This window comes from Enterobacter cloacae complex sp. S1, from assembly GCF_014930525.1.
GTDB classification, from domain to species: domain Bacteria; phylum Pseudomonadota; class Gammaproteobacteria; order Enterobacterales; family Enterobacteriaceae; genus Enterobacter; species Enterobacter hormaechei_C.
The window spans coordinates 57,672-115,342 of sequence record NZ_JADBRE010000017.1 but is presented as its reverse complement, the minus strand read 5'-3'; the positions used below and the strand labels follow the sequence as shown (position 1 = coordinate 115,342).

Below are 57,671 nucleotides of genomic sequence, written 5' to 3'. Positions count from 1 at the left end.
CCGACGCTGATCGATGCGCCTTCGCAGGAATTTGAGACGATCTATATTTCTGGCGGCAAACGCGGGCTGGATATCGAACTGGCCGCAGGCGATCTGGCGAAAATGCTGGACGCGAAATTTGCGGATATTGCGCGCCGGGATTGAGAAAATTGCCCGGTGGCGCTGCGCTTACCGGGCCTACGATTCGAATGTAGGCCGGGTAAGGCGAAGCCGCCACCCGGCAAAAAAACGCACTACTGCCAGCTCACCTCGCCTTTCGGCTCATACATGTTCACGTCAATCGGTGAATTTTGCTGGATAAACTGCTTCAACACTTCCGCATCAATAAACCCGGTATTTACATAGCCCGGTTTGTTATCGATATGCGGATAGCCGTCGCCGCCGGTGGCGTTAAAGCTTAACGTTGCCAGGCGGTAGGTTTTCGCCGGATCAACCGGTTCGCCTTTGATCTTGAGATCGTTAAGCTTGCCGTCCTTCGCGACAAAGCTGACGTTAGCAAACTGCGGATACGCCCCGGAATCCGGCTTCATCTGCGCCACGGCGGTCAGGTAGTCAATCACCTCCTTCCCGCTCATGTCCGCATAGACCACCACGTTGCCAAACGGCTGTACTTTGAGCACGTCTTTATAGGTGATGTCTCCGCCTTCAATGGAATCACGAATACCGCCGCCGCTCATCACGCCGAAATCCGCATTCGTGCGCGCCATCTGCGCGGCCAGCACCAGACGCCCCATGTTGGTCTGTACGAAGCGAACTTTGCTGCGGTCTCCTTCCAGTCGTCCGTTAAGCGTGCCAATCTTCACGTCCAGCTGCGCTTTCCCTTTGCTCTGGAACGGCGTCAGCAGAGAGAGCATCTGCTGGTTTTCAGCGATCTCTGGCGTGTAGAGTACCCGCTCGCTTTTGCCGTCCGGATAGGTCACTTTCTTCTTCAGGTTGACCGGGATGAGCTGATAGTGCACCAGCTTCATCTCGCCGTTACGGAATTCGAAATCCGCGCGGCCAACGTATTTCCCCCACTCGTGGGCCTGTACAATCCAGATCCCGTTCTGACGATCCGGCGCACACGGCGTGCCGGGCACATAATCTGCCTGCTTTTTATTCTCAGAAGCCATGCAGACCGGATCCTGTGAGTGACCGCCCACAATCATCGCCAGCGAGCCCGCAGGAAGGCTGCGCGCCATCTCCACGTCGCCCGGCGCGTTAGAGCCGTGCTGACCGTTATCGTAATGCCCCATGTGGGTGGTCGCGATAATCACATCCGGTTTTTCATTCTGCTGCAACTCCTGGATCACCAGCTTCGCTTCGTCCGCCGGTTTACGGAATTCGATGTCGGTGAAAAATTCAGGATTACCAATTTTGGCCGTATCGTCGGTGGTTAAGCCGATGACCGCGATCTTCAGATCCTGACGCTTAAACAGTGCCCACGGTTTAAACAGGCGCTCGCCGGTGCTTTTCTGATAAATATTGGCGGAAAGGAACGGGAATTTGGACCACTTCTCCTGCTGGCGCAACACGCTCAGCGGATTATCAAACTCGTGGTTTCCGACCGCCATCGCGTCGTAACCAATTAAATTCATGCCGCGAAAATCAGGCTCGGCATCCTGCAAATCAGATTCCGGTACCCCGGTATTAATATCCCCGCCCGACAGCAGCAGGACGCTGCCACCCTGGGCCGCGACCTCTTTACGAATGCCGTCCACCAGCGTTTTTTGCGCCGCCAGGCCATATTCACCGTATTCGCTGCGCCAGAAATGGCCGTGATGATCGTTAGTATGCAGAATGGTAATTTTATAGGTTTTATCTTTTTCATACGCCTGCGCGGGCAGGCTTGTCAGCCCCCATGCGGCGATGAGCGCCAGCGCGACGCCACGCTTCATTAACTTCATCTTCTCTCTCCCTGACCCATAGACAAACGCAAAAATTACAGTGACTCACAAGAATAGACAAATAAGTTTTCAGAATTGCGACTTTCTTCAAATGTCACGGACGGGTATGTTAGTCGGATAATAATTACTCCCTGCATCTCTAATAACAAATCGACGTGGTATTTATGGCAATCAGTGAATCAACCCAGCCCGTCCAGGGCGCTCCGGCGTCGCCGCCGAAATCGCGCACTTCCTTTAAAGTATTAGGCGCAATCAGTCTCTCTCATCTGCTCAACGACATGATCCAGTCGCTGATTCTGGCGATCTACCCGCTGTTGCAATCTGAGTTCTCATTAACCTTCGTGCAGATCGGGATGATCACCCTGACCTTCCAGCTGGCCTCTTCGCTGCTACAGCCGGTGGTGGGCTACTGGACGGACAAATACCCGATGCCATGGTCGCTGCCCATTGGCATGTGCTTCACCCTGAGCGGGCTGGTGCTGCTGGCCATGGCGGGCAGCTTTGAGGCGGTACTGGTTGCCGCGGCGCTGGTGGGAACCGGTTCATCGGTGTTCCATCCGGAATCGTCCCGCGTGGCGCGTATGGCCTCCGGCGGACGCCACGGGCTGGCGCAGTCCCTGTTCCAGGTGGGGGGGAACTTTGGTAGCTCCCTCGGTCCTCTGCTGGCGGCGGTAATTATCGCGCCTTACGGCAAAGGCAACGTGGCGTGGTTTGTGCTGGCCGCGCTGCTGGCGATTGTCGTCCTGGCGCAAATCAGCCGCTGGTACGCCGCGCAGCATCGCGTAAATAAGGGAAAACCTGCCGCGAAGATAACCAATCCCCTTCCGCGCAATAAGGTGATCCTTGCCGTCAGCGTGCTGCTGGTGCTGATTTTCTCAAAATATTTCTATATGGCGAGCATTAGCAGCTATTACACCTTCTATCTGATGCAAAAATTCGGATTATCGGTACAAAACGCCCAGTTCCACCTCTTTGCCTTCCTGTTTGCGGTGGCGGCAGGCACGGTGATTGGCGGCCCTGTGGGGGATAAAATTGGACGTAAATATGTGATTTGGGGCTCTATCCTCGGCGTTGCGCCGTTTACGCTTGTTTTACCGTACGCAACGCTGGAATGGACTGGAATATTGACGGTGATTATTGGTTTTATCCTCGCATCGGCATTTTCAGCCATCCTGGTCTACGCGCAGGAGCTGCTGCCGGGACGTATCGGTATGGTTTCCGGCCTCTTTTTTGGTTTTGCCTTTGGCATGGGTGGCCTGGGAGCCGCGGTGTTAGGGATGGTTGCAGACCACACCAGTATCTTCCTGGTTTATAAAATCTGCGCTTTCCTGCCACTTCTTGGGATGTTGACCATATTCCTGCCTGACAACCGTCATAAAGCGTGACTTCACGGCTGCCAAAGTTAAACTTTGGCAGCCGGATAACCTGAGGCCATAAGGCTTTCCTCTCCCTCCCCCCTGCAAATTTACCAAAACATGCACTTTTTCACGCTTATTGCGTTTTTATTCTGATTTCAACAATTATTCATAAACATAAGCGTAAAAATTGTCATAAACTATTAATCGGCTTTTTGGTATTTGCACCAAAAATGGATCACCCATCGCGAAAGGAGACGGAATGCACCACGCCACACCGCTTATCACCACCATTGTTGGTGGACTTGTGCTCGCTTTTATCCTCGGCATGATTGCCAATAAACTGCGTATTTCGCCCCTGGTAGGCTATTTGTTAGCGGGCGTGCTGGCGGGGCCCTTTACGCCGGGTTTTGTGGCGGATACTAAACTGGCACCTGAACTGGCGGAATTGGGCGTGATTCTGCTGATGTTTGGCGTAGGCCTGCATTTCTCGCTGAAGGACCTGATGGCGGTAAAGTCTATCGCCATACCGGGAGCGATCGCCCAGATAGGGGTGGCGACGCTGCTGGGGATGGCGCTTTCGGCGGTGCTGGGCTGGTCGCTGATGACCGGCATCGTGTTTGGGCTGTGTCTTTCAACCGCCAGTACCGTGGTGCTGCTGCGCGCGCTTGAAGAGAGACAGCTAATAGACAGCCAGCGCGGGCAAATCGCGATTGGCTGGCTGATTGTTGAAGATCTGGTGATGGTGTTGACGCTGGTTCTGCTGCCTGCCGTTGCCGGTATGATGGAAAAAGACAACGTCGGTTTTGCCTCGCTGGCGCTGGATATGAGTATCACCATTGGTAAAGTCGTGGCGTTTATCGCCATCATGATGCTGGTGGGCCGCCGTCTGGTGCCGTGGATCATGTCCCGCAGCGCCGCCACGGGCTCGCGTGAACTGTTCACGCTTTCGGTCCTTGCGCTGGCGCTGGGCATTGCCTTTGGCGCCGTCGAGCTGTTTGACGTCTCCTTTGCGCTGGGCGCGTTCTTCGCCGGGATGGTGCTGAACGAGTCCGAGCTGAGCCACCGTGCCGCGCACGATACCCTGCCGCTACGTGATGCATTCGCGGTGCTGTTCTTTGTCTCCGTCGGGATGCTGTTCGACCCGCTGATCCTCATTCAGCAGCCGCTGGCCGTGCTGGGTACGCTGGCAATCATCATCTTTGGTAAGTCCGTTGCCGCCTTCTTCCTGGTGCGGATGTTCGGTCACTCGCCGCGCACGGCGCTGACCATCGCCGCCAGCCTGGCGCAGATTGGCGAGTTCGCCTTTATTCTTGCTGGTCTGGGGATGGCCCTGAACCTGCTGCCACAGGCGGGGCAAAATCTGGTGCTGGCGGGGGCGATCCTCTCCATCATGCTAAACCCGGTATTGTTTGCCCTGCTGGAGAAATATCTCGAGAAGACCGAAACCCTCGAAGAGCAAACCCTGGAAGAAGCGATTGAGGAGGAGAAACAGATCCCCGTAGATATCTGCAACCACGCGCTGCTGGTCGGTTTTGGCCGCGTCGGCAGCCTGCTCGGTGAGAAGCTGATGGCCCAGGGGATCCCCCTGGTAGTGATTGAAACCTCCCGCACTCGCGTCGACGAGCTTCGCGAGCGCGGCATCCGCGCGGTGCTGGGCAACGCGGCTAACGAAGAGATTATGAATCTGGCGCATCTGGACTGCGCTCGCTGGCTGCTGCTCACTATCCCGAACGGTTACGAGGCTGGCGAGATTGTCGCCACAGCCCGTGAAAAATGCCCACATATCGAAATCATTGCCCGCGCCCATTATGATGACGAAGTGGAGTACATCACCGAGCGCGGCGCGAATCAGGTGGTGATGGGTGAGCGTGAGATTGCGAATACAATGCTGACAATGCTGACAAAACCGCCAGTTGAAGAGGCGGTGACGGGTTAAGTTTTGTGCGGCCTGATGCCCTCACCCTGGCCCTCTCCCACAGGGAGAGGGAACAAACACTAAAAACGGCAACCACAGGTTGCCGTTTTGCTTTTACCTGTCCCAATACGCCTCTTCGAGGCTGTCTTCCCGTTCCGGCAGCCCCCGCGTTAAGCGCGGTGAATGCTGGTTCAGCACCTGATAACTCACGCGGTTCGCGTACTTGCACACCTGCGCCAGCGAGGAGTAGGTCAGCCAGTTGAAGGTGTGCTTGCTGGAATTCGGCACATTGGTTTTGTGGTAGGCGTTGGCGGTGATGTCGTGCAGCAGCGCGGCCAGCGCGCCGTCGCCCGCGCCGTTGGTGTTCATGATCTTCTCGGGGCCACCCATATACGGTGCAATGTGGGAGAAGATACGCAGCGGGTTGATGCAGTCTTTATGACGCATGGCGCGGCTGAACTCGTACTGGTTAAATTCGGCGATTGCGCCCGGCAGCAGCGGGTGCTGGGTTTTCCGCTTGCTCTCTTCTTCCGTGAAGCCCGCCATATACAGCCCGACCGGCCCGGCGGTGCAGAGCACCAGATCTACCCAGTCCAGCGCCTTATCAGACGCCAGCAGCGGATCGCTTTCGCCGGTCAGCGCTTCGGCTTCTTCTTCATTCATCGCCAGAATCGAGACGTGTTCTTTCAGGAAGGCCTGCCACCACTCCGGGTTGTCGGCAATGACGAATTTGGTGCCCAGCGTCAGAACCACAGGCACGTTGTATTTCTTCGCGTACTCAATTGCCTTCATGGTTGCGTCCGGCATTGGTTCGCCCGGCTTGCAGCGCACCAGATAGGAGGTCAGTACCAGCGCAGACGCGCCCGCGATCACCTCTTCCGGGATACTTTCAGCGCGCAGCTTGTTCATATGGCCGGGGCTGATGGCAAAGGTACGCTCGCCGGAATCGCTTATCAGCGTAAAGCAGCGGCCAATCGGCCCGTCAACGCCCTGTAAATAGTTCAGATCGGTGCGGCTGGAGGTATTGCACAGGTAGCGGTAGGCGTAGCCACCGATTTCGATATTGCTACACATCACGCCAAGCAGCACCGAGCGGTCGTCTGCCAGGACGGAGTAGTTGTGCATGGTGTTGCCGATGGTGCCGCCGGCAAACTGGTGGGTGATAAGATTTTCGCGCACCAGCTCCTGATACAGCGCTTCAGCAACGTCATCCTCAATCACCAGCGAGTGCCCGGCGCTCAGACCGTAACGTGCGACAAACGCATCATCCACTTTGGCTTCAATGTCCACCAGCGTCTGATCGATACCGACCACCCAGGCAGCGCTGGTTTCGCTTTCCTGCTGAATTTGCTGTAACAGCGGATCGCGGGCATCGACGGGGAAATAGTGTTTGGACTTACGTTTACCGGGAAATTTCATGGTCTGAACTGTGCAAAGAATACGGGCCGGGAATGGTAGCACAAACCCGGCCCGTAACGCGATCAGCGGCGGGTGGTGACCAGTGAGACCATCATGTCGATGTGTTCAGGGGAGTCGTTAAGCGCAGGAATGTATTCGTATTTCGTTCCGCCCGCCTCCATAAAGAACTCTTTGTTCTGGACAGCAATCTCTTCCAGCGTTTCCAGACAGTCCGCCGAGAAGCCCGGCGACATCACCTGAATGTGCTTCACGCCCTTCTCGCCCAGCATCTTAAGCGTTTCATCAGTATACGGCGTTAGCCACGGCTCGCGGCCAAAGCGCGACTGGAAGGTCATCATCACCTTCTCAGGCGGCAGGCCGAGGGCGGAGACCAGCTCGCGGGTGGTATCGCGGCAACGTTGGGGGTAATCATCCCCTTCGTTCGCGAAACGCTGCGGAATACCGTGATAGGAGAGCAGCAGCAGATCCGGCTCGCCGTGTTTTTCAAACGACGCGCGCGCGCTGCTGGCAAGCGCCTGAATGTACAGCTCGTTATCGGCGTAGTCGCGGATAAAGGTGATACCCGGTATACGGCGGCGGGTCGCCAGAATGCGCGCCAGTTCGTCCCAGACGGCAGCCACCGTGGAGCACGAATACTGCGGATAAAGGGCCAGCACCACAATGTGTTCAACGCCCTGCGCCAGCAGAGAGTCGACGGCGCTTTCCAGGGACGGCTTACCGTAGCTCATGCCGAGCGCAACGGGCATGTCCGGCAGGCGGGCGGCCAGCGCCTTCTCCTGACGACGGCTGTAGACCATCAGCGGCGAGCCCTCTTCCATCCACACGGACTGATAGAGCTTTGCCACACGCGGGGAACGAATCGGCAGAATGACGCCACGCAGCAGTGGCCACCACAGCAGTCTTGGGGTATCCACGACGCGCGTGTCGCTTAAAAATTGTCGCAGGTAGCGTTTGACCGCCGCTGGAGTAGGTGCTTCTGGGGTGCCCAGATTGGCAAGCAGGATGCCGGTTTTCGCCTGACTCATTCACGCCTCTTAACCATTTGATAGGCTGTCAATTGTAGCGGAAATGCGTTTAAACGAAACCCATTGCTGTAATAGGTAAGATGAGAATTTTTCTCACCCGGGGCTCCGGGTGAGAGAGGTGCGCTTAGCCGAGGATTTTTTCCAGCTCTGCACGTACGTCAGCCACGGCTTTGGTGCCGTCCACTTTCGCGTATTTGGTGTTACCCGCCTGCGCTTCTTTGGTGTAGTAGCCGATCAGCGGTGCGGTCATCTGATGGTATTCCACCAGGCGTTTACGCACGGTTTCTTCCTGATCGTCTTTACGGGTGGTCAGCTCTTCGCCGGTCACGTCGTCTTTGCCTTCAACCTTAGGTGGATTGAATTTGATGTGGTAAACGCGGCCAGAGGCAGCGTGCACGCGACGGCCAACGATACGGTCAACGATCAGCTCGTCCGGTACGTCGAACTCCAGCACGTAATCCACGTTGATGCCCGCTTCTTTCATGGCGTCAGCCTGAGGAATGGTGCGCGGGAAGCCGTCCAGCAGGAAACCGTTACGGCAGTCTTCCTGAGCAATGCGCTCTTTAACCAGCGCGATAACCAGTTCGTCGGTCACCAGTTTGCCTGCGTCCATGATGTCTTTAGCTTGTTTACCCAGCTCGGAGCCAGATTTAACAGCGGCGCGCAGCATGTCACCGGTGGAGATTTGCGGAATACCGTATTTCTCCATGATGAACTGAGCCTGAGTTCCTTTACCCGCGCCCGGAGCGCCAAGCAGAATAATACGCATTGCGAAAATCCCCTCAAAAGTCGATTCAATTTTTCAAAAAGCGCTAAACAATACCACCAGAACGGGTATGGCTCAAGGAAGGCGGGAAGGCTGAAACGGTTAACGGGGGGAGATAATTTGGCTTCGGGCGGTCTGGTGCCCTCACCCTAACCCTCTCCCACAGGGAGAGGGAACTCTTTCACCCTCTCCCTGTGGGAGAGGGCCGGGGTGAGGGAAGATTACGCCAGCAGCAGCGCATTCACACGTTTAATGAACAGGTTAGGATCTTCCAGCGTACCGCGCTCGGCCAGCAGGGACTGATCCAGCAGCAGTTCAACCCACTCCGCAAAGCGGGCGTCGTCCTGGGTATCCGCCGCGCGTTTCACCAGCGGGTGATCCGGATTAAGCTCAAAGATATATTTCACATCTGGCACGGCCTGGCCCGCCGCAGCGAACAGTTTCGCCATCTGGGTGCTCATTTCGTCCGCATCGGTGGTGACAATGGCTGGCGTATCGGTCAGACGGTGCGTGAAGCGCACCTCTTTCACGCGGTCGCCCAGCAGCGTTTTCACGCGCTCAACGAACGGCTCCAGCGCCTTCTCGGCTTCTTTCGCGCTGTCGTCCACTTCATCCGCCAGCTTATCGATAGACTCGTCGGCTTTGGCAACGGACTGGAAGGATTTACCGTCGAACTCGGTCAGGTAGTTCATCATCCACTCGTCGATGCGGTCAGACAGCAGCAGCACTTCGATGCCTTTCTTACGCAGCAGTTCCAGATGCGGGCTGCTCTTCGCTGCCGCATAGCTGTCGGCGGTGATGTAGTAGATCTTCTCCTGCCCTTCTTTCATGCGGGAGACGTACTCTTCGAGCGACACGGTCTGGGCGGAGGAGTCGTTGTGCGTAGAGGCGAAGCGCAGCAGTTTAGCGATAGCTTCCACGTTCGCGGTGTCTTCCGCCGGACCTTCTTTCAGCACCAGGCCAAACTGTTTCCAGAAGGTCTGGTATTTTTCCGCATCGTCCTTCGCCAGTTTTTCCAGCATCTGCAACGCACGTTTGGTCAGGGCGTTGCGCAGGTTACGGGTGACGGTGCTGTCCTGAAGAATTTCACGGGAGACGTTCAGCGGCAGATCGTTGGAGTCTATCAGGCCACGCACAAAGCGCAGGTAGTTCGGCATGAACTGCTCGGCGTCGTCCATAATGAACACGCGCTGCACGTACAGCTTCAGGCCGTGCTTGTGATCGCGGTTCCACATGTCCCACGGCGCCTGCGCCGGAATGTACAGCAGGCTGGTGTACTCCTGCTTCCCTTCAACACGGTTGTGGCTCCAGGTCAGCGGATCGGTGAAGTCGTGGGCGATGTGCTTGTAAAACTCGTTGTACTCGTCGTCTTTAATTTCAGCTTTATTACGCGTCCACAGCGCCTGCGCCTTGTTGATTTTCTCCCAGGAAACCACGGTTTCGCCGTCTTTCTCTTCCTGTTTTTCAATCTCAACCGGCAGCGCGATATGGTCGGAATACTTACTGATGATGGAGCGTACGCGCCAGTCGTTCAGGAAATCGTCTTCGCCTTCACGCAGGTGCAGGGTGATTTCGGTGCCGCGATCCGCTTTGGTGATGTCATCAACGGTGTATTCACCTTCACCTTTAGACTCCCACAGCACGCCGTTCTCGGCGCTGTCGCCCGCGGCGCGGGTGCGCACGGTGACTTTGTCCGCCACGATGAACGCCGAGTAGAAGCCTACGCCGAACTGACCGATCAGCTGGCTGTCTTTCGCCTGGTCAGAGCCCATGGACTCAAGGAACGCTTTGGTGCCGGATTTGGCGATGGTTCCGAGGTGGTCAATCACCTCGTCGCGGTTCATCCCGATGCCGTTATCGGCGATGGTCAGGGTGCGGTTCTCTTTATTAAACGAGACGCGCACGCGCAGCTCGCCGTCGCCTTCATACAGATCCGGGTTAGACAGCGCGCGGAAGCGCAGCTTGTCCGCCGCATCAGAGGCGTTGGAAATCAGCTCACGCAGGAAGATTTCTTTGTTGGAATACAGGGAATGGATCATCAGGTGCAGAAGCTGTTTTACTTCTGACTGGAAACCACGGGTTTCTTGTCCTTTCATCTAAGTCGACCTCAACAATGCCATTTAATGGGGTTGTAAAACGTTGAGTGAGAGATGGGGATAAGGGGAGGAATTTTCAAGCGGAGGCCGCGCGCGCAGCCTCCGTTTGGTCAGAAAATAATCTTGTGACGTCCGGCCAGCGAGTGTGACAGCGTGGTGCCGTCGACCATCTCCAGCTCACCGCCGACCGGCACGCCGTGGGCGATGCGGCTGGCGTCAACGCCGTACTGCGCGCACAGTTCGGCGATGTAGTTGGCGGTTGCTTCCCCTTCCACCGTCGGGTTGGTGGCGAGGATCACCTCTTTGATGGTTTCCGACTCCAGGCGCTGCTCCAGGCGGTCAAGACCGATATCGTCCGGGCCGATGCCGTCCAGCGGGGAGAGATGCCCCATCAGCACGAAATAGCGGCCGGAAAACTGCCCGGTTTGTTCGATGGCGTAGATGTCCGCCGGACTCTCCACCACGCAAATCTGACCGTTTTCCTGACGACGCGGGTTCGTGCAGATGTTACATACGTCCTGCTCGGTAAAGGTCCGGCAATCCGCACAGTGGCCAATTTCTGACATGGCGCGGGTCAGAGCCTGCGCCAGGCGCATCCCGCCGCTGCGGTCGCGCTGCAATAGCGTAAACGCCATACGCTGCGCCGACTTCGGGCCAACGCCCGGCAGGCAGCGCAGTGCTTCCATTAACTGCGTGAGCAGCGGACTGGTTTGCATCAGAATGGCATCTTAAAGCCCGGCGGCAGTTGCATACCGCTGGAAACAGAGGCCATTTTCTCTTTCTGGGTTTCGTCGATACGGCGAGCGGCATCGTTAAACGCGGCTGCAACCAGATCTTCCAGCATCTCTTTGTCGTCTTCGAGCAGGCTCGGGTCGATTTCAACGCGACGGCAGTTATGCGCACCGTTGATGGTCACCTTGACCAGACCGGCACCGGATTCACCCGTGACTTCCAGCTGAGCGATCTCTTCCTGCATCTTCTGCATTTTTTCCTGCATCTGCTGAGCCTGCTTCATCAGGCCACCCAGACCGCCTTTTCCACCAAACATAGGCTTCTCTCTTCTTTCACGTTAAGGATTACAACCGTAAGTCAGACTCACGATCAAATGGGGCGAATACTCTCTTCATCCAGATCGGCGTCGAAGAACCGGCGCAGGGTCTGGATGTTGTTATCCGCAATTATCGCCTCGCGCGCCTGCGCGAGCTTCTCTTCATAAATGGCCTGACGCCACTCGAGCGGCGTTTTCACCGCCGGATTATCATCTTCAATGATAGTCAATTCAACCGGTACACCCTGTAATGCGGTAAGCGCCTCGGCCAGCGCCTTTTGCGCGCCAGGGGAATTCAGGTGGCGTTGACCCGGACGCAGGTGCAAACGCACCTGATTGCCGTCCTGCTCTTTCCAGGCATTCAGCGCGACCTGCTCCACCAGCTTCGGCAGTTGCAGTTTGCTGACCTCGGCGGCCCAGGCATCGCGCTCAATGGACTCTTCCGCGAGCTTCGCGGACAGCTCCGGCGTTTTTTCATGCTCCAGCGCCTTTTTCAGCGCTTTTGGCGTGGCGACCACTTCCTTGACCGTTTCAACAACGGTGGTCGCCTTCCAGCGGTATGCCTCTTCTTTCGCCGGGGCTTTTTGCTCGAGCGCGGACGGTGCCGGACGCGACTGCACGCGCTCCGTTACCGAGGCCAGTCGTTCAAGCGCGGCGTTGTTCACCGGCCGCGCTCTTGCAGGCGCTGCCGGTTCACTCTTTTTTGGTTTGGTTGCTCCCTGCGCACGTTGCAACTGGCTTCGTGCGGCAAGCACCGAACTGGTGGCATCCGACAGCGGCACGTTTTGCGGCGGCGGCGATGCCGGTTGCGGTGGCACCTGCTGCGGTGACATTACCGCGGTCGGCGCTACCGGCGCAAAGGACTGCCGGGGCGTTTCCGGCTCCGGCAGTGGCTTGCGCGGATGGAAGGCCAGCGCGCGCAGCAGCGTCATTTCAACGCCCATCCGGCGATCCGGTGCAAACGGCAGCTCTTTGCGGCCAATCAGCAGCGTCTGATAATAAAGCTGAACGTCAGCCGGCGGCACGGTGCGCGCAAGTTCACGCATCCGCTGTTCAATGGTCGCCATGTCCGCGCCAATGGCCGACGGAGACAGTTGCAGCATCGCCACGCGGTGCAGCAGGCTGAGCATCTCGACCAGCAGCGCTTCCCACTCAATGCCACGGGCAGCAGCGTCGTTGACGAGCGCCATCACTCGCTCACCGTTGGCGGCAATCATCGCTTCAATAAGCGACAGCGCCTGATCGTCATCCAGCGTGCCGAGCATGGTACTGACCGCGTCGGTGGAGAGTTTACCGTCACCGCTGGCAATCGCCTGGTCGGTCAGGCTCAGCGCATCGCGCAGGCTGCCATCCGCGGCACGGGCCAGCAGTTGCAGCGCACGCGGTTCATGGACAATGTGCTCTTCATCGAGGATATGCTCAAGCTGAGCGCGGATCTGCTCAACGTCGAGCGCCTTCAGATGGAATTGCAGGCAGCGCGAGAGGATCGTGACCGGCAGCTTTTGCGGATCGGTGGTCGCCAGCAGGAATTTGACATGCGCAGGCGGCTCTTCCAGCGTTTTCAGCAGGGCGTTGAAGCTGTGGCGCGACAGCATGTGCACTTCATCGATCAGATAGACCTTGAAGCGGCCGCGCGCCGGGGCGTACTGCACGTTGTCGAGCAGATCGCGGGTATCTTCCACTTTGGTGCGCGAGGCGGCGTCGATCTCAATCAGATCGACAAAACGCCCCTGCTCGATCTCACGACAGTTGTCGCACACGCCGCACGGGGTGGCGGTGATCCCGGTTTCGCAGTTCAGACCTTTTGCCAGCAGACGGGCAATAGAGGTTTTACCGACGCCGCGGGTGCCGGAAAAAAGATAGGCGTGATGGATGCGACCTAGCGACAAGCCGTTCGCCAGGGCCGTCAGCACATGTTCCTGACCGACAACGTCAGCAAAGGTTTGTGGTCGCCATTTACGGGCTAACACCTGATAACTCATGGGCAGGCTCTGCAACGCTGGAAGGTGAATTAATGGAGGGGAATGCTATCACAACCTCACCCATTGAGCGAGGTTGTGAGATACGGGATTAATGTCCCGGGAATGGCACCAGGCTGTAGCTGGTAATACCCTGTTTTTCCAGGCGCTGCTCGCCGCCGAGATCGAACAGGTTGATGATGAATGCCGCGTCGGTCACTTCCCCGCCCAGACGACGGATCAGCTTCACGGTCGCTTCGATGGTGCCGCCGGTTGCCAGCAGATCGTCCACCACCAGCACTTTGTCGCCTGGCTTGATGGCATCAACGTGAATTTCCAGCTGATCGGTGCCGTATTCCAGCTCATAGCTCTCAGCAATGGTTTCACGCGGCAGTTTGCGCGGCTTACGCACCGGCACAAAACCCACGCCCATCGCCAGCGCAACCGGTGCGCCAAACAGGAAGCCACGGGCTTCAGTACCTACTACTTTGGTGATCCCGGCGTTTTTATAACGCTCAACCAGCAGTTCAATGCTGAGGGCGTACGCTTTCGGGTCTTCCAGCAAGCTGGTGACATCGCGGAAAAGAATGCCAGGTTTTGGATAGTCCTGGATACTTTTGATGCTATTTTTCAGATATTCAAGCTGCTGTGCAGTTGCGGTCATCGGTTTGTGCCTAAATGAAACAGTGTTACTCACGGCGCGCGACGAGTCGATCAAAGTAACAGTTGTTTAACCTTTGACCAGGCGCACCTGTGCTCGAAAACGGTCGAATTTACTGGCTGTGCGCCATAATTGCAACCGCCATGATGAGGCTTCAGTGCTTTTGTTGCTTTTCATCAACCACGGGGATCCGCCACATAAAGATCAGCAGGCAAACCAGGATCGCCAGCAGCAGAATGCGCACCCACATCATTTTCACCAGCCATAACGAGACGGCGAAGGTGATCAGGATGAAGGCAATGGCGCGCGGCTTGGCCCCGGGCGGCATGGCCCGGTGTTTTTGCCAGTGCCGCAGGTAGCCGCCAAACCACGAGCGGTACAGAAGCCAGTGGTGAAAACGCGGCGACGAGCGGGCGAAGCACCAGGCGGCCAACAGGATAAACGGGGTGGTCGGCAGCAAGGGCAAAACCACACCCAGCGTACCCAGCACTACCGCGAGCCAGCCAATGATGATTAAAATAGTACGCTGCATAATGCGAATCGTTATCAAACTGAACGGCTACTTTACCACTGGAGAGCGCCTTGAAAACAGCACTGCTTCTTGAGAGGCTGCAAAATCAGCTGATCGCGCTGCGGGCGCAGGCCACGCCGTTGATGGGCCACGCCACGCTGAAACCGCGCTTTGACCGACAGCTCTTCCGCACCCGCAGCACCGTCATTGAGGATTATCTTGCTGAAGCGCAGACCAATCTCGACGAGCTTCGTCACGCGGTTGAGAGTGAACAGCAGGAACATGTCGCGTGGCTTGCGGAGCATCTTACCGAGCAGATCACCGCCCTGCACCGGGAAATCGCCGCCTGGCCGCTGCGCGCGTGGGACAGCGCCTCGCCGGGGCTCGGAAAATGGCAGCGCAAGCGGCTGGAGAACCAGGAGTTTGAGCGCCGTCTGTTTGAGATGAAGCGCGAGCGCGAAGCCCGCCTGAACACCAGCGAAACGCTGGAAGAGCAGCAGTTATTAATGCGTGAAATCAGCGCGCTGGAAGGCCGCATCGTCCGCTGCCGTCAGGCGCTGGATGAGATTGAACGCGTCATTGAACGCCTGACCCGTTAACAGGAGCCACTGATGTCACTGGAAAATGCCCCCGACGAGGTCAAGCTGGCCGTCGATTTAATTATGCTGCTGGAGAATCACGAGATCCCGGCGGAGACGGTGCTGAAAGCGCTGGAGATTGTGCGACGAGATTTTGAGGGGAAACTTCCCCCTCACCCTACCCTCTCCCCAGAGGAGAGAGGGAAATAGATTAGGCGGGAGTAGGGTCGTCCCCCTTAATCTCGCGCTTCACTTCCGTATGCTCATCGCCTTTCTCGTTGCGCAGATGAACCTCAAGCTGGTTAAAGGCGATATTAATATCGTTTTCACGACACAGACGGTCAATGGTGCGGTTCAGCTCATCGACGGTGTAGCTGCGATCGCGCAGTTCGCGTACGTACAGGCGCAGCTCATGATCCAAAGTGCTCGGCCCGAAGGTGGTGAAGAATACCGCTGGCGCAGGATCGTGCATCACTTTTGGATGGTCAGCTGCCGCCTTCAGCAGTACCTCTTTCACCTTGTCCAGATCCGAGCCATAGGCCACCCCGAGTCGGATCACCACGCGAGTGGTGGTATCCGAGAGCGACCAGTTGATCAGACGCTCGGTCACAAACGCTTTGTTCGGGATGATCACCTCTTTACGATCGAAGTCGGTAATGGTGGTCGCACGAATGCGGATCTTGCTGACGGTCCCGGAGAAAGTACCGATGGTGACGGTATCGCCGATACGCACCGGACGTTCGAACAGGATAATCAGGCCAGAGACAAAGTTACCGAAGATCTCCTGCAAGCCGAAGCCCAGACCCACCGACAACGCCGCCGCCAGCCACTGGAGTTTATCCCACGAGACGCCCAGCGAGCCGAATACCATCATCGCCCCGACAATAATAATGACGTAGTTCAGGATGGTGGTAATGGCGTACGACGCCCCCTGACGCAGGTTCAGCCTTGAGAGCACCAGCACTTCCAGCAGACCCGGCAGGTTGCGGATCAACGCCCAGGCAACCACTGACGACACCAGCGCAAAGAGCAGGCTGCCCATGGTGACGCTTTTCATTACCGCAGCGCCCGCTTCGGTACCGTTGTATTGCCAGAGCGTGATACTGTCGAGGTAGGCGAAGACGGTAATTAAATCAGACCAGATGGCCCAGAACATCACCGCAAACAGGGCGATCATCACCAGCATGGTAATACGCATCGTTTGCTGGTTAACCTGCTCCAGAGCAATGGTCGGCTCTTCCTGCGGCTCTGCCCCTTCAGCCCCCTCTTTCACCTGATGCTGCCGACGGGCAACAGCACGACGATACGCAATGCGGCGCGCCGCCACGCTCAAACCACGCAGCACGGTCTGGAACAGCAGGTTCCATACAATCACCAGATAAACCGTTTCGATCCAGCGGCCGGACAGACGCAGCGTGGTATAGAAGTAACCCGTCGCCGTCAGCACCATCAGCGCCAGAGGAATGATCGCCAGTACCGTTACGGTAGCCAGACGAAGATTGTGGGACTCTTTATCCCGCCAGCTGTCGCGGCACATTGGCCACATCAGAACGGCAATCAGCAGCAGGTTCAGCATAATCACCAGTTGCCCCAGCACGTCATCCATCAGGTGCAGCGGGGAAAGCTCCGCCACAACTGACCAGAAGTGCAGCGGCAGCAGCGCGAGGCTGATGCGCACAATCTGGCGACGCCAGTGGCTGGTGAGTTTTTCCGGCATGTTGAAGTGGCGGACGGCGACGCCATCTTTTTCCAGCACTTTCCAGCACAGACCAAACACCAGCCAGAACAGCGCCAGCTTCTTGCTGAACGCCCACAGCAGATCGCTGATATTCAGCTGCATGGTCAGCAGGATCAGGCCCACGGCGAGTATCAACAGGCAGACCGGCAGAGCACGGATCAGATCGATCAGGATCGCTTTCGGGGTGTGCAGCTGGCTGTCGTTACGCAGTTGCCCCACTTCCGAGGCCAGCTTCGCCTGGTACTGTTTCAGCCATTTCAAACGCCAGCGTATGACGCCAGCGATGAGCAGCAAAGGCAGCCCCGTCAGGAAGGCAATCATCACCGCAGGCCAGGCTTTCTCCCAGTTCACGGTAATTTTCATGCTTTTGATCTGGGATTTCAGCGTTTCCGGGAAAGATTTAAACCAGTCCCAGTCCATGGGTTTATTGCTGTTCACCCAGAAAATCTGCTGGGTCAGGATCTCCTGGAGGCTTTTAGAAACGCTCACCAGCTGCTGCTGGTTGATTTGCAGGTTAATCGCCATCATCAGCTGGTTGCCCAGCTGCTTGTTAAGCTGATCGAGCAATTCGCGGCGCATGTCCACCACCTGCAACAGCGCGTCGTGAACTTCAGCGTTCACTTCACCTGAATGGCCCTCTTCCACTTTGGCAACGAAGGTATCGCTCTGAAATAGCGCATCGCGCTGCTGGTTAACGTCAAACTGTTCAAGACGCAAATCCGCAATGCGGTTGGTCATGTCTTCCAGCTCGTCGGCGGACGGCAGCGTCTGCTGTTGCTGGTAGAGAATGCGCGACAGCAGCAGGCTGCCCTTCAGGACGGCAATCTGCTCCTTGACGTTGCGCTCGGCCTGCAAAGCGCGATCCAGCCAGTTTTTGACCTTAATATTTTGCTGCACCAGCGCGCTGCCGTTTTCAGTCGCCTGAATCAGACGCTCGCTCAGCTGGTGGTTAATCTCCAGCTCCTGCTTCACCAGCGGGTTGGCCTGAATACGGGCCGTCTCGTCTGGCGAAACCGCTTCCTGCGCCGTTTTTTCAGTCAGCGTCAGGCGCTTGCTGTTCACCGCTTCCTGCAACAGCTGAAGCTGATGCTCAAGCCGGTTGATATTCGCGGTCACGTAGTCACGCTGTTTTTGCAGCGCATCCTGTAGCACCGTGTTGCCTTCCAGGCTCTTACGCTGCTGTTCAATCTCCGCGTTTAGCAGCGTCTGCTGGATGTTCAACAGCGTTTGCTGGCTGGGACGAAGCGCCCCTTCCCCCACGGTGATGCCATTCAGACGGTTACGTATCTGCTGTAGCTGTTGCGACGCCGAGTACATGGCGTTCTGCACGCGCTCAGGCTGGGTTTGCAGCGAAACCAGCTGGCTGTTGTAGGTTGAGAGATCGGACTGCGCCGTTTGCAGATCGTCCAGCAGCTGCGCCACGCGCGACTCAAGCTGGCGCAACGACAGCGTGGCAAGCGTTTTTCGGGTTTCATCGTCGTTATCGACGTCGCTGAGCGCACTCAGCGCCTCCGTTGCCTTACGCATGTTCTCCGGCGCCTGAGCGACCTTCTGCCGTAGCTGGGCTGTTTCGGCTTTGATGCGATCGATCTTGTCCAGCGTTTCCAGGGTTTCCGTCAGATCCTGCTGAACGAGTTTTTCCTGGGCGGAGAGATCTTTTTGCTTATTCAGGGTGTCGAGTTGCGACTGAACATCAGCACGCGTGGGAATGTCACTGCCATTGTCTGCACGGGCCCATGAAAGCGGCGCGGCTGCAAAGTAAAACAGCAGGATCAAAAACAGGGCCAGAACAGGATGTTGCGAGCGATTGATGTGCAGCATAGTTGTGAATGTGATGTGAGAAATGACCGGAAATAGTCGGGCATGAAGGATATCACGCCCGGCTGAAGCAGAATAGTACGACGGAAAGGGTCTACGATTTTTCCCATGCCCGATCAGGCAGAGCGCGGGCTATGTTTACTTTGAAGGGTCGGACAGAGCTGGCACATCTCAAGAAAAATTTCGACGTAGCTGCGCGCCTCTGATCTGAGATCGAACGACTCCGGAGCAAAAAGCCAGTTTTCCATCAGGCCGGAAATATAGCTGCGCATCAGGATCGCAGCCCGGCGGGTGAGTAATGTGGCAGGAAGCATTTTGGCCTGCATGCACTCCGTGAGGACCTGTTCGATGCGATCGTAGCTTTCCAGACACAGGTCGCGCTGCGCCTGCTGAACCACCGCCATTTCACCAACGAACTCACATTTATGGAAGATGATTTCCATCATCAGACGACGACGCTCTTCAACAACCGTCGCTTCAAGGATATATACTAGAATTTCTCTTAACACTGAGAGTGGATCGTGAGGGAATTTTGCCCGATACTCACTCTCAAGATCGCTAATGCTGGACTCTGAAAGCTCCCAGATTTCACCAAACAGATCGGACTTGTCTTTGAAATGCCAGTAAATCGCTCCCCGCGTGACGCCCGCGGCCTGAGCAATCTGTGCCAGCGAGGTTGCCGAAACACCCTGCTGTGAGAACAAACGCATTGCCACATCCAGAATGTGTTGTCGGGTTTCCAGCGCTTGTTGTTTGGTTTTTCGTGCCATACGTTGATGAATTTACAGGAGTCAGATTTACATACATTTATGAATGTATGTACCATAGCATGACGATAATATAAACGCAGCAATGGGTTTTAGACTCAGGACCCTTGATCAATTTGAAATCGGACACTCGAGGTTTACATATGAACAAAAACAGAGGGTTAACGCCTCTGGCGGTCGTTCTGATGCTCTCAGGCAGCTTAGCGCTTACAGGATGTGACGACAAACAGGCTCAACAAGGAGCTCAGCAGGTGCCAGAAGTTGGCGTCGTGACGCTCAAATCCGAACCTCTCCAGATGACAACAGAACTACCGGGCCGCACCAGCGCCTACCGCATTGCGGAAGTGCGTCCGCAGGTGAGCGGTATCATCCTGAAACGTAACTTCACCGAAGGCGGTGATGTCAAGGCAGGCGAGTCTCTGTATCAGATTGATCCAGCAACCTATCAGGCGTCTTATGAGAGCGCTAAGGGCGATCTGGCTAAAGCCGAAGCGGCAGCCAAAATCTCGCAGCTGACGTTGAATCGTTACAAGAAACTGCTCGGCACGCAGTACATCAGCCAACAGGATTACGATTCTGCCCTGGCCGATGCACAGCAAGCCAACGCAGCCGTTGTGGCGGCGAAAGCGGCGGTAGAAACCGCGCGTATTAACCTGGCTTACACCAAAGTGACCTCCCCTATCAGTGGTCGCATTGGTAAATCTGCCGTCACCGAAGGTGCGCTGGTGCAGAACGGTCAAACCAACGCGCTGGCCACCGTGCAGCAGCTTGACCCGATCTACGTTGACGTCACCCAGTCCAGCAACGATTTCCTGCGTCTCAAACAGGAGCTGGCTAACGGCACCCTGAAACAGGAAAACGGTAAAGCCAAAGTGGAACTGGTTACCAACGACGGTATCAAGTTCTCACAGACTGGCACACTGGAATTTTCTGATGTGACCGTCGATCAGACCACCGGCTCTATCACCATCCGGGCCATTTTCCCTAATCCGGATAAAACCCTGCTGCCGGGTATGTTCGTACGCGCCCGTCTTGAGGAAGGGACTAACCCAAGCGCCATTCTGGTTCCTCAGCAAGGTGTGACCCGTACGCCACGCGGCGATGCGAGCGCACTGGTTGTGGGTGCCGATAACAAAGTCGAAACGCGCAATATCACTGCAACGCAGGCGATTGGCGACAAGTGGCTGGTAACGGAAGGTCTGAAAGATGGCGATCGCGTAATTATTACTGGTTTGCAAAAAGTTCGTCCTGGTGCGCAGGTCAAAGCTCAGGAAGTGAAATCTGACGACAAACAACAAGCGTCGGCCGCTGGCCAGTCAGAACAAACCAAGTCTTAACTTAAACAGGAGCCGTTAAGACATGCCTAATTTCTTTATCGATCGCCCCATATTTGCGTGGGTGATCGCCATAATCATCATGCTGGCCGGGGGACTTGCGATCCTGAAGCTGCCTGTCGCGCAATATCCAACGATTGCGCCGCCGGCAGTGACGATTTCCGCAACCTACCCGGGCGCTGATGCCAAAACGGTGCAGGATACCGTTACGCAGGTTATCGAACAGAACATGAACGGTATCGATAACCTGATGTACATGTCCTCCAACAGTGACTCAACCGGTACGGTTCAGATCACCCTCACCTTTGAATCCGGTACGGATGCGGACATTGCACAGGTTCAGGTGCAGAACAAATTGCAGCTGGCGATGCCTCTGCTGCCGCAGGAAGTACAACAGCAGGGCGTGAGTGTCGAGAAATCGTCCAGTAGCTTCCTGATGGTTGTCGGCGTGATCAACACCAACGGCACCATGACGCAGGAGGATATTTCCGACTACGTGGGCGCCAACATGAAGGACGCCATCAGCCGTACGTCTGGTGTGGGTGACGTTCAGCTGTTCGGTTCCCAGTACGCGATGCGTATCTGGATGGATCCGAATAAACTGAACAACTTCCAGCTGACGCCGGTTGACGTTATCAGCGCAATTAAAGCGCAGAACGCCCAGGTTGCCGCCGGTCAGTTGGGTGGTACACCGCCGGTGAAAGGCCAGCAGCTTAACGCGTCGATCATCGCGCAAACGCGTCTGACCTCCGCCGATGAGTTCAGCAAAATTCTGCTGAAGGTGAATCAGGACGGTTCGCAGGTTCGCCTGCGTGACGTGGCGAAGGTTGAGCTGGGCGGTGAGAACTACGACATCATTGCGAAGTTCAACGGTAAACCGGCTTCCGGTCTGGGTATCAAACTGGCGACGGGCGCGAACGCCCTGGACACCGCGACGGCTATCCGTGCAGAACTGAAGAAGATGGAACCGTTCTTCCCGTCAGGTCTGAAAATCGTTTATCCGTATGACACCACGCCATTCGTTAAAATTTCGATTCACGAAGTGGTGAAAACCCTGGTTGAGGCGATCATTCTCGTCTTCCTGGTGATGTACCTGTTCCTGCAAAACTTCCGCGCAACGCTGATCCCAACCATCGCCGTGCCGGTTGTACTGCTCGGGACCTTCGCGGTGCTGGCGATATTTGGCTACTCGATAAACACCCTGACGATGTTCGGGATGGTGCTCGCCATCGGCCTGCTGGTGGATGACGCCATCGTGGTGGTCGAAAACGTCGAGCGTGTCATGGCGGAAGAAGGCCTGCCGCCGAAGGAAGCAACCCGTAAATCAATGGGCCAGATCCAGGGCGCGCTGGTCGGTATCGCGATGGTACTGTCTGCGGTATTTATCCCGATGGCCTTCTTTGGCGGCTCTACCGGTGCGATTTACCGTCAGTTCTCCATCACCATTGTTTCGGCGATGGCGCTGTCGGTACTGGTTGCACTGATCCTGACGCCAGCCCTGTGCGCGACGATGCTGAAGCCGATTCAGAAAGGCGGTCACGGCGAGCATAAAGGCTTCTTCGGCTGGTTCAACCGCATGTTTGATAAGAGTACGCACCACTACACCGACAGCGTGGGTAACATCCTGCGCAGCACCGGTCGTTACCTGCTGCTCTATATCATCATCGTGGTGGGCATGGCTTTCCTGTTCGTTCGTCTGCCAAGCTCGTTCCTGCCAGATGAAGACCAGGGCGTGTTCCTGAGTATGGCTCAGCTTCCGGCCGGTGCGACGCAAGAGCGTACGCAAAAGGTGCTGGATGAGATGACCGACTACTTCCTGACCAAAGAGAAAGACAACGTCGAATCCGTGTTTGCGGTTAACGGCTTTGGCTTCGCGGGTCGTGGTCAGAACACCGGTATCGCCTTCGTTTCTCTGAAAGACTGGTCTGAACGTCCGGGCGCAGAGAACAAGGTAGAAGCCATTACCGGCCGCGCGATGGGCACCTTCTCACAGATTAAAGATGCGATGGTCTTCGCCTTTAACCTGCCAGCGATTGTTGAACTGGGTACGGCGACCGGCTTCGACTTCCAGCTGATTGACCAGGGCGGTCTGGGCCACGAAAAACTGACTCAGGCGCGTAACCAGCTGTTTGGCGAGGTGGCAAAACACCCTGACCTGCTGGTGGGCGTTCGCCCTAACGGTCTGGAAGATACGCCGCAGTACAAGATCGATATCGACCAGGAAAAAGCGCAGGCGCTGGGTGTTTCCATCAGCGACATTAATACCACGCTGGGTGCAGCCTGGGGTGGCAGCTACGTCAACGACTTCATCGACCGTGGTCGCGTGAAGAAAGTCTACGTGATGTCCGAAGCGCAATACCGTATGCTGCCGAACGATATCAACAACTGGTATGTTCGCGGCAGCGATGGCCAGATGGTGCCGTTCTCCGCCTTCTCAACCTCGCGCTGGGAATACGGTTCACCGCGTCTGGAGCGTTATAACGGCTTGCCATCGATGGAAATCCTCGGTCAGGCAGCGCCGGGCCGAAGCACCGGTGAAGCCATGAACCTGATGGAAGAACTGGCCAGCAAACTGCCTGCGGGTGTCGGCTACGACTGGACCGGCATGTCCTACCAGGAACGTCTGTCCGGTAACCAGGCCCCTGCCCTGTACGCCATTTCACTGATTGTGGTGTTCCTGTGTCTGGCGGCATTGTATGAGAGCTGGTCGATTCCATTCTCCGTTATGCTGGTGGTTCCGCTGGGGGTTATCGGTGCGCTGCTTGCCGCAACGTTCCGTGGGCTGACCAACGACGTTTACTTCCAGGTGGGCCTGCTGACAACCATTGGCCTGTCGGCGAAGAACGCGATACTAATCGTCGAATTCGCCAAAGATCTGATGGAGAAAGAAGGAAAAGGCCTGATTGAAGCAACGCTGGAAGCCGTTCGTATGCGTTTGCGTCCAATCCTGATGACCTCTCTGGCATTTATCCTCGGCGTTATGCCGCTGGTTATCAGCTCCGGCGCGGGCTCCGGCGCACAGAACGCAGTAGGTACCGGCGTAATGGGTGGGATGGTAACCGCGACCGTTCTTGCGATCTTCTTCGTACCGGTGTTCTTCGTGGTGGTTCGCCGCCGCTTCAGCCGTAAGAATGAAGACGTTGAGCACAATCATTCGGTAGAACATCACTGATACCGGTTTCACATGATAAAAAGGCCGCATTTGCGGCCTTTTTCTTTTTCAGAAAAAATCATAAAATAGACCTATTGCCTTTCTATTTATTTTCCTCTTTTTTAATAAGGCCTATCATAATAGGCCGATAACTTACACCAGGAACTCAGCATTCTTTTATTATCATTTCGTGACGTAAATTATTCGGACTATTCCTAAGCAATGGAAAATATCTGAAGATATCTGGTTTCGGACTTCACATGAAACTTTGCGCTAACTCAATGAATTCTAAGGAACCGATAAAAATCGTCTTTTTTATTGATTAACGCGTTCGCTGCAAAAGGTAGATTTGCGTAAAGGCTCGAACAGTAACGATTTAATTGTAATTTTTCGTAATAGCGCGGTGAAATCTTGATCAGAGTGGCTTATAGTTAGAGTTATCAGGAACACAGCTCCCGTGTGGCTAAGCAAGTTGTATCCATCCCGACATGATGTTCGGTGAGTAAAAAATCACTCAGAAGGGGATGCGCTATGGACGAGTACTCGCCAAAAAGGCATGATATCGCGCAGTTGAAATTTCTCTGCGAATCCTTGTACCATGACTGCCTTGCCAATCTTGAAGAAAGTAACCATGGCTGGGTGAACGATCCAACGTCTGCTATCAATTTACAGCTTAACGAGCTGATCGAGCATATCGCCACCTTCGCACTTAATTATAAAATTAAGTACAATGAAGATAATAAGTTGATAGAGCAAATTGATGAATACCTGGACGACACCTTTATGTTGTTCAGCAGCTACGGCATTAACGCACAGGATTTGCAGAAATGGCGTAAATCAGGAAACCGTCTATTTCGCTGCTTCACTAATGTCAGCAGAGCTAATCCGGTTAGTCTTTCCTGTTAAAATTATTACAATTACTAAGGTGAATTTATGTCTGATAAACCATTAACAAAAGTCGATTATTTGATGCGCCTGCGACGCTGCCAGTCAATTGACACCCTTGAACGAGTTATTGAGAAAAATAAATACGAGCTGTCTGATAATGAACTGGCGGTATTTTATTCAGCTGCCGACCATCGTCTTGCTGAGCTGACCATGAATAAACTGTATGACAAGATCCCCTCTTCGGTGTGGAAATTTGTTCGTTAATCGTTGAAGAGAGACTGTAAAGGCATTACGCCCGTTGTTAAGCTGAATTTACCTTTCGAATTACGCTTCAAATGCAAACGCCAGGTTCCCGTATAAAACGTATTTATGCGCAAGAATGTTGTGACTCCCGTCACAGCCACTTTTAGGGAACGTTCCCTTTCTGGTTAATCCTCTTTACGCTGCGTAAAACGATTCCAGAGAGGTTCCCATGAGTGAAGAAAAACAGAAGATGATTGCAGGTGAATATTACCGCCCTGGCGATGACACGCTGAGGGCTGACCGTTTACGCGCGCGTCATCTTGTTCACCGCTATAACCATACCGCACCCGATGAGAAGGCCGAACGTCGCGCCTTATTGGCTGACCTGCTGGGTCAAAGCGAAGGTGCCTATATAGAGCCAAGCTTCCGCTGCGACTACGGGTATAACATCTATCTGGGCAACAATTTTTACGCTAACTTCGATTGCGTCATGCTGGACGTCTGCCCTGTCCGCATTGGCGATAACTGTATGCTTGCGCCGGGAGTGCACATTTATACGGCCACGCATCCTCTGGACGCGACCGAACGTAACAGCGGGCTGGAGTACGGTAAACCGGTCACCATTGGTGATAATGTCTGGATCGGCGGACGCGCGGTGATTAATCCAGGCGTGACCATTGGCGATAATGCGGTTATCGCTTCCGGCGCGGTAGTGACCAAAGACGTGCCGGCCAATGCGGTAGTGGGCGGGAATCCGGCGAAAATCATTAAAATGATCTAAGCGCATCCTGAGTAACTGTTATGCTTTTTCCTGGCATAACTGTTACTTTCATCGCATAAACCCCTCTCATAAAATAGGCAGATCACCTGTATTTTCAACAATCATAAAGGCAAAAAATGACAGAGATACAGCGCCTGCTTACCGCCACCATCGACGATCTCAATACCCGCGAAAAGCGCGACAATCGCCCGCGCTTTAGCATCAGCTTTATTCGCAAACACCCCGGGTTGTTCGTCGCCATGTACGCCGCCTGGCTGGCAACGCTTATCGTCATGCTGAAGTCTGAAACGCTGGTCGATTCCGTCTGGCTACTGGTTGTGCTGTTCGTGGTGTTTAACGCGTTTTTCTTTTTCGACGTCAATCCGCGTTACCGGTATGAAGATATCGACGTACTCGATTTCCGCGTGTGCTACAACGGGGAGTGGTACAATACGCGTTACGTGCCGAAGGAGCTGATCGACAATATCCTGCTCTCGCCGGCCGTCGAAGCCGGGCAAAAAGAGAAGTTGCAGAAAATGGTCATCACTAAGGGCCAGCTCTCTTTTTATGATGTCTTTACCCTTTCCCGCCCCACTGCTGTGTAATGAGCGCATGAAGACGTCGGATACCCGGCGCAAACTGCGAAGCAGAGGTATTACCGTAACCTAAAACCAGACCGGTTTGCCCCTGCTTCGTCTCAAGGTAATACCCGCTCAGCGCAGCGGGTGCCAGCTGAAACGCTCTCGCCTGCTCCACCAGCCGCTGGTCGTCGATACCGTCAATCGCCAGCGTCAGGTGCATTCCCCCTTCCCCGGCAAGAACACGGTGCGGCGTATGAAGCTCTGCGCTCAGCACCTCCCGCAGCTGGCGGTAACGCTTACGATAAAGGCGGCGCATGGCGGCAAGATGCCGTGCATAGTGGCCTTCCTCAATAAACAGCGCCAGGGTGCGCTGTTCAGCGCGATGCCCGCCGCGCAGCAGCGAGCCGATGGCCGGACGCGCCGCCTTCGCCAGCGCTGGCGGTAACACCATGAACCCCATCCGGAGCGATGGAAACAGCGTTTTGCTGAACGTCCCCAGATACACAACGGGCGCATTGTTGACCATTCCGAGCATCGCCGGGACGGGCTCACCGGTATAACGAAATTCGCTGTCGTAATCATCCTCAATGATCCACGCGCTGTGCTGCCGGGCCAGTTCCAGCAGCGCCAGACGCCGCCGCGCGCTGAGCACGCTTCCGCAAGGGAACTGATGCGATGGCGAGGTAAAAATCAGCGTGGGTGAAGGCGCAGACAGCCCTTCCCAGCACATCCCCTCGTCATCCACCGGTATGCCGGTCATCGCCAGGCCGGTTTTGACGAAAGCGCTTTTGGCGCCGCTATAGCCGGGATTTTCCACCCAGGCAACATCCCCCGGCTCGCTTAACAGCATCGTGCACAGATTGACGCCCTCCAGCGCCCCTTCGGTTATCACAATCTGGCTGGCATCGCAGTCAATGCCGCGGGACAGCGCAAGATGGCGGGCAACGGCGGCCCGCAGCGTCGGCTCGCCGGCCGGGTCGCCATACCCTAACAGGGTGCTTCCCTCCTCGCGCAGAACACGATCGTACAACCGCCGCCACAGCGGTAAGGGGAAATAGTTGATGGCAGGCGTTCCCGGCGTAAACGCCATCACCGGGGTGTCGCGCAGCACAGGCGCGGGCAGCAGGGCGACACGTTTTGTCAGCCTGACGTTCGGGTCCGGTAACGTCCGGGCAATCGTCCGAGGAGCGAATTGCCCCACCCGCGTACCCTGGCGGCTACGCAGCAAATAACCTTCGAGCGTGAGCTGGTCCAGCGCCGCGTTGACGGTGTTTCGGGACACCGAGATCTGCTGCGCCAGCGTTCGCGAGCCGGGCAAATGGCTGCCGGACCGAAGCCTTCCGCACAGTATGGCCTCCCGCAAAGCAAGATAGAGCGCACGCTGGAGCGTCTCTTCCCCACGTTTTTTCAGCGCAGCATGGAGCAAGGTGTAAAGCTCATCACCCGGTATATTCATCTTTCCTCCTCGTGGTACCAGAAAAACATAGCCTGGTGGTTCTTTTTAAGGAACCAGCAATTCATTAATCTGGAGATCTTTTCAATGTGACGGGAATAAAGATGAATACATTCAATGAGTTTGGACAACCTGTAGGCGAAAGCTTTTTCGACTGGCAGCCTCGCCCGCACCCGTCCCGGGTGATACTTCAGGGTCGCTATTGTCGGCTTGAGCCGCTGCGCGTGGAGCATGCCCCGGCGTTGTTCTCTGCGTATTCCCTGGCCGGAGATACCCGAAGCTGGACGTGGCTGCTGCGTGAACCCGATGCCACCGCAGAGGAGTTTGCCGAATGGGTGGCGAGCGTGAGCGAATTAGCCGATCCCATCCACTTTACCGTTATCGATAACCAGACCCAGTCTCCTGTCGGGACGCTGTCCCTGATGCGGATCGATCCTAAAAACGGCGTTGTGGAAGTGGGACATGTTCACTTCTCGTCACTGTTAAGTCGCACGCCCATGTCGACAGAAGCGCAGTATCTGCTGATGCGGTACGTGTTCGATACCCTGGGCTACCGGCGTTATGAATGGAAGTGCAACAGCCTGAACGAACCATCCCGCAAAGCGGCTCTGCGTCTGGGCTTTCAGTTTGAAGGGCGTTTTCGCCAGGCGCTGGTCATTAAAGGCCGAAACCGGGACACCGACTGGTTTTCAATTCTCGACAAAGAGTGGCCAGCGCTGGCGAGCGCGTTTGAAATCTGGCTTGCCACCGACAATTTTACCGCCGATGGCAAACAGAAAAGCTCCCTGGAAAGCTGGCGAGAGACGCGCGTTTAGCGTCTTTTTTTACGTCCCTGCACCGCCTTAAAGCGCGGGTTAGATTTGCAGATCACGTATAAGCGTCCCTTGCGTTTGACTATCTGGCAATCCGGGTGACGCTGTTTTGCACTGCGTAATGAGTTCAGCACCTGCATGATTAGCCTCGCTTCGCATCAAGAAAGCCACCAAAACGCTTGCGGAAGCGTGCCGCGCTGCCATCCGTCGAGAAGGTCTTCTGCTTCCCGGTATAAAACGGATGTGATTTAGAGGAGACATCAAGGGTAACGTAGGGATACGTTTTCCCCTCCAGCTCAATTTCACGGTCTGTCTTAATTGTTGAGCCGACTTTAAAGTATTCATTAGCCGTGGTGTCGTGAAACACAACGGTGCGATAGGTTGGATGGATATTCGGTTTCATCTCTGGCCTTCATGTATTGTTATAACATAACAAAATACTATCTGAGCTTTGCTGCAAAAACAACCCCTGTCACGCACAGCCTGTTTTTGAAAGGTTGATCCAGATACCTGCCTGAGACTGTCACATGCTATAACTATATCATTTAGCGATAAAAAACTTTTTCTTCTGGCGCGCAAACTCCAGGCCCAAGGTGGGCATATGGAAAGGATAAAGCAGCATGCGAACCCGACATCTGGTCAGCCTGGTAACAGGCATACTGATCTTCTCTGTGCTGGTCCCTGTGTGCCTCAGTATCTGGCTGGCGCATCGTCAGGCAGAGGATAAATTTGTGGACGCTCTGGACAGCTATGCCTCGCGCGTCCTGATCCGTACCGACAGAGTCGTTGCGCAGGCAAAACAGGCGCTCACGCACCTACAGACATTCCACGCCCCACCCTGCACTCCCCCGCATTTACGCGAAATGCGTCGGGTTGAATTCTCATGGCGCTATATTCAGGAAGTGATGTATATCGATAACCTGAAGCCGCTCTGCTCATCCCTTGAACAATCCAGTAATACGGCGATCTTACCGCCCCCGATGCGGATCACCGCAGACGGGTATAGCGCGTGGCTCACCTCGCAAAACGACCTTGGCATTCACCGCTATATGGCCGTTCTGGGGAAAGGACATTATCTGGTGATGGTTGATCCTGCCTCGCTTGTGGATGTTGTCCCGTTTGGTGAAATTTCGATGGATGCCGCCCTTGTGGGCAGTGAAACCCATCGGATATTTGCCAGAAGCAATATTGTCGACCCGTATATTCTTTCTGTCGTTAAGGAGCAGCAGGACGTTACGCGCGTACAATACAACGGCTCGATGTACGTGTTGAAACCTGTACCCGAACTGGGGTTTACGGTGATCGCGTGGGCGTCGTTAAAACCGCTGGCGGAATCCTGGCACCAGCAGTTGATCATCTGGCTACCGGCTGGCATCTTGCTAAGCCTGGCTGCTGCCCTTATTGTCCTGCGCATCCTCCGCCGTTTGTTATCCCCGCGTAACCGCCTGATCGACGCAATCAACAACCGGGAGATCGAGGTTTACTATCAGCCCATCGTGGCGCTGTGCAGTGGAAAACTGGTGGGTGCTGAAGCGCTGATGCGCTGGCCGCAGCCAGATGGCAGTCACCTGTCGCCCAATCTCTTTGTGCCGCTGGCTGAGCAGACGGGGCTTATTTCAACGCTGACGCAGCTGGTGGTGAATAAGGTGTTTGAGGATTTAGGCGCCTGGCTGCATCATCACCCGGAACTGCACATTTCTGTCAACCTTGCGCCATCGGATTTAACGTCCCCCGAGCTGCCTCGCCAGCTGAGTCAGTTGCTCAACAAATGGGGCGTCCACCCGCGCCAGATCGCCCTTGAATTAACCGAGCGCGGCTTTGCCGATCCCGCCGTCAGCGTGCCTGCCATCGCTGCGTTTCGCCGCGCCGGGCACGCTATCTACATTGATGATTTTGGTACGGGTTACTCCAGCCTGAGCTATTTGCAGGACCTGGATGTCGATACCCTGAAGATTGATAAATCCTTTGTGGATGCGCTGGAGTACAAGAACGTGACTCCCCACATCATCGAAATGGCCAAATCGCTTAAACTGGCGATGGTCGCAGAAGGCATTGAAACTGAAGGGCAGATTGAATGGTTGCATCGCCACGGCGTGCAGTACGGCCAGGGCTGGTATTTCAGCAAGGCGCTGCCTAAAGAGGATTTCATTCTCTGGGCCGGGCACAACCTCAGGAAATAAACCGATTGCGCGGTGTTACGTGCGGCCACTGCCGTGGCCGCACGTTTCCACTCAGCCGTTCTGCTGCCAGCTAAACGTGTAGCGCAGCCGGCGGTTTTGCAGAATGAAGGCCGGGGCTACGCTCGGGCTCCATGAGTCGTCCCCCCCTACGCCCATGTGAAACGCATCAAGATTCAACCAGCAGCCAGCCTCTTCCCGCAGCAAATGCTGATGCGTTGTCTCATGCAGCTGCCGCTGGCTATAACGGCTCAGGGAGAAATGGAACTGTCCCTGCAACTGATGGGAGCCAAACGTCAGCTCGCGGGTGTCGCAGCGCAAACCGTTCTCCGTCGGGAAGATATACGGCGTCTGCATCTCTTCCAGCGGTAACGCCCAGCGCCCCTGCTGCGCCGCCAGTTTTCTGTCCGGATAGTTCTCCAGCGGGCCTAGCCCCAGCCAGCGCACCGTTTCCGGGATATCCGCCAGCATAACGCTCAGACCCACGCGAGCGGGCTCAGGAATGTCAGACGCCACTGTCACCTGCACATCACCGTGCAGCACCCCGTGGTCATCAATCCGCCAGAGCTTGCAGCTGAGAAACAGCGCTTTACCCTGATGCTCCCAGACGTGCTGCGTGGTCACCACCACCTCACGGGCATGCTGCTCCGCTTCACACTGGAGGAGGCGCGCGGACATCTCATACATCCCTGCCGCTTTCCAGCGTTCCACCCACGCGTTCGGATCGATGCGGGTCGCCTCGCTGACGCCAATGTCATTGTCCAGCGGCGCGCGGGTGAAGTTATCCGTTAGCGGGGAACGGAGCGTTTCAGCGCCCTCGTTCCACCACTGGGTCAGGTTTCCGGTGAGACGGCTAAACTGCCAGCGCTGCTGCTGATGAGTAATGTCCAGCGCTTCGTCCTGCACCGTTAGCTGCGGAGGGGTTCCGCCTGCTTTCGGTGGCACAAGGTACAGCGGAGCCGGGAGCGGCCACTGATCCCAGGCACAACGGTGGCCGGGCGGCGACCACGGCGTGGCCTGAGGCTGAACGATCTCCACGCTGAGCCAGACCTCGCCCGGCTCAGCGTCAAGCTCAGGCAGCGGGATCTCAACGCGCTGCGTCTCCTGAGGCGCAACAGAAAGGGGTATTTCGCCGGAAGCCAACACCGCACCGTCACGCGCCACCGACCATTGCAGATGCTCGTTGTCAGTATGACGGAACAGATAATCGCTCTGGATCTCGACGACCAGCGGAGCGGTGCTCACCAGCGTAAAGGTAAAGAACTGCTGGGCACGCTGCGCCTCGTAAAGGGCGGGGTGCGGAGTGCGATCGGGAAACACCAGCCCGTTGAGGCAGAACTGACGGTCGTTGGGCTTATCGCCAAAATCGCCGCCGTAGGCCCAGTATGCCGTGCCGTCTTCCGCTTTTTTCGTCAGCGCCTGATCGACCCAGTCCCAGACAAACCCGCCCTGCAACCGGGGATGGCTGCGGAATGCCTGCCAGTAGCTGGCAAAGCCGCCAAAGCTGTTGCCCATCGCGTGGGCATACTCGCACAGGATCAGCGGACGGGTTTCGTCCGGCATGCCGATCCACTTTTTAATCGACCACTTTGGCACCGCCGGGAATGGCTGATCCTGATCGACGCGGGCATACATCGGGCAGACAATATCGGTAGCGGCCGTACTGGCGCCGCCGCCTTCGTACTGCACCGGCCGCGTGGGATCGGCGGTTTTCAGCCAGCGGTACAGCGCATCGTGATTCGCCCCATGCCCGGACTCATTCCCCAGGGACCAGATGATGATGGACGGATGATTCCGGTCCCGCTGCACCATACGCGTTACGCGTTCGCTCATGGCAGGCAACCAGCGCGGATCGTCCGCCAGGCGGCTCATCGGCACCATGCCGTGGGTTTCAATATTCGCCTCATCGACCACGTACAGGCCGTAGCGATCGCAAAGCGTGTACCACAGAGGATGGTTCGGATAATGCGAGCAGCGCACGGCGTTGAAGTTATGCTGCTTCATCAGTTCGATGTCGCGGCGCATGGTCGCCTCATCCATCACCTGCCCCTTCTCAGGATGATGTTCGTGACGGTTCACGCCGCGGATCAGCAGCGGTTTGCCGTTAAGCTTCAGCAGGCCGTTGCTGATTTCGACGCGTCTGAAACCGACATCGCAGGCTTCAGTCTCCAGCACGTTACCCTGCGCATCCCGAAGCGACATTGTCAGCCGATAGCATTCCGGTGTTTCAGCGCTCCACAGCGCGGGAGCGTTCACGGGGATCGCCACCGTGAGCCGTTCTGCCCAACTGCCACGTTCGTCCACGATGGCCGATCCGGGCTGCTGCGTGGTTTGCGCGCAGGCTTCGCCGTTACGCCACAGGGTAAACGCCACCTCACATTCGGCGTAGCGTGAGCCTTCCAGCGCAACGTCAACCCGGAGTATCGCCCGATCGCATTCGGCATTCAGATCGGTCACGATCTGATAATCGGCAATTCGCGTTTCCGGCTTGTGCAGCAGCGAGACGTCACGGAAAATGCCGCTCATCCGCCACATGTCCTGATCTTCCAGGTAGCTTCCGTCGCACCAGCGTAACACCATCACCGCCAGACGGTTCTGCCCCGGTCGCAGCACCGCGCTAAGATCGAACTCCGCAGGCAGACGGCTGTCCTGCGAATAGCCCACCCACTGGCCGTTACACCACAGATGAAAAGCTGAATTCACCCCGTCAAAAATAATGCGGGTTTGCCCACTGCACAGCCAGGCGTCATTCATCTCAAATGTGAGCGAGTAACAACCAGTTGGGTTTTCAGCCGGAACATACGGCGGGTTCACATTTATCGGATAGGTGACGTTGGTATAGATGGGAGTGTCAAATCCCTCCATCTGCCAGTTCGACGGCACGGGCATCTCAACGGCGTCAGCCAGATCGTCCGTTATCCATGCCTCGGGAACCTGCTCTGGCGCCGGGAAAAAGCTGAATCGCCAGACGCCGTTAAGCAGACGCTTGCTTAGCGAAAGTTTATCCTCGCGGGCGAAGGTTTCATCGCGCCAGCTATGAAAAGGCGCGTGTGTAGCCAGACGATTCCACTGCGTCACGCCCGGGTTTTCCCAGTCACGACGCGCCAGAAGTGCGCTGAGGGTCAGCGGTAATGTAGAAGACATATCAACCTCTTTGCGAAGCGCTCACAATTTCAGCCAACATGCCCTGGTAAACGGTGGCGGTAAAGACTTTGATCGTCACCAGGCGAGCACGATCACAAAAGTGCTAGCTGCGCGCCAGTTTCTCCGCCAGCAGCGCCATCGTTCTGAGCTGTTGCGCCAGATCTTCACGATCGGCCTGCTGTGCGGCGCGCGGCGCGGTGGAATGACGTACTATCAACGTAACGGGAAGTTGTTCCTGCCAGCATTCGTCGTGATGGTCAGGTGCCATCAGCCACTCCACGCTGCGCTCACCGGCCTCGCGGAACGCCTGCCGAACGGTGGTGAGCGGAGGTGAAAACCACGCGCTGTCAGCCGTATCATCAAACCCGACAACCGAGATCTGCCCCGGTACCGCAACGCTTTTTTCCGCACAGGCGCGTAAAACGCCAAGCGCCATCTGATCGTTAGCGACGAGGATCGCCTCCGGCAGCTGCGCGCCCGCCAGGAGCTGATGCCCTTTCTCATAGCCCGAAGCTGCGCTCCAGTCGCCCTGCACCACCGCAAACGCCTCCACACCGGCCCGGGCCAGCGTGGTTTTCCATCCCGCCAGACGAGCCCGGGCAGAGACTGAACTTTCCGGCCCGGCGAGCAGCGCAATTCGCTGGTGCCCCAGCGAAAGCAGATGCTCTGCCCCCAGGGCAGCGCCCTGTTCGGCATTGAAAACGAGGCTGTTAACCCGAGCTGTCGGGGAAACATCGAGAAAAAGAACCGGGGTCGGCGAGGCCATTTCCTGAAGCATTTCTGCCTGTGCATCTTCCAGCGGAACGTTCACCAGCAGCGCCTCCACGCGCTGCGCCAGTAATTCCTGCAAAGCAGCCTGACACTGCGCGGGTTGCTCCACCATGGAGATGAGTACGCTAGCCCCCTGCTCCACTGCCCGGGATTTTACAGCTGAGGCGATTTGCGACGGCGCATGCAGCGCCAGATCGCTGGTCATCAGCCCCAGCGTGCGGGTGCGTTTCCCGGCCAGCTGCTGCGCGCCACGGTTAGGCACATAGTGTAGCGCCGCCATGGCCTGCCGGACCTTTTCCCGCGTACGGGCAGAAACGTGTTCCGCGTCGTTAATCACCCGGGAAACGGTCTGATAAGAAACGCCTGCCACGCGGGCAACGTCATAAAGAGTGATCGCTTTCATACATTCTGGCGTCGTAAAAAGAGAAGTCTCTATTCTGACACAGTTACGCCATCATAGCCTGTGAGCGCTTCGCAAAATTAAACAATCCGCTCCGGTTGCGCAGCTTTATGAATGCGCGGTCTCTGGCGAAACCACGGCAAACAGAGCTGGATCAGCGGGCCGATGGTTAATGCATACAGTACGGTTCCAACGCCAAACGCTCCCCCGAGAAGGTAGCCGACGATCAACACGGTCACCTCGATCGCGGTACGCACGCTGCGGATCGACCAGCCCAGCCGGGCATGTATGCCGGTCATCAGACCGTCGCGCGGGCCTGCGCCAAAACCCGCGCCGATATACATCCCGGTGGCAAGGGCGTTAACCACAATGCCGGAAACCAGCAGGGTGATGCGCACGGGCAGCGAGGTGAGCTCAGGGATCAGCGCCATTGACGCATCGGCCGCCAGACCAATACAAATCACATTACTGATAGTACCCAGTCCCGGCAGCTGACGCAGCGGGATCCACAGCAGCAGCACCGCGGCCCCGGTTAAAATAATCACCGTGCCGATGCTCATCCCGGTCTGGATGGCGACGCCAAGGTGAAAGACATCCCACGGGTCGACACCCAGATCCGAACGAATAAACATCGCGGTTGAAAGCCCGTACAGGCCTAAACCGACATAAAGTTGTACCAGACGACGTACCATTTTCTCTTCTCCGAAGAACCAGGCTCCATCTTCGGTGAAAATGGCACTATGATTAATGTCCAGTTTTCAAATAGTGGACTGCATATGTCATCACGTCGTTTTGGAAGCCAGTCTCTGGTACGCCTGTTAGGGCACTGGCAGCAAGCCTCTTCCCGCACCCCGCTGTGGCGCCAGCTGGCTGACGCGTTACGCCTGTTAATTCTGGATGGCAGGCTGGCGCTAAACACACGCCTGCCCGGAGAGCGGGAACTGGCCGCCGCTCTGAGCGTAAGCCGCACCACCATCAGCAGCGCGCTGGCGCATCTGCGGGAAGAGGGTTATCTGGAGAGCCGTCACGGCAGCGGTTCGCGGGCGATCCTGCCAGACCGCCGCGCCGTGCCCACGCTTTCTACTGCCAGCGCGGCGCTGGATCTCTCAACCGCCGCACTCAACGCGGGACCAGAGATCCACCAGGCCTACGCCCACGCGCTGACGGCCATCACGCCGAATCTGGCGCTGACCGGGTACGATCAGCTTGGGCTTCCGGCGCTGCGTGAAGCTATCGCCGCCCGCTACACCGCACGCGGTCTGCCCACCCGGGCAGACGAAGTGATGGTGGTGAACGGCGCCGTCAGCGGCTTCGCCCTGATCTTAAGAATGATGACCGGTCCCGGGGATCGCGTGGTGGTGGATCATCCCACCTACCCGCTGGCGATAGCCGCTATTCAGGGGGCGCTATGCCGGCCCGTGGGCGTCTCGCTGCCTGAAACGGGCTGGGATACCGACGGTTTTGCCGCAACGCTTGCCCAGACAGCCCCGCGTCTGGCCTATCTGATGCCGGATTTTCATAATCCGACCGGACGTTGCATGGATGCCGCGACGCGCCAGACCATAACCGACATCGCCGCGCAAACCCGCACCACGCTGGTGGTGGATGAAACCATGGTCGATCTCTGGTTCGATGTTCCCCCGCCGCCGCCGCTGGCCGCCTTTAACCCGGAGGCCACGGTGATGACGCTGGGTTCCGCAGGTAAAAGCTTCTGGGGTGGGCTGCGTCTCGGCTGGATCCGCGCCTCGTCACGCACTATCGCCACCCTCGCGCAAACGCGCGACACGCTGGATCTGGGCTCGCCGGTGCTGGAACAGCTGGCCACGCTGTGGCTTATCGAAAACAGTGCAACCTTCCTGCCTGCCCGGCGGCAAATGCTGGCAGAACGGCGCGACCGCTGCGGCCAGATGCTGCGGGAACATTTCCCCGAATGGCGGTTTCAGGAAGCGGAGGGAGGGCTTTCATACTGGATTGAATTACCCGGCATGCTGGCGACACAGCTGGCGGCACGCGCCGAAACGACAGGCATCATTATGGGCACCGGCACGCGTTTTGGACTATCAGGCGCGTTTGACCGCTACCTGCGTATGCCCTTCTCACTCAGTTCACCAGAACTTGAAGAGGCATTATTGCGGATCAAACCGCTGTGGCGTGCATTAAATAAAAGTGTAGCGCCAGTAAAACGGAGCCTGGTGTAAATTATTCGCCAGAAACAATAAAAACTGCTGACTGTATCGCATGCAGTCAGCAGTTTTCATGAAGAACAACTTAATGTTGAGGTGGAATCGGGAAGCCTTTCAGCGAAATAATGAAATTATCCCCTTCTTTCTTTATTTTTGCACCGGTATCACACCAGTCAGACGCAATACGAAAGAACTCATCACTTCCTACATTCCAGCCAAGACGAACATGTTTCACGTAGCCGGAACGTAACAGATTGCAGGCCTCGTTGTAGTCACTGGCAGTCGATAGTTGTTGTTTCATTTTCTCTTCTTCAGAAGTTTACGTAGTGCTTTGATTTCTTTAGGAGTAAATGGAGTTACGCTCTCTTCTTCCGTATGCTGATTATCAACATCCTCTTCCGATACTCCCGCCTCTTCTACTGCTTCAAATGCCAGCAGCAGCAGTTTCTCTGTGGTCACGCTTAAATTCTCATTATTGTCTTCCGCATAGTGGCGAAGTCTTTCTTTTAGCGCTTCATCAATTTTAACGTTTAAAACCGCAGTAACCATGATTGTCACATCCTTTCGGAACACGTGTTTAATTTAATACACGAAGATAAGTTTGTTATCCAGATATATATTTTTTAGCTTATGACAGAATAAAGGCATCGAAAAATAAAATGACAGTCTATTATTACAGGTTTATGACATTATTATTTCAGTTAAATGAAGTCTGTATTACACGCCAGGATAGCAGAATCGGTAAAGCAACCGTTGAACAGCTACGGACTGTTGACGCTGGGTTTACCATTAGCGGTGGCGCAGGCTAGGCTGGCGATCGGCAAAGCGGCCTTTGACGGACTAAAGATATCCTGATCGCTGCTCTGTTTGTAGTAACATTGTCGGCATGTGAAGCATTCTGACTCTTAATATTGTTCCGGATGACACAGGAGCAGTATGCAATTTGAACTTTTTTGTTACCTAGTGGAAATATGATGCGCTTGTTGGAACTGGCTGATCAGCATAGAAAAGAAGCGAATAAGCTGTTAAATCCAAAGACAAAATCTGCACTCGGTCAGTTTATGACCCCGGCTCCGATTTGTCTGTTCATGGCAAGCCTGTTTGACGACATAAAAGGTGACATCAAGCTACTCGATCCAGGCTGCGGAGTGGGGTCGCTCTCTGCGGCGTTCGTAGAACGAGCGTTGCGCCTTGATGTCGACAAGATGGAGCTCGACGCCATCGACATTGCAGAAGTGATGCTTCCGTATCTTAGCAAGACACTGAAAGCCTGTGATGAGGCTGCAAATGGAAAATTAACCCATAAAATTAGTAAGGTAGATTACATACTTGAGGCAAGTCTGGCTAAAAATATTTCGACCAGTGAAGAGCCAGGGACTTATAGCCATGTGATTATGAATCCCCCTTATAAAAAAATTCTCTCGTCGAGCGCTCACCGGGCCTCTTTACGCAATGCAGGCATAGAAACGGTCAACCTATACTCTGGGTTTGTGGCGTTAGCTTTGAAACAGCTGAAAAAGGGAGGAGAGTTAGTGGCGATTATTCCACGCTCTTTCTGTAATGGCCCTTACTATCAGCCTTTCCGCGAGCTTTTACTCTCTGAAACGTCCATCAAGCACATCCACATTTTCGACTCCCGTAATGCGGCATTTGCTGAGGATGAAGTACTTCAAGAAAATATCATCATTCACTGTGTTAAAGGCGTTCCGCAGGGGCAGGTTATTATCACCTCCAGCCCAACGTCAGATTTTCATCTTGATGAAGAATCCGGGCAAATCACGGCCACCGATATGACGCAGCGCAAGGTGTCAATAGACAAAATAGTTAACCCAGCAGACAAACAAAAGTTCATTCATATCGCTGCAAGTCCCAGAGAACAGGACATAATCGAGAGATTATCCCCTTTTACAACAACTCTGGACGAGCTTAATGTTCAGGTTAGTACTGGGCCGGTAGTTGACTTTCGCCTTAAAAATGACCTCAGAGAAAGAATGGATTCCGGGTCAGTGCCGCTACTTTTTCCTCTGCATTTGAACGGCAAAGTGAATTGGCCCCTTGATGGGAAAAAACCTAATGCAATTAGGGTTTCCGAATCATCACGTCCCTGGTTATGGAAAAACCAGGGCTACTTCCTGATTTTAAAAAGATTTAGCAGCAAAGAGGAAAAGCGTCGCATTGTCGCAACATTATATGACTCCTCACTTCCTGGCGAGTTGATCGGTTTCGATAATAAAACCAATGTCTTCCATATTCAGAAGAAGGGTATGGATGCGGATCTCGCCCGCGGGCTTTATGTCTATCTGAACTGCACTTTGCTGGATAAGTATTACCGTCAGTTTGGTGGGCATACTCAGGTAAATGCCTCTGATTTAAGATCAATTCATTATCCATCAATGCAAGTATTGCGAAAAATGGGTAGTGAGTTCGATGATGAAGTGCTTAAACAGAACCAAATTGACGAAATTATTAACAGGGAGTTAGATCTTATGACGAAAGGAAAAATCGCTGACCCGTTGAAAGCGCAGGAAAAAATAGAGCAAGCTCTTGATGTGTTGCGTCAACTTGGAATGCCTCGTGCTCAAATAAACGAGCGTTCGGCTTTAACTTTGCTCGCATTGCTTGATCTTCATCCTGATGGCGAGTGGGAGAAAATTGAACGCCCAATGTTGGGTGTGACACCGATCATGGATTGGTGTAGAGACGTTTACGGAAAAGAGTACGCCCCAAACACGCGTGAAACCTTTCGTCGACAAACGCTCCATCAGTTTTGTGATGGCGGAATAGCTATATACAATCCGGATAAACCCGAACGCCCCGTTAACTCCCCTAAAGCTTGCTATCAGATAGCGCCTGAACTGCATACCGTATTATTAAACTATGGTTCTGCCAAATGGGAAACAGCGCTTAAAGAACATATGGGCAACGTACCGACCTTAGTTGAGCAGTATGCCATGGCGCGAAAAATGGAAATGGTGCCATTAAAGCTGAATGACGGTACTGAATTAGAATTAAGCCCCGGTGCGCATAGCCAGCTCATCAAGGATATCATCGTTGAGTTTGGTCCTCGTTTCGCTCCTGAAGCAGAAGTTATTTACATCGGAGATACTGGCGCGAAGGAAGATCATTTTAGAAAAGACAGACTTGCAGAACTGGGAGTAAGTGTTGATCGAAAAGGTAAACTGCCCGATGTTGTTCTTTATTGGCAAAAACGCAACTGGCTACTGTTAATTGAATCAGTTACTTCCCACGGGCCCGTCGATGGAAAGCGTCACGGTGAGTTAGCAAAATTATTTGCTTCTGCTAAACCCGGATTGGTTTACGTTACAGCCTTCCCCGACCGGAAAGTGATGGCAAAATATCTGATGGAATTATCCTGGGAAACAGAGGTCTGGGTAGCTGATGCTCCAACCCATATGATCCACCTGAACGGCGATCGATTCCTTGGACCCCATACTTAAACCGAAAACGTCATCTTCGATTAAGGGAGCCGGATATAATCGGCTCTATATCAGAATGATTGTTGGCAAAGAGATGAGGTTTTAAGCTATACGACTTAGCGTAAGCTCAAATGGGTGGGGGCCCTGCCAGCTACATCCCGGCACCCACGTCGTCTGCCCTGGCTGCTTCCTTCCGGACCTGACCTGGTGAACAGAGTAGCGTTGCGGGAGAACCAACAGAGCCCCCATTGAGAGCGTTGATAACCAACGCGCTGGCGCATTATCCCTGCGGAGCACCTCAATTGCAAGCCGCTGGCAACCGGATGCTGGATTATTGCGCAAACTGCCCCGACAATCTTCTTTATCTTCGTATAACATTACCCTTCGCTGATTTCCCGCAGGAGAAACAATGGACGAACATGACACTTTCCCACAGCGAGTGTGGCAAATCGTAGCCTCGATCCCGGAAGGCTGTGTCACGACCTATGGGGAAGTCGCCCGGCTGGCGGGTTCTCCGCGCGCGGCGCGTCAGGTAGGCGGCGTGCTAAGGAGACTACCGGAAGGAAGCACGTTACCGTGGCACCGGGTCGTCAATCGCCATGGCGCCATTTCCCTCACCGGGCCAGACTTGCAGCGCCAGCGTCAGGCATTACTCTCAGAAGGGGTGCAGGTGTCCGGGGCAGGACAAATTGATATGCAGAAGCATCGCTGGGAGTACTGACGCCCTCTCCCGTCAACATGGAGAGGGCGAAAGAGAATTACAGCTGTGTTGGCGGTGTAGGCAGAGTCGGCTGATTGGTCTGCGTTGCAACAGGCACTTCAGTTTGCTGCACCGGTACCAGGGTCAGGTCGATTTTGGTGCCGCCTTTGTTGACCGCTTCCTGCACGGTATCGGTGATAAAGACCAGCTTATCGTTGATCGTTACCGCCGCGCTCAGGAGGATACGCGCATTGGGTTGCACGTCAGACGGGTTGTACGGCAGCACAAAGCTGAACGGCGCCTGTTTACCCTCTGTACGAACCGCGCGCTGCGCAAGCACTTTAGACGGCGCATCCGCCAGGGAAGCATCAGACAGCGTGACCGTTAAAACCGCATCCGGCGGCAGCGCAACCTTCTGTTTGATCCAGATCGTACCGGAAACATTTGGCTGCTGAATAGCTTGCTGTGAAAGGGTGTTAATCCCGTTTGCGCTTGCTGTTGGCACCGGTACATCGGCACTCTTACCAGCACAGGCGGACAACGCTACCGCAATTGCTACACCACTGAGCATAGGCACGAGTTTCATTGAAGTCTCCTTATCATCAATGCACCAGCGGGATCGATCCCATCTGATGTCGTTTTATTCACATAACGAATACAAGTGTGGCACAAATCACGGATTTATGCCTAATTTCGTCCGGATATTAAGATTATTCTACCCATCGGACCACTTTCATTTCTGGGTTATACTCAGCGTATCTTTCGCCACGGCGTTTATTGAGGACCACTATGAGTCAGGCACTGAACAATCTGCTGACATTACTGAACCTGGAAAAAATAGAAGAAGGGCTATTTCGCGGACAGAGCGAAGATTTAGGCTTACGCCAGGTTTTTGGCGGCCAGGTCGTGGGGCAAGCGCTGTATGCCGCCAAGGAGACCGTCCCGGCAGACCGTCTGGTGCACTCGTTTCACAGCTACTTTTTACGCCCCGGTGACAGCGCTAAACCGATTGTTTACGACGTGGAAGTTCTGCGTGACGGTCAAAGCTTCAGCGCCCGTCGCGTGGCGGCCATCCAGCATGGCAAACCCATCTTCTACATGACCGCCTCGTTCCAGGCGCCAGAGCCGGGCTATGAGCATCAAAAAAAGATGCCGTCTGCCCCGTCGCCGGACGATCTGAAATCGGAAACCGAAATTGCCCGCGCTCTCGCGCATCTGCTGCCGCCGCAGGTAAAAGAGAAGTTTCTGTGCGATAAACCGCTGGAGATCCGCCCGGTCGAATTTCATAACCCAATGAAGGGGCATACCGCTGAGCCCGCCCGCCAGGTGTGGATCCGCGCCAACGGCAGCGTACCCGCAGATTTACGCGTGCATCAGTACCTGCTGGGGTATGCTTCGGATTTCAACTTCCTGCCGGTTGCGCTACAGCCGCACGGTGTGGGCTTCCTCGAAAAAGGGATGCAGGTAGCCACAATTGACCATTCCATGTGGTTCCACCGTCCATTCGATATGAACGAATGGCTGCTTTACAGCGTGGAAAGTACCTCTGCGTCCAGCGCGCGCGGCTTTGTACGCGGGGAGTTTTACACTCAGGATGGCGTGCTGGTGGCTTCTACCGTGCAGGAAGGTGTGATGCGTAATCGCGGGTGATGTAAAAAGCCCGGTGGCGCTGCGCTCACCGGGCCTGCGAATTGTGCTTTTTCAGGCCGGGTAAGGCGAAGCCGCCGCCCGGCAAAAGCACTCAAACTATGCGTTGTACGCATTCTCGCCGTGGCTGTTGACGTCCAGGCCTTCGCGCTCCTGCTCTTCCGGCACGCGCAGCCCAACGGTCATATCCGCCAGCTTGTAACCGATAAAGGCCACAACACCGGACCAGACAACGGTGATCGCGATGCTTTCCAGCTGTACCAGCACCTGATGCATCATGGTCACGCCTTCTGCGTAACCCACACCGCCCAGAGATTGGGCAGCAAAGATACCGGTCATGATACAGCCGACGATGCCGCACACACCGTGTACGCCGAATACATCACACGGATCGTCAACGCGCAGAACACGTTTCAGTGCGGTAACGCCCCACAGCCCTGCCAGTCCTGCGACGATACCGATCAGCAGCGCACCGCCCACGCCCACGTAACCGCACGCTGGCGTAATACCTACCAGACCGGCAATCGCCCCGGAACAGGCACCCAGCAGCGATGGCTTGCCGCGAACGGCCCACTCGCCAAATACCCATGAGAGGATAGCGCCGGCGGTTGCCACAACGGTATTCACGAAGGCCAGCGCGGCGATTTCGTTAGCGGCGCTGGCTGAACCTGCGTTGAAGCCGAACCAGCCAAAATAGAGGATGGCGGTGCCGGTAAAGACCATCGGCAGATTGTGCGGCTTGAATGCTTCCTTCCCGAAGCCCACGCGCTTACCAATCAGGTATGCGCCTACCAGACCTGCTACCGCGGCGTTGATGTGCACAACGGTACCGCCCGCAAAGTCCAGCGCGCCATGGGAAGCCAACAGACCACCTCCCCAGACCATATGCGCAATCGGGATATAGGAGAGCGTCAGCCAGACCACCACGAAAATCAGTACCGCAGAGAAGCGGATACGCTCAGCCAGCGCGCCCACAATCAGCCCCACGGTGATGCAGGCGAATGAGCCCTGGAACGCGACATGAATATACTGATAAAAACTGCCCATCACCGCGGTCAGTTCGATATTTTTCAGCATCGCCCAGTTAACGTTGCCGAAGAAGGCGTTGCCCTCCCCGAAGGCCAGCGAGTAACCGTAAACCACCCACAGCACGCACACCAGCGCGAACGTGACGGCAACCTGCGTCAGCATGGAGAGTACGTTCTTGCCGCGGATCAGGCCGCCGTAAAACAGCGCGATCCCCGGAATCGTCATGAACAGCACCAGCGCGGTGCAAATCATCATAAAGGCGTTATCGGCTTTGTCTGCCACAGCAGGTGCAGCCATTGCCAGGCCCGGCAGCAGTGCCAGCGAACCCAGACCTGTTTTCATTATTGCTTTCTTCATTTTCTCGATCCCTATCACTGTGTGCCAGGAGTTACTTACAACGCCGCTTCGTCAGATTCGCCGGTACGGATGCGAATGACGCGCTGTAGTTCGGCAACGAAAATTTTGCCGTCGCCAATTTTTCCGGTGTAGGCTGCTTTGCTGACGACATCAATCACCTCATCAAGCTGATCGTCGGCAATCGCCACATCAATCTTCACTTTTGGCAGGAAGTTAACGCTGTATTCCGCCCCGCGATAAAGCTCGGCATGACCTTTCTGACGCCCAAAGCCTTTCACTTCGGTGACAGTCAGTCCCTGAATACCCATGGAAGACAGCGCTTCACGCACGTCTTCGAGTTTGAATGGTTTGATTACCACCGTAACCAGCTTCATATATCCCCTCCAGTCAGAATTCGGTAATGGCCGCAGCTAACACGAAAGGGATATTGCAAAGGGTGTGCCAGAAGTGAAAGGTGAGGAGGAAAGCGCCGCGGCGCGGATGCGCCGGGAAGAGGCGAAAAAAAACGCACCATGGCAGTGCAGGGTGCGTTTCAGTTTTGCACCAACGGTTAAGTCTGTTAGCGCATTGCCTTGTTATGGTGCATCAGGCGCTGAGTGACTCTTCCTCGCGCTCGCTGGCGGCCAGTTCGTCGCCTGCCAGCTGCAACTGATACATCTGCCAGTAGCGTCCTTTTGCCTCAAGCAGCGCTCTGTGCGTCCCCCGTTCAACGGCCTGGCCACGGTGCAACACCAGAATGGTATCGGCATCGACGATCGTTGACAGGCGGTGGGCAATTACCACCAGCGTAGTGCGATCCCGCACGGCAGCCAGCGCCTGCTGGATCGCCTGCTCGGTACCGGAGTCAATGCTTGCGGTCGCTTCATCCAGAATTAACACCTGTGGCGTTTCAATCAGCACGCGCGCCAGCGCAAGAAGCTGCTTTTGCCCGACCGAGAGATTATTGCCCTGCTCACCCAGCCGGGTATGGATCCCCTCGCTTAACCCGCGCGCCAGATCCGCAAGCTGCACCGTTTCCAGCACCTCCCATACCTGCTCAGGCGTGAAAGGTCGTCCCAGCGTCACGTTGGCATAAAAGGTATCCGCCAGTACCACCGGATCCTGCTGCACCATCGCGACGCCCTTACGTAACGCGTTGTGGCTAAGCGCGGCAAGCGGCCGTCCGTCCAGACGGATCTCCCCCTGCGTCAACGGATAGTAGCCCATCAGCAAACTGGCGAGCGTGCTTTTGCCGCTACCGGTATGCCCAACCAGGGCGACAAAACCGCGCGACGGTACCTCGAGGTTGATATCCTGCAAGACAAGCTGGTCGTCGCGGTAGGCAAACGAGACATGATCAAACGCTATGGATCCACTTTCCAGCGGGCGTTCGTCATCGCCATAGGTCTGACGCGGCCTGTCCATCAGCTCGAATACACGTTCGCCCGCGACCACTGCCTGTTGCAGCATCGATTGCTGCGTGGTGAGTTCAATCAGCGGTTCGTTAAGGCGTCCAAGGTAGCTGATAAATGCGTACAGTACCCCCACCTCGATGGTTCCGCGCGTCGTCAGGCCAAACAGCATCAACAGCCCGCACAGCACCAGCGCAGAGAAGAGGCTCAGCAGCGGGCGTAACAGGAAGCCATCCAGCCGTAACGTCTGCATCCGCGCCATATAGTGCGAGCGGCTGGCTTCTCCCATTCGCTCGCCAAAACGCGCCTGCTGGCGAAACTGCTGGATAACGCTCATGCCGTTGATCACTTCGTTGAAGCCATCATTGATATCTGCGAGGTAAGCGCGCACGCGACGAACAATCGGCGTGCTGTAGCGCTGGTAAATTACCATCACAATCAGCACCGCCGGGAAAATAGCGATCGCCACCAGCGCCATACGCCAGTCCAGGCTGAACATCGCCACCAGCATCGCGCCAATTAACGCGGCACTGCGCAGAACCGTTGCGACAACGGTTACATAGAGGTCGCGGATCACCTCGGTGTCATTGGTGACGCGCGAAATAACCTGTCCGACCGGCTGGGTATCAAACTCGCTCAGCGGCTGGCGCAGCGCGGCATCCATCACATCCGTGCGTAGCTGCTGGACCACGCCCACGGCGGCCCGGTTAAACAGCAGCGACTGCGCATAGTGCAGCCCCGCCGCCGTCAGCTGTAGGCCGACATACGCCACGCCCAGCCCCGCCACCAGCCCCAGCGGCAGATAGTTTTTCGCCACCATATTGTCGATGAAATAGCTGATAAGCAGCGGACCGGTCACCTCCGCAATCGCGGCGATCCACAGCAACAGCACGGCGATGGAAAGCGGTTTGCGCCACGGTGAGCCATAGGCCAGCAGCCGTTTTAACGTCGGCCACATCTGTCCAAACTTACGCATCGGCGACCTCCTCATCCAGCGCGGCTTCAAGCTGTTGATAGCGGTACATATCCCGATACCATCCGGTCTGCCCGGCAAGCTGCTCATGCTGACCACGCTGAGCAATATGCCCGTGCTGAAGCACCAGAATTTCACTGGCTTCGGTAAGAGCCGACAGACGGTGCGCGCTGATGATGACCGTGCGCCCCTCTCCCCACTGGCGAAGGTTATGCAAAATTTGATGTTCAGTACGCCCGTCAACCGCGGACAGCGCATCATCCAGTATCAGGATCTCAGCGTCCAGCAGCAGCGCGCGGGCAATAGAGATACGCTGTTTTTGTCCGCCGGAGAGCATAACGCCCCGCTCACCCACTTCCGTGTCGTAGCCCTGCGGCAGGCGCAGAATATCCTCGTGGACGCTGGCCAGACGTGCCACGTGCTCAATCTGGTCCTGTGTCGCCGTCGGACACCCGAGCGCGATATTGTTGGCAATGGTGTCTGAAAACAAAAAAGGCGTCTGGCTGACGACCGCCAGGCGGCTGCGCCAGTCATCCAGCAGCAGACGTGGCAGAGGGACGTCGTGGAAACGGATATCGCCTTCGCTCACGTCAAAATGGCGCTGAATCAGTGACAGAATGGTGCTTTTACCGGAACCCGTCGGGCCACAGATGCCCAGCATCTGACCAGGACGCAGCGTGAAACTGACGTTCTCAAGCACCGGATGTTCCGTTTGCGGGTAGATAAAGGCGCGGATATCAGCCTTGAGAATACCCGGACCTTCCGGCACCGGCTCGCTGCCATCGTTCACGACCGGCACTTCCGCCAGCATGGCGCGGATACGGCTGTAAGCGGCGCTCCCGCGTTCAACGATATTAAACATCCAGGCCAGCGCCAGCATCGGCCAGATCATCAGCCCAAGGTACATCGCAAAGCTGGTTAACTGCCCGAGGGTCATCGTGCCTTGCACCACCATCCAGCTGCCGCCGCCCACTGCCAGCAGGTTCGCCATGCCAATCGCAATATAAATTGTCGGATCGAAACGGGCATCAATACGCGCCACGCGCATGTTTTTCGCGCCGGTATCGGCAGCGTCGGCGGCAAACAGCGCGGACTGGCGGTCTTCCAGACCAAACGCTTTAATCATGCGGATGCTGGTCATGCTCTCCTGGGTGCGATCGTTCAGCGACGAGAACGCCGCCTGCGCCAGCTTAAAGCGTTCATGGAGCTGCTCGCCGTAGCGGTTAATTGCCAGCGCCATCAGCGGCATCGGCAGCAGCGCCAGCAGCGTGAGCTCCCAGCTAATTTGCGTAGACATCACAATCAGTACCGCACAGCCCATCACCAGGGAATCCACCAGCGTTAGCACCCCTTCACCGGCGGCAAACACCACGCGGTCTACATCGTTAGTGGCGCGGGCGATGAGATCCCCGGTACGGTGACGCAGATAAAACTCAGGGTGCTGGCGGCTCAGCTGGCGGTAAAAGTCCTCGCGCAGCTCAACGGCAAGCTGATAGGACGCGCCGAACAGCAGCACGCGCCAGACATAACGCAGCAGGTAAACCACCACGGCCGTCAGCACCAGCGTACCGCCCCACATCATCACCCGTGCGGCGGTGTAATGTTGTTCCGTAACGCCATCCACGACGTAACCCACCACTTTGGGCGGGATCAGTTGCAGAATGGCAATGATAATAAGCAGGGCCACCGCGCCGAGGTAGCGTTGCCACTCCCGACGAAAGTACCAGCTTAATTGGGCAAATAATCGCACGCGGTCTTTTCCTGAAGGTATTTTAAGAAGTTATTCAATGGGTAACGCTGTGGTGTATTTAATCTGTTCCATGGCGAAACTGGAGGTGACATCGGACAAGCCTGGTACGCTATTGACCAGCCGCTTGTAGAAATCATCGTAGCGCTTCATGTCTGCCACCTGAACGCGCATCAGATAGTCGTATTCCCCCGCCATGCGCCAGAAGCCGAGCACTTCGGGCATGTCGGAAACCTGGGTGACGAAGCGGCAGTACCATTCGCTACTGTGATGCTGCGTTTTTATCAGGACGAAGGCGGTCAGTCCAAGCCCCAGTTTTTCGGGATCCAGCAACGCCACGCGTCCCAGCAGAATGCCATCATCTTCCAGCTTCTTGAGGCGCTTCCAGCACGGTGTGGTGGTCAGATTAACGGCATCTGCCAGCGCCTGCAAAGAGAGGGTGCAGTCGCTTTGCAGCAAAGAAAGCAGCTTACGATCAATTTTATCTAACATAGCCACCTCGAAGAGAAAATTATTCTCCTTACATTCTATTTTAAAGGTCAGATAGCAACAATTTTTTCTGTGCTTTTCGCTATGCTGGGCACAAAATGACAAACGGATAACTACGATGAATAGCACCTGGGTTAAACATGCCATCAGCGAAATAAATGCCGACTATCAGCGCTCGGCAGACACCCACTTGATCCGCCTGCCTCTGCCTGGATTTCCCGGCATTCAGCTTTACCTGAAGGATGAAAGCACCCATCCTACCGGCAGCCTGAAGCATCGCCTGGCGCGTTCACTCTTTTTATACGGTTTATGTAACGGCTGGATCAAAGAAGGCACCACGATTATTGAATCGTCGTCCGGATCAACTGCCGTCTCCGAAGCCTACTTTGCCCGCCTGCTGGGCCTCCCGTTTATCGCCGTGATGCCCTCCTGCACGGCGAAACGTAAAGTCGAACAGATCGAATTTTACGGCGGACGCTGCCACTTTGTGGAAAGCGCCTGCGAAATCTATGCGGCCTCCGAAATGCTGGCCCGCGAACTGAATGGTCACTATATGGACCAGTTTACCTTCGCCGAGCGCGCCACCGACTGGCGCGGCAATAATAACATTGCGGACAGCATTTTCCGCCAGATGACCCACGAGCCGCATCCTGTTCCCTCTTACATTGTCATGAGCGCGGGCACGGGCGGAACCTCCGCCACCATCGGACGTTATATCCGCTGTCAGGGTTATGATACGCAGCTGATGGTGGTTGACCCGCAAAACTCGGTGTTCCTCAATTACTGGCAATCCCGCGATGCCAGCCTGCGCAGCCCCGTGGGGAGCAAGATCGAAGGGATTGGTCGCCCGCGCGTCGAACCCTCGTTCATTCCGGACGTTGTGGATGAGATGCTCCGCGTGCCGGACGCCGCCAGCGTCGCGACGGCGCACTGGCTGGAGACACAGCTTGGCCGTAAAGTCGGGGCTTCCACCGGCACCAATATGTGGGGCGCGCTACAGCTGGCCGCGAGGATGCGCGAAGAAAGCCGTACCGGCTCTGTCGTCACGCTGCTGTGTGACAGCGGGGAGCGCTACCTGGACACCTATTACAACGCAGAATGGGTGCAGGCCAATATTGGCGATGTAGAACCGTGGAAAGCGCAGATTTCGCAGCTGGTGAAATAAAAAAAAGCCAGGCTTTAGCCTGGCTTGCTGGAAGGGTCTCACTATTCGGGGGAATATGGGAGGTTATTTTTGTCCAGCCAATGTGTCAAAAAATGGGACACCGCTTCGTTACGACAGTGTCCGATAACCGGTAAATGCGGGAGCGCGGCGATAAGTTGCGGCATCGCGTTCCCCATAATCAGCCCACGCCCTACGCTGCTCAGCATCTCATGGTCGTTCATGGCGTCACCAAAGGCCATACAGTCCTGCATCGTCAGCCCTAGATGATCGCTCAGCACCGCCAGCGCAGATCCTTTGTTACAGCCCACCGGCAGCACTTCAAGACAGTCCACCGCCGAGAAGGTCAGGTGCGCCCGGTCGCCCAGCGCCTCGTTAAGCTGAATACGCAGGCGGCAGAGATCGTCGTGATCGCCACAGAAGCAGATCTTGGTCACCTTGTGTGCCGGAATGCGACGCAAATCGATGAGCTGATATTTAAAGCCGCTGTAAACGTGAGCGTGCAGCAAGGCCGGGATCTCACGCCCGGTAAACCAGCCTTCATCATTAAAAACATGCACGCTGGCCTGCGTATCCCAGGTGCTGTGCAGGACAATGTCCGCCACTTCCGGATTCAGATCCTGACGGTGCAGCATATTGCCGTCGACGGAGTGAATGCGCGTCCCGTTGCCGGTGATCAGGAACGCATCGAGGGCAAATGTTCCCAGCAGATGGCGCATCTCGAGAACATGACGACCAGTGGCAAACGTCAGGGTGACTTCACGCTCGCGCAGGCGCTTAAGTGTGTTCAGGGTTTTCTCCCCTAAACGGTGATCCGGCATTAACAGCGTGCCGTCCATATCAAATGCAGCGAGCCGAGCCATAATTACTCCCGAAATGTGATGCGGTTAACTTGTGCATCAGTATTACGTGAGATATACGGAAGTAATAGTGAATAGATGATAATTATTGTTCCGGGTTTTTCATGCGCCAGCTTAATCGTCTTAACCAGTATCAGCGTCTGTGGCACCCCTCCGCCGGCGCACCGCAGCAGGTTACCATCAGTGAACTTGCCAGCCGCTGCTTTTGCAGCGAGCGACATGTTCGCACCCTGCTGCGCCAGGCGCAGGAGGCGGGCTGGCTAAGCTGGCACGCCCGCTCCGGACGAGGTAAGCGTGGGGAATTACGCTTTCACGTCACCCCGGACTCGTTGCGTAATACGATGATGGAAGAGGCCCTGAAAAGTGGACAGCAGCACAACGCGCTGGAGCTGGCCCAGCTCGCGCCTGAAGATTTGCGATCGCTGCTGCATCCGTTTATGGGCGGGCAGTGGCAGAACGATACGCCGACGCTGCGTATTCCCTACTATCGCTCGCTGGAGCCGCTTCAGCCGGGGTTTCTCCCTGGCCGGGCGGAGCAGCATCTGGCGGGACAGGTATTCTCTGGTTTGACGCGTTTTAATGGTACCAGCAGTGAACCCACGGGCGATCTGGCGCATCACTGGGAAATCTCCGCTGACGGCCTGCGCTGGCATTTCTACATTCGCTCCACCCTGCACTGGCATAACGGCGATAAAATAGAGACGGCACAGCTCCGGCAAAGCCTGACGGCGCTGTTATCGCAGCCCGGCTTGGGCACGCTTTTCCGCAGCGTCTTACGTATCGAAACCACGCATCCGCAGTGCCTGACGTTTATTCTCCATCAACCTGACTACTGGCTGGCGCACAGGCTGGCAACCTACTGTAGCCGTCTGGCGCATCCCGATTACCCCGTGGTGGGTAGCGGTCCCTTCCGGCTGAGCGTTTTTGAGCCTGAACTGGTGCGTCTGGAAAGCCACGAGCAGTATCACCTTGGCCATCCGTTGCTTAAGGCTATCGAGTACTGGATCACGCCCCAGCTTTTTGACTACAGTCTGGGCACCAGCTGTCGCCACCCGGTGCAAATCGCCATTGGCGAGGCCGACGAGCTGGCCAGCCTGCGGCTGGTGAGTAACAGCACCAGTCTGGGTTTCTGCTACCTCACGCTGAAACAGAGCCCGCGTCTGAGCGAACTTCAGGCAAAGCGGCTGATTAATATCATTCATCTCTCAACGCTGCTGCACACGCTTCCCCTGAACGAAGGGCTCATCACCCCTACCGAGGAACTGCTTCCCGGCTGGGCGATCCCCCAATGGCCTGATTTAACCGACGTTGCGCTGCCAGAGGCATTGACGCTCGTCTACCACCTGCCGGTTGAGCTTCACACCATGGCCAGCCAGTTAAAAGCATACCTTGCGCGGCAGGGTTGTGAACTGACCGTCATCTTTCACGACGCCAAAACGTGGGACGGGTGCCAGCAGCTTGCCGATGCAGACATCATGATGGGAGACAGACTGATTGGCGAAGCGCCAGCGTACACGCTTGAGCAGTGGCTCCGCTGCGATGCGCTCTGGCCGCATCTGCTGAGCGCACCGGCATACACCCATTTGCAGGCCACGCTGGATGCGGTGCAGACGCAGGCCGACGAACGTGACCGACACGCAGGACTTCAGGCTATCTTCAGCCGGTTAATGGAGACAGCCGTCCTGACGCCGCTCTTTAACTACCAGTATCAAATCAGCGCGCCTCCGGGCGTCAACGGCATACGCCTTAACACTCGCGGCTGGTTTGACTTCACCGAAGCCTGGCTTCCTCCCCCAAACGCGTGAAGAAGCTGGTCGCCGCTTTAGCCAGGCGTTAACATGACGCTTTTACTGTAACTGTCGAGATGATCTATGAAACGTGCCGTCGTCGTGTTCAGCGGAGGACAAGATTCCACAACCTGCCTGATTCAGGCGCTTCACCAGTATGATGAAGTGCACTGCGTCACTTTTGATTATGGTCAGCGTCATCGCGCTGAAATCGATGTCGCTCGTGAACTGGCCCTCAAACTGGGCGCCCGCGCTCATAAAGTGCTGGACGTGACGCTGTTAAATGAACTGGCTGTCAGCAGCCTCACCCGCGACAGCATTCCGGTGCCTGATTACGAACCGGATGCCAGCGGCATTCCGAACACCTTCGTACCGGGCCGCAACATTCTCTTCCTGACCCTGACGGCGATCTATGCCTACCAGGTGAAAGCCGAAGCGGTGATCACGGGCGTGTGTGAGACCGACTTCTCTGGCTACCCGGACTGCCGGGATGAATTCGTGAAAGCACTCAATCACGCCGTCGATCTGGGAATGGCAAAAGAGACCCGCTTCGAAACGCCGCTGATGTGGCTGGATAAGGCTGAAACCTGGGCCCTGGCCGACTACTGGGGCAAGCTGGATGTTGTTCGCAACGAGACCCTGACCTGCTACAACGGCATTAAAGGGGACGGCTGCGGGCAGTGTGCCGCCTGTAACCTGCGCGCGAACGGTCTGAATCATTACCTTGCGGATAAACCTGGCGTGATGGCCGCGATGCAAAAAAAGACCGGGCTGAAATAAGGGCTACCTGACCGTGCTGTCGAACGGTAAGTGTCGACAGCACAGTTATTCCTGAACATTTCTTACGCGATCATCAGCTCCAGCTTTTCGCGCAACTCCCCTTCCAGCGGCAACGCTTTCTGGGTTTTGAGATCGATACAGACAAAGGTGATCAGCGCATCGGCCACCACCTGCCCTTCTGGCTCCAGCGTAACGACCTGGCTCAATACACCACTTTTGCCATTCAGTTGTTGGACCTCACTGGTCACGGTGAGCACATCCCCCAGCACAGCCGGGCGGCGGTAGTTAATGTTGATATTGACGACCACAAACGCGATGTTGTGTGCGGTCAGCCACTGGAAGCTTTCGCTGTTCTCCAGGCCGTCCCAGCGCGCCTCTTCAAGAAATTCAAGGTAGCGGGCGTTATTGACGTGCTGGTAAACATCGAGGTGATAACCACGGACTTTGATTTGTGTCTGCATAGCGCAATAGCCTTTCGTTGTTATAGGTTCAGAGGTCATAACTGGTATGACCTCTTTATCCTGGCAAATTTTTGCCGCAGTGCAAGTGATTACGCGATTACAGCGTCAGGTGTGCGAGATTGCGCTCAACCAGCGCGCTGCCCATACCCGGCACCTGCTTGAGATCGTCAAGGGTTTTGAAAGGGCCATACTCTTCACGATAGCTGACGATGGCCTGCGCTTTTTTTAGACCCACGCCATTCATAACGCGGGCAAGATCGTCCGCAGAGGCAGTATTGATACTGACCCGCGTACCCTCGTCCTCAATGGCTTTCGTGCTGACCGTCGCGTTGGCTTTAACATGACCTTGTGACGTTGCATCGGCCTGGTTTTGTGCGGCCTGCGCTTTAACCGAGGGGGACGCCGCCAGCGCGCCCGCACTCATCCCGGAAGTGGCAATAGCCAGTGTAATTAACAGTGCTTTGATTCCACATTTCATGCTGTTTTCTCCTTGTTTGTTGACAGCCACGCCACGATAACCGCACGGGAAAACAGGGACAAACAACAGATTGCAGAAATGGAAAAGGCCGCGAAAGCGGCCTTTAGTTTTTGCAGAGCGTTACTAAAATCTGCGAGCAGATACGTAATTATTGCTCCTGAGTGACCACATCACCCAGTTTGATTTTGGCTTCTTTACGCAGGTTGCTCATCATCGCTTCGAAAGCAATCTGGGCATTGTTCTGGGTAATTCCCTGAACCATGGCCTTCTTCTGCGCGTCTGGCAGCGTACCGGCTTTTACTTCATCCAGCGCCAGAAGCACCACATTACCCTGCATATCGGTCGTGGTACCATAGACAGGTTTGTCTTTCGCCGGCAGGCTCAGGCCAAACGCCGCCTGGCTGACAGGATCCTGACCGGTACGGCTCAGCGTTTTTGCTTCGCCAAAGCTCAGGCCAGCCGCTTTCAGCGCATCGTTCTTACCGGCTTTCAGATCGGCCAGAATTTTCTCTGCATCCAGTTTTGCCTGCTGTGCCGCTTTGTTGTGTTTGACCAGCGCCACCACCTGATCTTTCACTTCCGCCAGGGGCTTCACTGCCTCGGCTTTGTGCTCGCTGACGCGCAGTACGAACGCTCGGTCACCATCAACGGTAATGATGTCTGAGTTGCTGCCCGGCGTACCGTTATCACCGACCAGACCACCATTGAAAATGGCATCTGAAACTGGTTTGAAGTTCAGTTCTTCCGGCAGGTTTTCGTGGCTGAACCAGCCCGTCTCAACCGCTTTAACGCCAGCAGCCTGCTCAGCACCCGCCAGTGATTCATTGTCGTTGCTTGCGGCATCGCTCACTTTCTGTTGCAGAGCATAGAAGGCGTCCAGCGCTTTCTCCTGCTTCACTTTCGCAGCGATATCATCACGAACGTCAGCCAGCGGCTTGGTTTTCGCCGCCACAACATCGTCCAGACGCGCCACCAGGAAACCAACGGAGGATTTGATTACACCAGACAGTTGGCCTTTCTCTTTCAGGCCTGCATTTTTCAGCTCGTCCGGGGTAGTGGACTCTTCCAGCCAGCCCATATCACCGCCGTTTTTGGCAGAAATAATGTCGGTGGATTTTGCTTTCGCTAAGGTGGCGAAATCAGCGCCTTTGTTCAGCTCGTCCAGCACGGCTTTCGCTTCTGCTTCCGTTTTGGTCTGGATCACGCTGTAACGGTTACGCTGCGGCTGAGTGAACTGATCCTGATGCTGGTCGTAATAAGACTGGATCTCGGCGTCAGTCGCGTTTTCCTGCATCGCAGCTGCATCCAGTTTGATATAGCTTACGCGGAACTGTTCCGGAGAGATGAAGTTGTTCTTGTTTTGCTCGTAGTAAGCATTAACTTCAGCGTCGCTAACCTGCTGTTTCGCTGCCAGTGCGTTGACATCAATCGTCGCTTCACGCACCACGCGTTGCTGCGCCACCAGTGCCGCCAGCTCTTCAGTTTCGCCTTTCAGCATGAAATCGGTGCCCACCACCGCGTTGATCAGCTGTTGCGTGGTCAACTGGTTACGCAGCGCCTGAGCGTACTGGTCAGCCGTCATACCCATCTGGTTAACAATGCTGTTGTAACGCGCGTTGTCGAACTTCCCATTAGACTGGAAAGCCTGCGTCGAGAAGATGGCTTTTTTAACCTGCTCATCGCTGATGCCCAGACCGAGGCTTTTCGCGTACTGATCCAGCAGCGCTTCGTCGATAAGGCGGTTCAGCGTCTGCTGACGCAGGTTTTTCATATAGCCTTCGTTGGCTGCAAGTTCAGAGTATTGGTCGCCCAGTTGCTGCTGCATGCGGTTACGTTCACCAGCAAAAGCGTTCTCGAACTGCCCACGGCTAATTTCCTGGCCATTCACTTTTGCGGCGTAGTTCGCGCCACCGCCGATGAGGTAACTACTCACACCGGTCAATATGAACGACACGATAATGATACCGAAAATAATCTTGAGCACGAGACTGTTAGCAGCCGTGCGTAAGCTGTCCATCATGGTGTAACAACACTCCGCTGTAGGTGACTGGTTACCTGACGCTGACGGAAAATCCTGACCGTCGCGCGTAAAGGCGTATTGTGACAAGAAAACAGGGCAATTGTCAGCCCACAACTCGCATAAACTCGCACAAATCAGGTCTGGACAAACAAAAAAGGCACATCAAACGATGCGCCCTTGTACTTTTCAGCTTCCCTGGAGCGGGAAAACAATCAGTTTACTGCGTCTTTCAGCGCTTTACCTGCACGGAAACCCGGCACTTTAGCGGCAGCAATGGTGATCTCTTTACCGGTCTGAGGGTTGCGGCCAGTACGGGCTGCACGCTCTTTAACCGCAAAAGTACCGAAGCCTACCAGTGCAACGTCGTCCCCAGCTTGCAGAGATTCAGTAACAGAAGCAATTAAAGCATCTAAAGCACGTCCCGCTGCAGCTTTAGAAATATCAGCACCCGCAGCAATTTTGTCAATCAGTTGAGATTTATTCACTGTTCTCTTCCTCTCTTTATAATTTATATCGCACCTGAATCCTTCACAGCGCGACCGCGCAGCAGTTATATCAGTCCTGCTATGACCTTACAACACCCGTTGTTGATGGCTAACCCAATCAGCAATCTAAATTAGCTATACAAAAAAAGGCTGGCAAGTACGAAATGACTTACCAGCCTTGTTTTTATTGGCGCTCTTTGCGCGAGGTCACTATTTTGCGGTTACAACCTGCATTCCGGACGGTTCATTTTGCAGTGCGAGAGTCAGAACTTCCTCAATGCGTTTCACCGGATGGATCTGCAAATCGGCAATAACGTTGTCCGGAATCTCTTCCAGATCGCGTTTATTTTCGTAAGGGATCAATACGGTTTTGATCCCACCGCGGTGTGCCGCCAGCAGTTTTTCTTTTAACCCGCCGATAGGCAGT

The 57,671-nt window shown here is 55.6% G+C and carries 52 protein-coding genes, 1 other RNA gene and 1 other annotated feature (2 of these 54 cut by a window edge); of the genes, 20 read left to right on the top strand and 33 right to left on the bottom strand.

The genetic code is table 11. The features are described from left to right. On the top strand, positions 1–144 hold the final stretch of the coding sequence (gene ybaK, locus IM290_RS12280) for a Cys-tRNA(Pro)/Cys-tRNA(Cys) deacylase YbaK (protein ID WP_010428207.1). The gene continues 336 nt to the left of window position 1, outside the view; 144 of the gene's 480 nt are visible here — the last part of the coding sequence; the start codon falls outside the window, past its left edge; it ends in the stop codon at positions 142–144. Between the two features lie 89 nt (positions 145–233). Here ybaK and ushA read toward each other — a convergent pair whose 3' ends face one another. Then, complete coding sequence (ushA, locus tag IM290_RS12275) at positions 234–1,886, bottom strand: bifunctional UDP-sugar hydrolase/5'-nucleotidase UshA (RefSeq protein ID WP_017383219.1); 1,653 nt, start codon at positions 1,884–1,886, stop codon at positions 234–236. Between the two features lie 164 nt (positions 1,887–2,050). On the opposite strand from ushA, the gene IM290_RS12270 reads away from it, so the two are divergent. Further along, positions 2,051–3,271: an MFS transporter gene (locus IM290_RS12270; RefSeq protein WP_015571242.1), complete on the top strand. Its 1,221-nt coding sequence runs from the start codon at positions 2,051–2,053 to the stop codon at positions 3,269–3,271. Between the two features lie 232 nt (positions 3,272–3,503). Beyond that, positions 3,504–5,180 carry a YbaL family putative K(+) efflux transporter gene (gene ybaL, locus IM290_RS12265; protein WP_193041795.1) on the top strand — a complete coding sequence of 559 codons (1,677 nt, stop codon included), beginning with the start codon at positions 3,504–3,506 and terminating at the stop codon, positions 5,178–5,180. Positions 5,181–5,273: 93 nt separating this feature from the next. Here the strand turns inward: ybaL and IM290_RS12260 are convergent, their stop codons facing one another. The 9 genes from IM290_RS12260 to IM290_RS12220 form a co-directional block, all read right to left on the bottom strand. After that, positions 5,274–6,578 carry an inosine/guanosine kinase gene (locus IM290_RS12260; RefSeq protein ID WP_032104066.1) on the bottom strand — a complete coding sequence of 435 codons (1,305 nt, stop codon included), beginning with the start codon at positions 6,576–6,578 and terminating at the stop codon, positions 5,274–5,276. Positions 6,579–6,640: 62 nt separating this feature from the next. Beyond that, on the bottom strand, positions 6,641–7,603 hold the full coding sequence (hemH, locus tag IM290_RS12255) for a ferrochelatase (RefSeq protein ID WP_017383216.1): 963 nt from the start codon (positions 7,601–7,603) through the stop codon (positions 6,641–6,643). Between the two features lie 124 nt (positions 7,604–7,727). After that, positions 7,728–8,372 carry an adenylate kinase gene (adk, locus tag IM290_RS12250; protein ID WP_006809841.1) on the bottom strand — a complete coding sequence of 215 codons (645 nt, stop codon included), beginning with the start codon at positions 8,370–8,372 and terminating at the stop codon, positions 7,728–7,730. 218 nt (positions 8,373–8,590) lie between these two features. Further along, the gene (htpG, locus tag IM290_RS12245) at positions 8,591–10,465 is read right to left on the bottom strand and encodes a molecular chaperone HtpG (protein ID WP_032670453.1); all 1,875 of its coding nucleotides are present in this window, start codon (positions 10,463–10,465) and stop codon (positions 8,591–8,593) included. 110 nt (positions 10,466–10,575) lie between these two features. After that, positions 10,576–11,181 (bottom strand): recombination mediator RecR, encoded by a 606-nt coding sequence (recR, locus tag IM290_RS12240; protein WP_006809843.1) that lies wholly within the window; start codon positions 11,179–11,181, stop codon positions 10,576–10,578. Beyond that, positions 11,181–11,513, bottom strand: coding sequence for a YbaB/EbfC family nucleoid-associated protein (locus IM290_RS12235; protein ID WP_003858972.1), 333 nt, complete (start codon positions 11,511–11,513; stop codon positions 11,181–11,183). Before IM290_RS12235 ends, recR begins: the two co-directional genes overlap by 1 nt. Positions 11,514–11,566: 53 nt before the next feature. Continuing rightward, positions 11,567–13,495: a DNA polymerase III subunit gamma/tau gene (gene dnaX / locus IM290_RS12230; protein WP_193041796.1), complete on the bottom strand. Its 1,929-nt coding sequence runs from the start codon at positions 13,493–13,495 to the stop codon at positions 11,567–11,569. After that, positions 12,173–12,237, bottom strand: a sequence feature (DnaX frameshifting element). (Overlaps the previous gene by 65 nt.) A gap of 88 nt (positions 13,496–13,583) precedes the next feature. Beyond that, entirely contained in the window at positions 13,584–14,135 is a 552-nt protein-coding gene (gene apt / locus IM290_RS12225) for an adenine phosphoribosyltransferase (protein WP_000127359.1), read from the bottom strand. A 151-nt stretch (positions 14,136–14,286) separates the two neighbouring features. Further along, positions 14,287–14,664 (bottom strand): DUF454 family protein, encoded by a 378-nt coding sequence (locus tag IM290_RS12220; RefSeq protein WP_015571246.1) that lies wholly within the window; start codon positions 14,662–14,664, stop codon positions 14,287–14,289. 50 nt (positions 14,665–14,714) lie between these two features. On the opposite strand from IM290_RS12220, the gene priC reads away from it, so the two are divergent. Together priC and rsmS are read left to right on the top strand one after the other, a co-directional pair. Further along, complete coding sequence (gene priC / locus IM290_RS12215) at positions 14,715–15,242, top strand: primosomal replication protein N'' (RefSeq protein ID WP_193041797.1); 528 nt, start codon at positions 14,715–14,717, stop codon at positions 15,240–15,242. A gap of 12 nt (positions 15,243–15,254) precedes the next feature. Further along, entirely contained in the window at positions 15,255–15,431 is a 177-nt protein-coding gene (gene rsmS / locus IM290_RS12210; RefSeq protein WP_017383212.1) for a pleiotropic regulatory protein RsmS, read from the top strand. Between the two features lies 1 nt (position 15,432). On the opposite strand, the gene mscK is transcribed toward rsmS, so the two are convergent. Together mscK and acrR are read right to left on the bottom strand one after the other, a co-directional pair. Beyond that, positions 15,433–18,780: a mechanosensitive channel MscK gene (gene mscK / locus IM290_RS12205; protein ID WP_193041798.1), complete on the bottom strand. Its 3,348-nt coding sequence runs from the start codon at positions 18,778–18,780 to the stop codon at positions 15,433–15,435. A gap of 113 nt (positions 18,781–18,893) precedes the next feature. Continuing rightward, complete coding sequence (gene acrR / locus IM290_RS12200) at positions 18,894–19,547, bottom strand: multidrug efflux transporter transcriptional repressor AcrR (RefSeq protein ID WP_193041799.1); 654 nt, start codon at positions 19,545–19,547, stop codon at positions 18,894–18,896. A 140-nt stretch (positions 19,548–19,687) separates the two neighbouring features. Here acrR and acrA point away from each other — a divergent pair, with 140 nt between their 5' ends. The 6 genes from acrA (at position 19,688) to IM290_RS12170 (ending at position 26,525) form a co-directional block, all read left to right on the top strand. Beyond that, positions 19,688–20,881: a multidrug efflux RND transporter periplasmic adaptor subunit AcrA gene (gene acrA, locus IM290_RS12195; RefSeq protein WP_017694395.1), complete on the top strand. Its 1,194-nt coding sequence runs from the start codon at positions 19,688–19,690 to the stop codon at positions 20,879–20,881. A 22-nt stretch (positions 20,882–20,903) separates the two neighbouring features. After that, positions 20,904–24,050 carry a multidrug efflux RND transporter permease subunit AcrB gene (gene acrB / locus IM290_RS12190; protein WP_015571248.1) on the top strand — a complete coding sequence of 1,049 codons (3,147 nt, stop codon included), beginning with the start codon at positions 20,904–20,906 and terminating at the stop codon, positions 24,048–24,050. A gap of 510 nt (positions 24,051–24,560) precedes the next feature. Beyond that, positions 24,561–24,935 carry an Hha toxicity modulator TomB gene (tomB, locus tag IM290_RS12185; RefSeq protein WP_006809850.1) on the top strand — a complete coding sequence of 125 codons (375 nt, stop codon included), beginning with the start codon at positions 24,561–24,563 and terminating at the stop codon, positions 24,933–24,935. A gap of 27 nt (positions 24,936–24,962) precedes the next feature. Next, the gene (locus tag IM290_RS12180; RefSeq protein WP_015571250.1) at positions 24,963–25,181 is read left to right on the top strand and encodes an HHA domain-containing protein; all 219 of its coding nucleotides are present in this window, start codon (positions 24,963–24,965) and stop codon (positions 25,179–25,181) included. Positions 25,182–25,389: 208 nt separating this feature from the next. Further along, positions 25,390–25,941 carry a maltose O-acetyltransferase gene (maa, locus tag IM290_RS12175; protein WP_015571251.1) on the top strand — a complete coding sequence of 184 codons (552 nt, stop codon included), beginning with the start codon at positions 25,390–25,392 and terminating at the stop codon, positions 25,939–25,941. Between the two features lie 116 nt (positions 25,942–26,057). After that, positions 26,058–26,525 (top strand): YlaC family protein, encoded by a 468-nt coding sequence (locus tag IM290_RS12170; protein ID WP_023296041.1) that lies wholly within the window; start codon positions 26,058–26,060, stop codon positions 26,523–26,525. Here the strand turns inward: IM290_RS12170 and IM290_RS12165 are convergent. Beyond that, the gene (locus IM290_RS12165; protein ID WP_193041800.1) at positions 26,497–27,957 is read right to left on the bottom strand and encodes a PLP-dependent aminotransferase family protein; all 1,461 of its coding nucleotides are present in this window, start codon (positions 27,955–27,957) and stop codon (positions 26,497–26,499) included. The genes IM290_RS12170 and IM290_RS12165 overlap by 29 nt on opposite strands. 101 nt (positions 27,958–28,058) lie before the next feature. On the opposite strand from IM290_RS12165, the gene IM290_RS12160 reads away from it, so the two are divergent. After that, positions 28,059–28,769 (top strand): GNAT family N-acetyltransferase, encoded by a 711-nt coding sequence (locus IM290_RS12160; RefSeq protein WP_193041801.1) that lies wholly within the window; start codon positions 28,059–28,061, stop codon positions 28,767–28,769. Here IM290_RS12160 and ykgO read toward each other — a convergent pair. Together ykgO and IM290_RS12150 are read right to left on the bottom strand one after the other, a co-directional pair. Then, on the bottom strand, positions 28,766–28,906 hold the full coding sequence (gene ykgO, locus IM290_RS12155) for a type B 50S ribosomal protein L36 (RefSeq protein ID WP_003859006.1): 141 nt from the start codon (positions 28,904–28,906) through the stop codon (positions 28,766–28,768). The genes IM290_RS12160 and ykgO overlap by 4 nt on opposite strands. Positions 28,907–28,908: 2 nt before the next feature. Beyond that, a complete protein-coding gene (locus IM290_RS12150; RefSeq protein WP_015571255.1) occupies positions 28,909–29,169 on the bottom strand; it encodes a type B 50S ribosomal protein L31 in 261 nt (86 codons plus the stop codon). 217 nt (positions 29,170–29,386) lie between these two features. Between IM290_RS12150 and IM290_RS12145 the strand changes: the two genes are divergently transcribed. Further along, positions 29,387–30,946 carry an EAL domain-containing protein gene (locus IM290_RS12145; protein WP_193041802.1) on the top strand — a complete coding sequence of 520 codons (1,560 nt, stop codon included), beginning with the start codon at positions 29,387–29,389 and terminating at the stop codon, positions 30,944–30,946. A gap of 51 nt (positions 30,947–30,997) precedes the next feature. On the opposite strand, the gene IM290_RS12140 is transcribed toward IM290_RS12145, so the two are convergent. The 3 genes from IM290_RS12140 to IM290_RS12130 form a co-directional block, all read right to left on the bottom strand. After that, a complete protein-coding gene (locus tag IM290_RS12140) occupies positions 30,998–34,087 on the bottom strand; it encodes a beta-galactosidase (protein WP_193041803.1) in 3,090 nt (1,029 codons plus the stop codon). A 103-nt stretch (positions 34,088–34,190) separates the two neighbouring features. Next, positions 34,191–35,261, bottom strand: coding sequence for a LacI family DNA-binding transcriptional regulator (locus IM290_RS12135; protein ID WP_193041804.1), 1,071 nt, complete (start codon positions 35,259–35,261; stop codon positions 34,191–34,193). A 77-nt stretch (positions 35,262–35,338) separates the two neighbouring features. Beyond that, positions 35,339–35,950 (bottom strand): YitT family protein, encoded by a 612-nt coding sequence (locus IM290_RS12130; RefSeq protein ID WP_193041805.1) that lies wholly within the window; start codon positions 35,948–35,950, stop codon positions 35,339–35,341. Positions 35,951–36,034: 84 nt separating this feature from the next. On the opposite strand from IM290_RS12130, the gene IM290_RS12125 reads away from it, so the two are divergent. Then, positions 36,035–37,456 (top strand): PLP-dependent aminotransferase family protein, encoded by a 1,422-nt coding sequence (locus IM290_RS12125; RefSeq protein ID WP_045614997.1) that lies wholly within the window; start codon positions 36,035–36,037, stop codon positions 37,454–37,456. A gap of 70 nt (positions 37,457–37,526) precedes the next feature. Here the strand turns inward: IM290_RS12125 and IM290_RS12120 are convergent, their stop codons facing one another. Continuing rightward, complete coding sequence (locus IM290_RS12120) at positions 37,527–37,742, bottom strand: hypothetical protein (RefSeq protein ID WP_015571263.1); 216 nt, start codon at positions 37,740–37,742, stop codon at positions 37,527–37,529. Then, positions 37,739–37,990, bottom strand: a complete 252-nt coding sequence (locus IM290_RS12115) for a hypothetical protein (RefSeq protein WP_006809862.1) — start codon at positions 37,988–37,990, stop codon at positions 37,739–37,741. The genes IM290_RS12120 and IM290_RS12115 overlap by 4 nt, the downstream gene beginning before the upstream one ends. A gap of 422 nt (positions 37,991–38,412) precedes the next feature. On the opposite strand from IM290_RS12115, the gene IM290_RS12110 reads away from it, so the two are divergent. After that, complete coding sequence (locus IM290_RS12110; protein ID WP_226875993.1) at positions 38,413–40,899, top strand: BsuBI/PstI family type II restriction endonuclease; 2,487 nt, start codon at positions 38,413–38,415, stop codon at positions 40,897–40,899. Between the two features lie 121 nt (positions 40,900–41,020). On the opposite strand, the gene ffs is transcribed toward IM290_RS12110, so the two are convergent. After that, positions 41,021–41,117: signal recognition particle sRNA small type (gene ffs, locus IM290_RS12105), an RNA gene on the bottom strand. A gap of 170 nt (positions 41,118–41,287) precedes the next feature. Between ffs and IM290_RS12100 the strand changes: the two genes are divergently transcribed. Further along, the gene (locus tag IM290_RS12100) at positions 41,288–41,599 is read left to right on the top strand and encodes an MGMT family protein (protein ID WP_193041806.1); all 312 of its coding nucleotides are present in this window, start codon (positions 41,288–41,290) and stop codon (positions 41,597–41,599) included. Between the two features lie 37 nt (positions 41,600–41,636). On the opposite strand, the gene IM290_RS12095 is transcribed toward IM290_RS12100, so the two are convergent. Beyond that, positions 41,637–42,164: a YbaY family lipoprotein gene (locus tag IM290_RS12095; RefSeq protein ID WP_023296032.1), complete on the bottom strand. Its 528-nt coding sequence runs from the start codon at positions 42,162–42,164 to the stop codon at positions 41,637–41,639. Between the two features lie 203 nt (positions 42,165–42,367). On the opposite strand from IM290_RS12095, the gene tesB reads away from it, so the two are divergent. Beyond that, positions 42,368–43,228 (top strand): acyl-CoA thioesterase II, encoded by an 861-nt coding sequence (tesB, locus tag IM290_RS12090; RefSeq protein ID WP_015571264.1) that lies wholly within the window; start codon positions 42,368–42,370, stop codon positions 43,226–43,228. 96 nt (positions 43,229–43,324) lie between these two features. Here tesB and amtB read toward each other — a convergent pair whose 3' ends face one another. The 5 genes from amtB to IM290_RS12065 form a co-directional block, all read right to left on the bottom strand. Continuing rightward, positions 43,325–44,611: an ammonium transporter AmtB gene (amtB, locus tag IM290_RS12085; RefSeq protein ID WP_193041807.1), complete on the bottom strand. Its 1,287-nt coding sequence runs from the start codon at positions 44,609–44,611 to the stop codon at positions 43,325–43,327. 35 nt (positions 44,612–44,646) lie between these two features. Next, on the bottom strand, positions 44,647–44,985 hold the full coding sequence (gene glnK / locus IM290_RS12080; RefSeq protein ID WP_006809867.1) for a P-II family nitrogen regulator: 339 nt from the start codon (positions 44,983–44,985) through the stop codon (positions 44,647–44,649). A 211-nt stretch (positions 44,986–45,196) separates the two neighbouring features. Beyond that, positions 45,197–46,978, bottom strand: a complete 1,782-nt coding sequence (locus tag IM290_RS12075; RefSeq protein ID WP_023296031.1) for a SmdB family multidrug efflux ABC transporter permease/ATP-binding protein — start codon at positions 46,976–46,978, stop codon at positions 45,197–45,199. After that, on the bottom strand, positions 46,971–48,725 hold the full coding sequence (locus tag IM290_RS12070; RefSeq protein ID WP_017383197.1) for a SmdA family multidrug ABC transporter permease/ATP-binding protein: 1,755 nt from the start codon (positions 48,723–48,725) through the stop codon (positions 46,971–46,973). Before IM290_RS12070 ends, IM290_RS12075 begins: the two co-directional genes overlap by 8 nt. 30 nt (positions 48,726–48,755) lie before the next feature. Beyond that, positions 48,756–49,214 (bottom strand): Lrp/AsnC family transcriptional regulator, encoded by a 459-nt coding sequence (locus IM290_RS12065; protein WP_015571267.1) that lies wholly within the window; start codon positions 49,212–49,214, stop codon positions 48,756–48,758. 115 nt (positions 49,215–49,329) lie between these two features. Here IM290_RS12065 and IM290_RS12060 point away from each other — a divergent pair, with 115 nt between their 5' ends. Continuing rightward, positions 49,330–50,376, top strand: coding sequence for a PLP-dependent cysteine synthase family protein (locus tag IM290_RS12060; protein ID WP_193041808.1), 1,047 nt, complete (start codon positions 49,330–49,332; stop codon positions 50,374–50,376). 41 nt (positions 50,377–50,417) lie between these two features. Here the strand turns inward: IM290_RS12060 and cof are convergent, their stop codons facing one another. Then, positions 50,418–51,236 (bottom strand): HMP-PP phosphatase, encoded by an 819-nt coding sequence (gene cof, locus IM290_RS12055; protein ID WP_017383195.1) that lies wholly within the window; start codon positions 51,234–51,236, stop codon positions 50,418–50,420. Between the two features lie 101 nt (positions 51,237–51,337). Here cof and IM290_RS12050 point away from each other — a divergent pair, with 101 nt between their 5' ends. Together IM290_RS12050 and queC are read left to right on the top strand one after the other, a co-directional pair. After that, positions 51,338–53,038 carry an SgrR family transcriptional regulator gene (locus tag IM290_RS12050; protein ID WP_193041809.1) on the top strand — a complete coding sequence of 567 codons (1,701 nt, stop codon included), beginning with the start codon at positions 51,338–51,340 and terminating at the stop codon, positions 53,036–53,038. A gap of 66 nt (positions 53,039–53,104) precedes the next feature. Next, positions 53,105–53,800, top strand: a complete 696-nt coding sequence (queC, locus tag IM290_RS12045; RefSeq protein ID WP_047355296.1) for a 7-cyano-7-deazaguanine synthase QueC — start codon at positions 53,105–53,107, stop codon at positions 53,798–53,800. A gap of 62 nt (positions 53,801–53,862) precedes the next feature. On the opposite strand, the gene IM290_RS12040 is transcribed toward queC, so the two are convergent. The 5 genes from IM290_RS12040 to lon all read right to left on the bottom strand — a co-directional run. Beyond that, positions 53,863–54,261 (bottom strand): YbgC/FadM family acyl-CoA thioesterase, encoded by a 399-nt coding sequence (locus IM290_RS12040; protein WP_017694410.1) that lies wholly within the window; start codon positions 54,259–54,261, stop codon positions 53,863–53,865. Positions 54,262–54,358: 97 nt separating this feature from the next. Then, entirely contained in the window at positions 54,359–54,739 is a 381-nt protein-coding gene (locus IM290_RS12035) for a helix-hairpin-helix domain-containing protein (RefSeq protein ID WP_045338275.1), read from the bottom strand. Positions 54,740–54,887: 148 nt separating this feature from the next. After that, positions 54,888–56,759 (bottom strand): peptidylprolyl isomerase, encoded by a 1,872-nt coding sequence (gene ppiD / locus IM290_RS12030; RefSeq protein WP_193041810.1) that lies wholly within the window; start codon positions 56,757–56,759, stop codon positions 54,888–54,890. Positions 56,760–56,971: 212 nt separating this feature from the next. Then, positions 56,972–57,244, bottom strand: a complete 273-nt coding sequence (hupB, locus tag IM290_RS12025; RefSeq protein ID WP_002444653.1) for a nucleoid-associated protein HU-beta — start codon at positions 57,242–57,244, stop codon at positions 56,972–56,974. A gap of 210 nt (positions 57,245–57,454) precedes the next feature. Beyond that, positions 57,455–57,671 carry the final stretch of an endopeptidase La gene (gene lon, locus IM290_RS12020; RefSeq protein ID WP_014882775.1) on the bottom strand. 2,138 nt of this gene lie beyond the right edge of the window, so only the last 217 of its 2,355 coding nucleotides appear in the window; its start codon lies off the right edge, out of view; the stop codon is at positions 57,455–57,457.

Bases quoted from the DNA above. Each gene is read 5' to 3' on its own strand.
- cof (WP_017383195.1), bottom strand. From the start codon at position 51,236: ATGGCTCGGCTCGCTGCATTTGATATGGACGGCACGCTGTTAATGCCG.
- rsmS (WP_017383212.1), top strand. From the start codon at position 15,255: ATGTCACTGGAAAATGCCCCCGACGAGGTCAAGCTGGCCGTCGATTTA.
- IM290_RS12135 (WP_193041804.1), bottom strand. From the start codon at position 35,261: ATGAAAGCGATCACTCTTTATGACGTTGCCCGCGTGGCAGGCGTTTCT.
- IM290_RS12040 (WP_017694410.1), bottom strand. From the start codon at position 54,261: ATGCAGACACAAATCAAAGTCCGTGGTTATCACCTCGATGTTTACCAG.
- ybaL (WP_193041795.1), top strand. From the start codon at position 3,504: ATGCACCACGCCACACCGCTTATCACCACCATTGTTGGTGGACTTGTG.
- adk (WP_006809841.1), bottom strand. From the start codon at position 8,372: ATGCGTATTATTCTGCTTGGCGCTCCGGGCGCGGGTAAAGGAACTCAG.
- IM290_RS12050 (WP_193041809.1), top strand. From the start codon at position 51,338: ATGCGCCAGCTTAATCGTCTTAACCAGTATCAGCGTCTGTGGCACCCC.
- IM290_RS12130 (WP_193041805.1), bottom strand. From the start codon at position 35,950: ATGGTACGTCGTCTGGTACAACTTTATGTCGGTTTAGGCCTGTACGGG.
- IM290_RS12170 (WP_023296041.1), top strand. From the start codon at position 26,058: ATGACAGAGATACAGCGCCTGCTTACCGCCACCATCGACGATCTCAAT.
- apt (WP_000127359.1), bottom strand. From the start codon at position 14,135: ATGACCGCAACTGCACAGCAGCTTGAATATCTGAAAAATAGCATCAAA.
- IM290_RS12220 (WP_015571246.1), bottom strand. From the start codon at position 14,664: ATGCAGCGTACTATTTTAATCATCATTGGCTGGCTCGCGGTAGTGCTG.
- IM290_RS12180 (WP_015571250.1), top strand. From the start codon at position 24,963: ATGTCTGATAAACCATTAACAAAAGTCGATTATTTGATGCGCCTGCGA.
- IM290_RS12110 (WP_226875993.1), top strand. From the start codon at position 38,413: ATGATGCGCTTGTTGGAACTGGCTGATCAGCATAGAAAAGAAGCGAAT.
- ykgO (WP_003859006.1), bottom strand. From the start codon at position 28,906: ATGCAGGTGCTGAACTCATTACGCAGTGCAAAACAGCGTCACCCGGAT.
- tesB (WP_015571264.1), top strand. From the start codon at position 42,368: ATGAGTCAGGCACTGAACAATCTGCTGACATTACTGAACCTGGAAAAA.
- acrB (WP_015571248.1), top strand. From the start codon at position 20,904: ATGCCTAATTTCTTTATCGATCGCCCCATATTTGCGTGGGTGATCGCC.
- amtB (WP_193041807.1), bottom strand. From the start codon at position 44,611: ATGAAGAAAGCAATAATGAAAACAGGTCTGGGTTCGCTGGCACTGCTG.
- maa (WP_015571251.1), top strand. From the start codon at position 25,390: ATGAGTGAAGAAAAACAGAAGATGATTGCAGGTGAATATTACCGCCCT.
- acrR (WP_193041799.1), bottom strand. From the start codon at position 19,547: ATGGCACGAAAAACCAAACAACAAGCGCTGGAAACCCGACAACACATT.
- IM290_RS12260 (WP_032104066.1), bottom strand. From the start codon at position 6,578: ATGAAATTTCCCGGTAAACGTAAGTCCAAACACTATTTCCCCGTCGAT.
- acrA (WP_017694395.1), top strand. From the start codon at position 19,688: ATGAACAAAAACAGAGGGTTAACGCCTCTGGCGGTCGTTCTGATGCTC.
- ppiD (WP_193041810.1), bottom strand. From the start codon at position 56,759: ATGATGGACAGCTTACGCACGGCTGCTAACAGTCTCGTGCTCAAGATT.
- IM290_RS12095 (WP_023296032.1), bottom strand. From the start codon at position 42,164: ATGAAACTCGTGCCTATGCTCAGTGGTGTAGCAATTGCGGTAGCGTTG.
- queC (WP_047355296.1), top strand. From the start codon at position 53,105: ATGAAACGTGCCGTCGTCGTGTTCAGCGGAGGACAAGATTCCACAACC.
- IM290_RS12125 (WP_045614997.1), top strand. From the start codon at position 36,035: ATGTCATCACGTCGTTTTGGAAGCCAGTCTCTGGTACGCCTGTTAGGG.
- IM290_RS12060 (WP_193041808.1), top strand. From the start codon at position 49,330: ATGAATAGCACCTGGGTTAAACATGCCATCAGCGAAATAAATGCCGAC.
- IM290_RS12075 (WP_023296031.1), bottom strand. From the start codon at position 46,978: ATGCGTAAGTTTGGACAGATGTGGCCGACGTTAAAACGGCTGCTGGCC.
- dnaX (WP_193041796.1), bottom strand. From the start codon at position 13,495: ATGAGTTATCAGGTGTTAGCCCGTAAATGGCGACCACAAACCTTTGCT.
- IM290_RS12120 (WP_015571263.1), bottom strand. From the start codon at position 37,742: ATGAAACAACAACTATCGACTGCCAGTGACTACAACGAGGCCTGCAAT.
- IM290_RS12150 (WP_015571255.1), bottom strand. From the start codon at position 29,169: ATGAAACCGAATATCCATCCAACCTATCGCACCGTTGTGTTTCACGAC.
- tomB (WP_006809850.1), top strand. From the start codon at position 24,561: ATGGACGAGTACTCGCCAAAAAGGCATGATATCGCGCAGTTGAAATTT.
- IM290_RS12145 (WP_193041802.1), top strand. From the start codon at position 29,387: ATGCGAACCCGACATCTGGTCAGCCTGGTAACAGGCATACTGATCTTC.
- recR (WP_006809843.1), bottom strand. From the start codon at position 11,181: ATGCAAACCAGTCCGCTGCTCACGCAGTTAATGGAAGCACTGCGCTGC.
- IM290_RS12235 (WP_003858972.1), bottom strand. From the start codon at position 11,513: ATGTTTGGTGGAAAAGGCGGTCTGGGTGGCCTGATGAAGCAGGCTCAG.
- IM290_RS12160 (WP_193041801.1), top strand. From the start codon at position 28,059: ATGAATACATTCAATGAGTTTGGACAACCTGTAGGCGAAAGCTTTTTC.
- IM290_RS12270 (WP_015571242.1), top strand. From the start codon at position 2,051: ATGGCAATCAGTGAATCAACCCAGCCCGTCCAGGGCGCTCCGGCGTCG.
- IM290_RS12100 (WP_193041806.1), top strand. From the start codon at position 41,288: ATGGACGAACATGACACTTTCCCACAGCGAGTGTGGCAAATCGTAGCC.
- IM290_RS12035 (WP_045338275.1), bottom strand. From the start codon at position 54,739: ATGAAATGTGGAATCAAAGCACTGTTAATTACACTGGCTATTGCCACT.
- hemH (WP_017383216.1), bottom strand. From the start codon at position 7,603: ATGAGTCAGGCGAAAACCGGCATCCTGCTTGCCAATCTGGGCACCCCA.
- ushA (WP_017383219.1), bottom strand. From the start codon at position 1,886: ATGAAGTTAATGAAGCGTGGCGTCGCGCTGGCGCTCATCGCCGCATGG.
- IM290_RS12165 (WP_193041800.1), bottom strand. From the start codon at position 27,957: ATGAATATACCGGGTGATGAGCTTTACACCTTGCTCCATGCTGCGCTG.
- IM290_RS12065 (WP_015571267.1), bottom strand. From the start codon at position 49,214: ATGTTAGATAAAATTGATCGTAAGCTGCTTTCTTTGCTGCAAAGCGAC.
- IM290_RS12140 (WP_193041803.1), bottom strand. From the start codon at position 34,087: ATGTCTTCTACATTACCGCTGACCCTCAGCGCACTTCTGGCGCGTCGT.
- glnK (WP_006809867.1), bottom strand. From the start codon at position 44,985: ATGAAGCTGGTTACGGTGGTAATCAAACCATTCAAACTCGAAGACGTG.
- IM290_RS12115 (WP_006809862.1), bottom strand. From the start codon at position 37,990: ATGGTTACTGCGGTTTTAAACGTTAAAATTGATGAAGCGCTAAAAGAA.
- mscK (WP_193041798.1), bottom strand. From the start codon at position 18,780: ATGCTGCACATCAATCGCTCGCAACATCCTGTTCTGGCCCTGTTTTTG.
- htpG (WP_032670453.1), bottom strand. From the start codon at position 10,465: ATGAAAGGACAAGAAACCCGTGGTTTCCAGTCAGAAGTAAAACAGCTT.